The sequence below is a fragment of the Pseudomonas sp. IT-P258 genome (assembly GCF_949767825.1).
GTDB classification, from domain to species: domain Bacteria; phylum Pseudomonadota; class Gammaproteobacteria; order Pseudomonadales; family Pseudomonadaceae; genus Aquipseudomonas; species Aquipseudomonas monachiensis.
Genome location: NZ_CATKPU010000065.1, coordinates 230481 through 287621, shown reverse-complemented (window position 1 = coordinate 287621; position 57141 = coordinate 230481). Strand labels below are relative to the sequence as shown.

Below are 57141 nucleotides of genomic sequence, written 5' to 3'. Positions count from 1 at the left end.
GGGTCATCGAACAGCTCGGCGTGGTGCCGGAGCCCGTCTACGGCGGCCAGTTCCAGGACATGTCCGTCCCCGGCGTGGCCCCCGAAGGCAAAGTGCGGGTCGATTACACCGCCGTGCCGGTTCGCTTCAAGGACGGCACTGAAGTCGAGTTGCGCAAACCGAGCCTGAACATCACCCAACTGGGCTACGGCCCGATGCACCCCGACACCCGCTTCTCGGCCCGCGTGGCACCGCCGATGATTGGCCTGGGCCTGCTCGAAGCGATCCCCGACGAGGCAATCCTGGCCAACGCCGAGGCACAGGCCAAGGCGAACAAAGGCATCAGCGGACAACCGAACCGGGTCTGGGATGATGCCCAGCAGAAGACCGTCCTGGGGAGATTTGGCTGGAAAGCCGGACAACCGAACCTCAATCAGCAGAATGTCCACGCGTTTTCCGGTGATATGGGGCTCACGACCAGCCTCAGACCCATTGATGACTGCACGGACGCGCAAACAGCCTGCAAACAGGCCCCCAATGGCAACGGCCCCAATGGCGAGCCGGAAGTCAGCGACAACATCCTGCGCCTGGTGCTGTTCTACAGCCGAAACCTCGCCGTACCGGCGCGCCGCGACGTCAACGCGCCAGAAGTGCTGGCCGGCAAGACTTTGTTCTATCAGGCCGGTTGCCAGTCCTGTCACACACCGAAATACACCACCGCCGCCAACGCCGCCGAACCTGAACTGGCCAATCAAGTGATTCGCCCGTACAGCGATCTGCTGTTGCATGACTTGGGCGACGGCCTGGCCGACAACCGTACCGAGTTCCAGGCCAGCGGCCGCCAATGGCGTACCCCGCCGTTGTGGGGCATCGGCCTGACACAGACGGTCAGCGGCCACACCCAGTTCCTGCACGACGGCCGCGCCCGCAACCTGCTCGAAGCCGTGCTCTGGCATGGCGGCGAGGCAACAGCGGCGCAGCAACAGGTTTTGTCTTTCAATGCCGAGCAACGCGCTGCGTTGCTGGCATTCCTGAATTCCCTTTAACACGCATTCCACCCGCGGGAGCCCGACATGTTCCGTCCCAAACTGTTGTTCACCAGCCTTGCCGCCCTCGCCCTGGGCGCCTGCTCGCCACAAGACCCGCAAGCGGTCACGTCGGCGGCCATCGCCAAGTCGGTGATCCTGCCGACCTACACACGCTGGGTTGAAGCCGACCGTCAATTGGCGGTCAGCGCCCTCGCCTACTGCGAAGGCAAGGAAACCCTGGAAACCGCCCGTGCCGATTTCCTGCATGCGCAAAAAGCCTGGGCCGAGTTGCAACCGCTGCTGATCGGGCCATTGGCCGAAAGCAACCGTTCGTGGCAGGTGCAGTTCTGGCCAGACAAGAAAAACCTGGTCGGCCGTCAGGTCGAGCAACTGATCACCGCCCAGCCGCAAATCGATGCCGCCGCCCTGGCCAAGTCCAGCGTTGTGGTACAGGGGCTCTCGGCCTACGAATACATTCTGTTCGACAGCAAGCCTGACGTGGCCAACGCCGAGCAGAAGAGCAAATACTGCCCGCTGCTGATCGCCATCGGCGAACGCCAGAAGCAATTGGCCGAGGAGATTCTGCAATCCTGGAACAACACCGACGGCATGCTCGCGCAAATGAGCAAATTCCCGAACCAGCGTTACGCGGACTCCCACGAAGCGATCGCCGATCTGCTGCGCGTGCAAGTCACCGCCATCGACACCCTGAAGAAAAAGCTCGGCACGCCGATGGGCCGCCAGAGCAAGGGTGTGCCGCAACCGTTCCAGGCCGACGCATGGCGCAGCCAGGCATCCCTGACCAGTCTCGAAGCCAGCCTCGCGGCGGCCAAAACGGTCTGGGAGGGTGTGGACAACAAAGGCCTGCGCGGCCTGTTGCCGAGCGAGCAGAAACCGTTGGCCGACAAGATCGACGCAGCCTATGCCGCCTCGCTGAAACTGTTTGCCGGCAACCAGCGCTCGCTGACCGACATGCTCAATGACGAGGCCGGCCGCCAACAACTCAACGAGCTGTATGACAGCCTCAACGTCGTCCATCGCCTGCACGAGGCCGATCTGGCCAAGGCATTGGGCATCCAGCTGGGCTTCAACGCCAACGACGGTGACTGATGAGGGCCGGTTCCATGCTGCGACGCCAGGTTCTGACATTAGGTAGTTTGCTGCTCGGAGCAGTGACGCTGGGCGGCTGGAAGCTGTTCAAGCAAAAGGACAAGAGTCCGCTGTTGCTTTCGGCACGGGACGATACCGACGGCCAGCATTACGCCGTCGGTTATCGGCTCGATGGCACCCAGGTGTTTGCCACCCGGGTCGGCCAGCGTTGCCACGACATCATCAACCACCCGACATTGCCGATTGCACTGTTCGTCGCTCGCCGTCCAGGCACCGAGAGCTACCTGGTCGACCTGCGCGACGGCGCGCTCCTGCAAACCGTGGTGTCACAGCCGAACCGGCACTTCTACGGGCACGCGGTCATTCACCACAGCGGCGACTGGCTGTACGCCACCGAAAACGACACCACCGATCCGGGTCGCGGCCTGCTCGGCGTGTATAAGTTCGAAGGCGAGCGGCTGGTGCACAGCGGTGAGATTTCCACCCACGGCCTCGGTCCGCACCAGGTGTCGTGGATGCCCGATGGCGAAACCCTGGTGGTGGCCAACGGCGGGATTCGCACCGAGGCCGAAAGCCGGGTGGAGATGAACCTCAACGCCATGGAACCGAGCCTGGTCCTGATGCACCGCGACGGCGCCCTGCTGAGCAAGGAAACCCTCGCCCAGCAGATGAACAGCGTGCGCCATCTGGCCGTCGCCAGCGACGGCACCATCGTCGCCAGCCAGCAGTTCATGGGCGCGGCCCACGAGTCGTCGGAATTGCTGGCGATCAAGCGTCCCGGCCAGCCTTTCATCGCGTTCCCGGTGCCCGAGCACCAGTTGCAGGCCATGGGGCACTACACCGCCAGCGTCGCGGTACACAGCGACTTGCGCCTGGTGGCGTTGACCGCCCCGCGGGGCAACCGCTTTTTCATCTGGGACCTGGACAGTGCTGAAGTACGCCTGGACGCGCCACTGCCCGATTGCGCCGGGGTCGGCGCCGTGGCCGATGGTTTTGTCGTGACCTCGGGCCAGGGGCGCTGCCGCTACTACGACTGCCGCCAGACAAACCTCGTCGCAAAACCACTGGAGCTGCCCACAGGGCTCTGGGACAACCATCTGCACCTGATGGCCTGAATCATTGAAAAAATCGCCGCCTTGGGCCGCGCCTGTATCGGGATGACGTTCACCCCGCAGGCGCGACCCGAGGCGACGAATCTTTTCAGGCTTTCACCCCTCTAATACCTCGCAACCTGTAAAAACGGCAGTTGGATTACCCTCTACACTCCCGGTAATGTGCCCCACTGTCTCGCCTGATTTTCTCCAAGGAACTGGAATATGCTGCGTCGCCGCATGCTGATCATGTTGGGTGTTGTTCTACTGATTGTGCTGGTCCTGGCTGCGTACAAAGCCTTCTCGATCTACACGATGGTTCAAGGCTTCTCTGCACCCAGACCGGCTATCAGCGTTGCCGTGGCCACCGCCGCCGAGCGCCCATGGCAAGCCCGACTGCCTACCGTCGGCACGCTCAAGGCATTGCAGGGCGTGGACCTGAGCCTGGAGACCGATGGCACCGTTATCGATGTCCAGTTCGAGTCAGGGCAGAAGGTCAAGGCCGGTCAACCCATCGTCCGGCTCGACAGCGCCGTGGAAAGCGCCCTGCTCGAAACCGCCTTGGCCGACCTCGGGCTGGCCCAGCTGGACTACAACCGTGGCAGCCAGCTGGTGGGCAGCCAGGCGATTTCCAAAGGCGAGTTCGACCGACTCTCGGCGGTCCTGAAAAAGAGCAGGGCCACGGTTAATCAGCTCAAGGCGGCGCTCGAGAAAAAACGCATCATCGCGCCGTTCAGCGGCACCATCGGCATTCGTCAGGTGGACGTCGGCGACTATGTGGCCAGCGGCACCATGATCGCCACCCTGCAAGACCTCAGTAGCCTGTATGTCGACTTTTTCGTGCCCGAGCAGTCGGTGCCGAAGATTGCGCTCGGCCAGCCGGTGCAGGTCATTGTCGCGGCGTATCCGACCCTGGAGTACCCCGGCACCATCAGTGCAATCAACCCTAAAGTCGAGAACAGCACCCGTAACGTGCAGGTCCGCGCCACTCTGGCCAACCCTGACGGCAAGTTGATGCCAGGCATGTTCGCCAACCTCCAGGTACTCCTGCCCGACCCGCAGCCGCGCATCGTGGTGCCAGAAAGCGCAATTACTTACACGCTCTACGGCAACTCCGTGTATGTGGCCGTGCCCAAGAAGGCAGAGGATGGCAGCCTGGTTAAGGACGACAAGGGCCAACCGGTGCTGATCGCCGAACGGCGTTTTGTCGAGACCGGCGAACGCCGTGATGGGCAAGTGATGATCACCAAAGGCGTGCAGAGCGGCGAGAAAGTAGTGACCGCCGGCCAGCTCAAGCTGGATAACGGCTCACGCGTTGCCATCAGCGACGACAAGACCCTCACCGGGCAGAACAGCCCGCGACGCGCGGACTGATCAAGGAATTCCCATGGCTTTTACCGACCCGTTCATCCGCCGTCCGGTACTCGCTACCGTGGTCAGCCTGTTGATCGTGCTGCTGGGCTTCCAGGCCTGGAGCAAGCTGCCGCTACGCCAATACCCGCAGATGGAAAACGCCCTGATCACGGTGACCACCGCCTACCCCGGGGCCAACGCCGAGACCATCCAGGGCTACATCACCCAACCGATGCAGCAAAGCCTGGCCAGCGCCGAGGGCATCGACTACATGACCTCGGTCAGTCGCCAGAACTTCTCGGTGATCTCGATCTACGCGCGCGTCGGCGCCAACAGCGACCGTCTGTTTACCGAACTGCTGGCCAAGGCCAACGAGGTCAAGAACCAGCTGCCCCAGGACGCTGAAGACCCGGTACTGAGTAAAGAGTCTGCCGATGCGTCAGTGCTGATGTACATCAGCTACTTCAGCAAGGAGTTGAGCAACCCGCAGATTACCGATTACCTGTCACGGGTGATCCAGCCCAAGCTGGCGACCTTGCCCGGCATGGCCGAAGCCGAGATCCTCGGTAACCAGGTGTTTGCCATGCGCCTGTGGCTGGACCCGATGAAGCTGGCGGGTTTCGGCCTCAGTGCCAGCGATGTGACCAACGCGGTGCGCCAGTACAACTTCCTCTCGGCCGCCGGCGAGGTGAAGGGCGAATACGTGGTCACCAGCATCAATGCCAATACCGAACTCAAGTCCGCCGAAGCCTTCGGGACGATTCCACTCAAGGTCGATGGCGACAGCCGTGTGCTGCTGCGGGATGTGGCGCGCGTGGAAATGGGTGCGGAAAACTACGACTCCATCAGCTCGTTCGGTGGCACCCCTTCGGTGTACATCGGCATCAAGGCGACGCCCGGCGCCAACCCTCTGGAAGTGATCAAGGAAGTGCGCAAGATCATGCCGGACCTGGAGGCCCAGCTACCGCCGAACCTGAAAGGTGAAATCGCCTACGACGCCACCCTGTTCATCCAGGCCTCGATCGACGAAGTGGTGAAGACCCTGTTCGAAGCGGTACTGATCGTGATCGTGGTGGTGTTCCTGTTCCTTGGCGCCCTGCGCTCGGTGGTGATCCCGGTGGTGACCATCCCGCTGTCGATGATCGGCGTGATGTTCTTCATGCAGATGATGGGGTACTCGATCAACCTGCTCACCCTGCTGGCGATGGTATTGGCCATCGGTTTGGTGGTGGATGACGCCATCGTGGTGGTGGAAAACATTCACCGTCACATCGAGGAAGGCAAGACACCGCTCGAGGCTGCCGTTGAAGGCGCCCGGGAGATCGCCATGCCGGTGGTATCGATGACCATCACCCTGGCGGCGGTGTATGCACCGATCGGTTTCCTGACCGGCCTGACCGGGGCGCTGTTCAAGGAGTTCGCCCTGACCCTGGCCGGCGCGGTGGTGATTTCCGGTATCGTCGCCCTGACCCTGTCGCCGATGATGTGTGCGTTTCTGCTGCGTCACGACGAGAACCCCAGCGGCCTGGCCCATCGCCTGGACATGATTTTCGAAAGCCTCAAGCGCCGCTACCAGAGCCTGCTTCACGGCACCCTCAACACCCGGCCTGTGGTGCTGGTGTTTGCCGTAATCGTGTTGTGCCTGATTCCGGTCCTTCTCAAATTCACCAAATCGGAACTGGCACCGGATGAGGACCAGGGCATCATTTTCATGATTGCCAACGCCCCGCAGCCGACCAACCTCGACTACCTGAACACCTACACCGACGAGTTCGTCTCGATCTTCAAGGCGTTTCCCGAGTACTACTCGTCGTTCCAGATCAACGGTTTCAGCGGCGTGCAATCGGGCATCGGCGGTTTCCTGCTCAAGCCATGGGACGATCGCAGTCGCACGCAAATGGCGATCCTGCCCGAGGTGCAGGCCAAACTGGAAAAGATCCCGGGGCTGCAGATTTTCGGCTTCAACCTGCCGTCACTGCCGGGCACCGGCGAAGGCTTGCCGTTCCAGTTCGTCATCAACTCCTCCAACGATTACGAATTGCTGCTGCAAGTGGTCGACCGGGTAAAAAAACGCGCGAAGGAGTCCGGCAAGTTTGCGTTTGTCCACGTTGACCTGGCCTTCGACAAACCGGAAGTGGTGGTGGATATCGACCGCGCCAAGGCTGCGCAGATGGGGGTTTCCATGCAGGATCTGGGGGGAACCCTGGCGACCCTGCTCGGCGAAGGCGAGATCAACCGATTCACCATTGAGGGTCGCAGCTACAAGGTCATTGCCCAGGTCGAGCGGCCGTTCCGTGACAATCCGGACTGGCTGAACAATTACTACGTGAAGAACACCAAGGGTGAACTGTTGGCGTTGTCGACCCTGATCACCGTCAGCGACCGCGCTCGACCGAGACAGCTGAACCAGTTCCAGCAACTCAACTCGGCCATCCTGTCCGGCGTACCACTGGTGAGCATGGGGGAAGCCATCGACCTGGTGCGCCAGATCGCCCGGGAAGAGGCACCCGCCGGTTTTGCCTTCGACTACGCTGGCGCATCGAGGCAGTACGTACAGGAGGGCAGCGCCCTGTGGGTTACCTTTGCCCTGGCACTGGCGATCATTTTCCTGGTGCTGGCGGCCCAGTTCGAAAGTTTCCGCGACCCGCTGGTGATCCTGGTCACCGTGCCACTGTCTATCTGCGGCGCATTGATTCCGCTGTTCCTGGGTTGGTCGAGCATGAATATCTATACCCAGGTAGGGCTGGTGACCTTGATCGGGCTGATCAGCAAGCACGGCATCCTGATCGTCGAGTTCGCCAACCAGCTACGCAAGGACAAGGGCCTGACAGCGCGCGAAGCGGTAGAGGAAGCGGCAGCCATCCGGTTGCGTCCGGTCCTGATGACCACCGCGGCGATGGTGTTCGGCATGGTGCCATTGATCATCGCGAGCGGTGCTGGCGCGGTCAGCCGGTTCGACATCGGCACGGTCATCGCGACGGGCATGTCGATCGGCACGTTGTTCACACTGTTTGTGTTGCCCTGCGTCTACACCTTGGTGGCCAAACCCGATAAGCGCTGAAACAGATGTATCTGCAGGCTCGCTCCCACATTGATTCCTGTTGTATTGAAAATCAGGGCAATAAAAAAAAGGCCTCGCATCAGCGAGGCCTTTCATTTTGGCTTCAATCGGTTCAACTCTGCGGCCTCAATCCCTGAGAGAGTCCGAACATGAACAGCAACAAGTCATGATCGGGTCGAGTGGCCACGGATGCCTTGGCAACCCGTGGCAACGGACAATGTTCTTCTGCGCTTATCGAGCTGAGAACCTGGGGGCGTGGTTGCTCCCAGGTTGCCATCGCGATCGATGCAACTGCCAAGGCTCCTACCAGAAACAAACCTCGTGCAATTTCGAGTTTCATCGCTATAAACCCTTGATAGCGCTGCCAAACGCCGTCTCATAAAAGTAGATGAGCTTTTTCCAGTCTGCGTCGCTGAACGACGAATGGCGACGCAATTGCTTGATGTCATGGACTGCTGCGCGATAGGCCGTTAAACGCTTGCGGCACTTCTCCAGATCGATCAGGGCAACTTCGACCCTGGCCATCTCGTCCTCACCGGTCACACGAACGAATACGTGCTTGTCGTAAAGGCAACCATGCTGCCAGCGGCCCTTGTGCATGCGGGCCAGGTTTTCAGCCAGGTCCTTGAGCACTCGTTCGTTTATAACTTCACCATGACGCTCGCGACCGCCACCGGCGTACCAGCGATCAATTTCCACGAAGCCGTCCAGCGACTTGGTGACCAGCAAGGCACGCCATTTGTGTACGGGATCGCGCTGCGCGCCACAGAAAACGATTTCCGGAACCCGTACGCCAAGCTCGGTCACACCGATGAGCGCAGCATGCTCGCGCAGTACCGTAGGCCGCCCGAAAGGGTGCTGCAAGCTACGATGGATATGCCCGGTCTGGCGCTTGACGTAGAGCAGTTGACCATCACTGCCCATCAGGCGTTGAACACCGCTTTCCCCGCCGCGACGGACATTGGGTTCTTCTACCCATTCACCGCGCTGATTCCAGAAATGATCGAAGCGGTCCTGGGGAACGACTTCCGTTTCTGCTGCACACTGCACTGCCATCCTGTTACCTCTTGCGTAATACGTAAACTCGCCACATGGCATAGAGCGGCAAAAAGTCCAGTTGTTCCTGGATCCGGAAACCCGCCTGCTCAAATTCCTTCTCTACGGTAGCGGCCGGTAACACAAACCGGTTTTGGTAACCTTCCTGCCCACGGGTTTTCTCCGAACGCTTGCGTTTCCAGGCCTTGAAGTTGCCATCGACCCACAGCGAAAGGATCACGCTGTCACGGGAAACCCGCTCGAATTCACGCAAAATAGCCATGCGATGCCCGGCTTCACCGATGTGGTGGAGCAAGCGCATGCAAAAGATGCTGTCGACGGCGTTGTCCGGCAAGGCGATGTCGAATGCGGATGTGTGCAAGGGTTGTACCCGTTTCACCACATCGGCAGGTTGCGCCTGGGTTGCGATCTTGAGCATGGACTGCGAGTTATCGGCGCCGATGATCACACGGTTGGATTTTTCCGCCAACAAGGGCCAGAACCGCCCTGCACCACAAGGCAAATCGAGGACCAGACCAGGCTCGCCAACCAGGGCCAGCGCCTTGCGCGCCAGTTGTTCGTCACGCCAGTGGGACAATCGACGGCCGAGACCTTCCTGGTGTTTGCGCAAATAGCGTTGCGCGTGTTGATCGTCGTACTTTTCCGAGAAATCGAGCTTGATCGGGCCGTCCATCATCAGGTCTCCTGAACTTCTGATAGCAGCTACCTTAGATTTTGTAGTGTCAGTGACTGGTCATCCATTTGTGAAAATATCGTTATGGGAAACCCTGAAGTATTACAGGGTTTTACGGAAATGACAGGGTTTGCTGGACGTCTGACTTAACAGATCAAGTTCGGGACAAATCCACCTGAAAACGGCAGCCACTGGGCTCCATGGTTGTCAGGCTGACGTTCCAACCCTGGTTTTCACAGATCCGCTGCACCAGTGAAAGCCCCAGGCCCAAGCCTTCCCCGCGTTTTTCAGTGCCCCGAACGAAGGGTTCGAACATCGCCTCGCGTTTTTCCTCGGGAATGCCCACACCGCTGTCTTCGACCAGAAATCCGGTGCCCGTCAGGCTCAGGCGAATGAAGCCCCGCTCGGTATAGTGCAAGGCGTTGCGCAGCAAGTTACCCATCACCGCGTGCAGGAGCGTCGCATTGTAGCCATTGGCCTCGGGGTTGCCCGGTTCGAAGATCAGCTTCAACCCTTTGCTTTCAATGGGCTCGCGCCACAGACCGACCAGGCCCTCGGCTACCTGGCCCAGGGACTGCTGCGGCGACATGCTGGCGTCTTCGCGCTGGGCACGGGCGAGCATCAGGAAGGTTTGCACCAGCTCACGCATTTCTTCACAGGCCCGGGCAATGCGCTCGACCTGGGCGCGACCGCGCTGATCGAGCCCCGGGTTTTCCAGCAACAACTCGCAGGAACTGGCCAGGATCATCAGGGGCGTACGCAATTCGTGGCTGACGTCGCTGGTGAACAGCCGCTCGCGGGTCAGGGCCTGACGCAAGCGCCCGAGGGTGGCATCGAACGCCACGGCCAGTTCGCCCACTTCGTCGGCGGCATAGTCCGGAGCCAAGGGAGGAGCCAAACCCAGCAGTTGATCGCGATGGCGTACCTGGCGGGCCAGCCGCACCACCGGCGCCATGACCTTGCGCGCCAGCACCCAGCCAAGAAACACCGCCAGTGCCAGGCTTAGCACGAATCCCACCAGTACCACGGCAAACAGCACCCGTTCACGCTCTTCGAAGTCGCTCTGGTCCTGCAACAGCACGTAACGTCGGCCGTCGACGATTTCGACCATGGCGTGGTACGACAGGTTTTCACGGAACACTTCGTGGAAACCCGGCTCCAGGTGCCGCAAATCCTTGGGCAACCTGAAATCGCCTGGCCCGTTGCTGAAGTAGAACAATTGGTCCGGTTCGGGACGATGACTCCAGTCCGTGACATTGTCCATCAGCAGCAGGCGCTGTAAATCGCCACCCAGACCGGCCGAAATCAGTTTTTCTTCCACCAGGTGTACGGTCGCCACGATGCCCATGGCAAAGGCGCCCGCCACCAGTGCGCTCATCAGCGCAAAGGCAATGATGATGCGTTGGGCAAGGCTCTGCTTAAACTCCATCACGGCCCTCGGCCAGGCGATACCCCACACCGTGCACGGTTTGCAGCAATGGCTTGGCGAACGGCTTGTCGATCACCTGGCGCAGTTGGTGGACATGACTGCGCAGGCTGTCGCTGTCCGGGCAGTCGTCGCCCCAGAGCGCTTCTTCAAGAATTTCACGACGCAACACATGAGGGCTTTTCTGCATCAACACGGCCAGCAACTTCAGCCCGACCGGGTTGAGTTTCAGCAACCGGCCTTCGCGAGTGACTTCCAGGGTGTCGAGGTCGTAGCTCAGGTCGCCGACCTGCAAGGTCCGCCGCCCGCCGCCCTGGGTTCGGCGCATGACCGCCTCGATACGCGCTGCCAGTTCCGACAGGGCGAACGGTTTGATCAGGTAGTCATCGGCACCCGACTTGAAGCCTTGCAGACGGTCATCCAGCTGATCGCGGGCAGTGAGCATGATCACCGGTGTTTCGCGGCGGGCATCCTCGCGCAGGCGCTTGCACAGGGTGTAGCCATCGATGCCGGGCAGCATGATATCGAGTACGATCAAATCGTAGTGCTCGGTGGCCGCCAGATGCAGGCCCGACAGACCATCCTGAGCGCAATCCACGGTATAGCCTTTGAGCCCCAGGTAATCGGCCAGGTTGGCCAGGATATCGCGGTTGTCTTCAACCAATAGAATTCGCATGGGTATCTCTCCGTCCACAGTAACGGCCGTCGTGGCCCGCGCAGCTTAAGGCGAAGTTCAGCTCACGGCTAGGACTGAGTGAAGCGCAAAAGCGTGGAAATTGACCGACTACAGCCTTAACAAGTTTTTCACCCGCGATTCACACACTGGCGACAGAATCGGGTTCAAACTCCGCGCGGCTGCGCATTTGAGAACATTTCACTGATCAAGGAACTAGCATGGTTTCGACCCTTGCCCGCCCTACCCCTCGTCCGCTCAATTTCCGGGTGTGCCTTGGAGTCCCCGCCGTAGCAGCGATCATTCTGGTATTGCTCGAATTGACCAGTCTGGACATGGACCTGGCCAAACTGTTTTACGACCCGGTAGCCGGGCAATTCATTGGCCGCCACAGTTACTTTCTCGAGGACATCCTCCACGATCGCGCCAAGCAACTGGTCATCGCCTTCTCGGTGTTTGCCATCTTCGGCTACATCGCGTCGTTCTTCATGGCCAGGCTCAAACCGTTCAAGCGGGAACTGGGTTGCCTGGTGCTGTCCTTGGGCCTGGCGACTTCGTTTGTCACGCCCATGAAAGCGGTGACCGCGGTGCAATGCCCATGGAGCCTCGAGCAATTCGGCGGTCACGAGACCTACAGCGAACTGTTGAGCCCTCGCCCGCACACCGAAAAACCGGGGCGTTGCTGGCCCGGCGGCCATGCGGCCACCGGCTTCACCCTGTTTGCCCTGTTTTTCGTACTGCGTGACCGTCGCCCGCGCATGGCTCGCGCAGCGTTTGTCTTCGCCTTCGCCCTCGGCTCGGTGTTCTCCATCGGGCGAATGATGCAGGGCGCACACTTCTTCTCGCACAACGTGTGGACGGCGGTGTTCTGCTGGCTGATCTGTTTGGGGTCGTATTACTACGTTCTGTACCGACCGGCGTTGAAGGCTGAACGCGGGACCACCGCAGAACCTGTCGGCGCCTGATCTGACGTCATCGCGGGCAAGCCACGCTCCCACAGGATTTATGCAGTTCCTTGTGGGATCGATGTGAACATTGAAATCCGGGCAATAAAAAACCCCGCCGGCTTTCGCAGGCGGGGTTTTTTCGTACAGGGGTAAGGCTGGCTTACATCATGCCGCCCATGCCGCCCATACCACCCATGTCTGGCATACCGCCACCAGCACCGCCGTCTTTCTTCGGTGCATCAGCAACAGCAGCTTCGGTGGTCAGGATCAGACCGCCGATCGACGATGCAGCTTGCAGAGCCGAACGGGTAACCTTGGTTGGGTCCAGGATGCCCATTTCGATCATGTCGCCGTATTCGCCAGTCGCAGCGTTGTAACCGAAGTTACCTTTGCCGTTCTTGACTTCGTTGACCACAACGCTTGGCTCGTCACCGCTGTTGGCAGCGATCTGACGCAGCGGTGCTTCAACGGCACGGCGCAGAACAGCGATACCTACGTCCTGATCAGCGTTGTCGCCTTTCAGATCGTTCAGGGTTTGCAGAGCGCGGATCAGCGCAACGCCACCGCCAGGTACCACGCCTTCTTCAACGGCTGCACGGGTAGCGTGCAGGGCGTCTTCAACGCGGGCTTTCTTCTCTTTCATTTCGACTTCGGAACCAGCGCCAACCTTGATCACTGCAACGCCGCCGGACAGCTTGGCCAGACGCTCTTGCAGTTTTTCACGGTCGTAGTCCGAGGAGGTTTCGGCAACCTGGGCACGGATCTGAGCAATGCGGGACTCGATGTCGCCCGCTACACCAGCACCGTCAACGATGATGGTGTTTTCCTTGGAGATGGTCACGCGCTTGGCGCTGCCCAGGTTTTCCAGGGTGGCTGCTTCCAGGCTCAGGCCGATCTCTTCGGAGATAACGGTACCGCCGGTCAGAACGGCGATGTCCTGCAGCATGGCCTTGCGGCGGTCGCCGAAGCCTGGAGCCTTGACGGCTGCGACTTTAACGATGCCACGCATGTTGTTCACGACCAGAGTCGCCAGGGCTTCGCCTTCAACGTCTTCGGAAACGATCAGCAGTGGACGACCGGCTTTGGCAACGGCTTCCAGCACTGGCAGCATTTCGCGGATGTTCGAGATTTTTTTGTCGACCAGCAGAACCAGCGGGTTGTCCAGCTCGGCAACCATGGTTTCCGGCTTGTTGACGAAGTACGGGGACAGGTAGCCACGGTCGAACTGCATGCCTTCTACAACCGACAGTTCGTTTTCCAGGCCAGTGCCTTCTTCAACGGTGATCACGCCTTCTTTACCGACTTTTTCCATGGCTTCGGCAATGATGTCGCCGATGGAGTTGTCGGAGTTGGCCGAGATGGTGCCAACCTGAGCGATTGCCTTGGTGTCAGCGCATGGCTTGGACAGGTTTTTCAGCTCTTTGACGATGGCGATGGTCGCCTTGTCGATGCCGCGCTTCAGATCCATCGGGTTCATGCCGGCAGCGACGGCTTTCAGGCCTTCGTTGACGATCGACTGAGCCAGAACGGTAGCGGTGGTAGTACCGTCACCAGCGTCATCGTTCGCACGGGAGGCAACGTCTTTGACCAGCTGCGCGCCCATGTTTTCGAAACGGTCTTCGAGTTCGATTTCTTTGGCGACGGAAACGCCGTCCTTGGTGATGGTCGGAGCGCCGAAGCTCTTCTCGATGATCACGTTACGGCCTTTCGGGCCCAGGGTCGCTTTTACCGCGTCAGCCAGGACGTTAACGCCTTTGAGCATTTTCTTGCGGGCGGAATCGCCAAACAGAACTTCTTTAGCAGCCATGATCGATATTCCTTAAATACTTTGAAGTAGCGGGAAAATGAGCGGGTAATCAGCCTTCGATAACAGCGAGGATTTCGTTCTCGCTCATTACCAGCAGGTCTTCGCCGTCGATTTTCACAGTGTTGCTGCCGGAGTAAGGACCGAACACAACCTTGTCGCCCACTTTCACGGACAGTGCACGCACTTCACCGCTTTCCAGTGCTTTGCCTGGGCCTACAGCGAGGATTTCGCCGCTGTTGGCTTTTTCAGCAGCCGAACCTGGCAGGACGATACCGCCAGCGGTTTTCTTTTCTTCTTCGCTGCGACGGATGACGACGCGGTCATGCAGAGGACGAAGCTTCATTGTCGATCTCTCCTAATTGTGGTTTTCATCGGCCGGTGTAGTCCCGGCGGGTTTAACAAAGTCCGGCGGCGCCGGGTGCGGTTCGTCAAGCGAACCGCGGAAGTCTGTCTGGCGTGATCGCCAGAAACCTTGCGGTGACCGTTACATAAGGGCGCATAAGCTTATTACAAGGGCGGAGTTCGAAAAATTTTCTGTTCGCTGCCCCGCAAACGGACACGGCACCCGCAGGTGCCGTGTCGATGTGCGTATTACTTGGTATCGCGGTGTTCGAACTCGCCTTCGATCACGTTGGGCTCACGGCCCAGCGGTTCGCGAGGCACCGGGCCGCCACGGGCCTGGAGATCGTCGGCGAACGCTCGCTGACGCAGCGCCTGCTCTTCGGCGCGCTGGCGCATTTTATTGGCCAGCAGGCGACGGCTGAACGGCAACAGCATGAACAGGCCGATCACATCGCTGATGAAACCCGGAAGAATCAGCAGGCCACCGGCCAATGCCAGCATCAGGCCTTCGAGCATGGTCTGGGCCGGCAGTTCGCCGCGGCTCAGGCTTTCACGGGCACGCAGTGCCGTGGCCAGGCCAGCTATACGCAGCACAAACACGCCGAACATCGAGCCGAGAATGATCAGCAGCAGGGCCGGGAAAAACCCGATGGACCCTGCCACCTTGACGAATACGAACAGCTCCAACACCGGGAACAGCAGAAAGAGCAACAAAAAAGGGCGCATCAAATGGTTCCTCAACGCAAGAATGCCTTGCCAGTTCACCTTAGATGACGTCGCCGTTTCGTGAATTCAAGCGTCGGCCACTTCATTTTTCGGCCAATGATCGGCGTGGGCCAGAGAAACCAAGGCTTCGCGAACTTGTGTCGGGGTATTACAAGGCGATTGAAACGGCAACCAGTACAGACTTTGACCGATACGCAGGTGCATGCCTTCGGTATCGATACCGACCATTTGCGCCGGCACGTTCTTCGGCAGCCCGGCCAGATCGACGTAATGGGCGATGGCCTTGGCGTGATCGGCGTTCATGTGCTCGACCATGCTCATTTCGGCCTTGCCGGCGAACGGGTTGGCCAGGGTCAGCTCGTTGACCCAATGAATCGCGCCAAAACCGCCGATGTATCGGTGGCGTACAGGCTCGAGCACCCAGAAATCGAAATCGTGGGCCTTGTGATAACCCTGCGACTCCGGGAAGTAGCGGTAGTAACGCTCGGAAGCGGCCTCGATGGCGGCTTCGTCTTCGAGCTGATGCGCCTCGGCCAGGTAAGTCAGTCGACCAACGGCCTGGACATCTTCGGCGCCACGCTCGCCGACAAAGAGCGAGCATTTCCGATCTTTTTGCAGGTTATGCGTGTGCTGGGCGATACGGCTGATCAGGATCAGCGGCCGGCCCTGCTCGTCCAGGCAGTACGGAACCACGGAGCCAAACGGAAAACCGGGCATCGATTTGGAGTGCGTCGAGAGCACCCCACGGTATTCCTTGAGGAGCAATTCTCGTGCATGCTTAGCCGCTTCAACGCTCAATTTATGACTCCTTAAATAGAATCCGTCAGAAAAACGGACGAGCTGCTGGTGAAAGTCCCAGCACGCCATCGGGGCAGTTCTCATGTGCAGCCGGGCCACGTCAGGCGCAGATCGAGAGGCTCTCTACAAGGAAAACACTCAGACCTGCTACCGGGGCATGCGAATGCAACTCACTGACAAAGTAATCATTATCACTGGCGGTTGCCAGGGTTTAGGCCGCTCCATGGCCGAGTATTTCGCAGGCCAGGGCGCGAAACTCGCGCTGGTGGACCTGAACCAGGAAAAACTCGACGACGCGGTCGCGGCCTGCAAGGCCCAGGGTGTCGAGGCCCGCGCCTACCTGTGCAACGTGGCCAACGAAGAGCAAGTGACCCACATGGTTGCCCGGGTCGCTGAAGACTTTGGCGCGATCCATGGCTTGATCAACAACGCCGGGATCCTGCGCGACGGCCTGTTGCTCAAGGTCAAGGATGGCGAAATGACCAAGATGAGCCTGGCCCAGTGGCAGGCCGTCATCGACGTCAACCTGACCGGCGTGTTTCTGTGCACCCGTGAAGTCGCGGCGAAAATGGTCGAGCTGAACAACAGCGGCGCGATCATCAATATCTCGTCGATTTCCCGCGCCGGCAACGTCGGTCAGACCAACTACTCCGCCGCCAAGGCCGGTGTCGCTGCGGCAACCGTGACCTGGTCCAAGGAACTGGCACGCTACGGAATTCGCGTCGCCGGCATTGCACCGGGCTTCATCGAAACCGAAATGACCCTGGGCATGAAGCCTGAAGCGCTGGAGAAGATGACTGCCGGGATCCCGCTCAAACGCATGGGCAAGCCTGAAGAAATCGCCCATTCGGCGGCCTACATCTTCGAGAACGACTATTACACCGGTCGGATCCTGGAGATGGATGGCGGGTTGCGGATCTAAAGCAAGATCAAAAGATCGCAGCCTGCGGCAGCTCCTACATGGGATTGATGTTCACCCTGTAGGAGCTGCCGCAGGCTGCGATCTTTCAACAGGCGACCGGAATCAATCGTCGCTGATGCTGATATTCGGCATCGCCGGCGTCAAAGCCTCCTGCAACACGATCCGCGCCCCCACATGGCGGGCCAGTTCCTGGTAAACCATCGCAATCTGGCTGTCAGGCTCGGCGATCACCGTTGGCTTGCCGCTATCGGCCTGCTCGCGGATGACCATCGACAGCGGCAGCGAAGCCAGCAACTCGACGCCATATTGGTTGGCCAGTTTCACACCTCCGCCCTCACCGAACAGATGCTCGGCATGTCCGCAGTTGGAGCAGATGTGCACGGCCATGTTCTCCACCACGCCCAGCACCGGAATGTTGACCTTGCGGAACATTTCCACACCCTTGCGCGCGTCCAGCAATGCCAGGTCCTGCGGGGTGGTCACGATGACCGCGCCGGCCACCGGCACTTTCTGCGCCAGGGTCAGCTGGATGTCACCGGTGCCAGGCGGCATGTCGATGACCAGGTAATCCAGGTCCCCCCACGCGGTCTGGGTCACCAGTTGCAGCAAGGCGCCGGAGACCATCGGCCCGCGCCAGACCATCGGCGTGTTGTCATCGGTGAGGAAGGCCATGGACATCACTTCGACGCCATGGGACTTGAGCGGCACGAACCACTTCTGGTCCTTCACTTCAGGGCGGGTGCGCTCGGGGATGCCGAACATGATGCCCTGGCTCGGGCCGTAGATGTCTGCATCGAGAATCCCGACCTTGGCGCCTTCGCGGGCCAGGGCCAGGGCCAGGTTGGCCGCCGTGGTGGATTTACCCACGCCGCCCTTGCCGGACGCCACGGCCACCACGTTTTTTACGTTCGCCAGGCCCGGAATCTGCGCCTGAGCCTTGTGCGCAGCGATCACACTGGTGATTTCAACCTTGGCACTGGCCACGCCATCCAGACCCTGAATGGCCATTTCCAGCATCTGCGCCCAGCCACTCTTGAACAGCCCGGCGGCATAACCCAGTTCAAGCTGAACGCTGACGCGCTCGCCCTGGATCTCGATGTTGCGCACGCACCCGGCGCTGACCGGGTCCTGGTTCAGGTAAGGGTCGGTGTATTGGCGAAGGACGGCTTCCACCGCTGCGCGATTGACGGCGCTCATGGGCAACTCCGAAAACAGGACTGGAAAGATGATGGGTATCGTACCTGTTCTAAGCGTTCGGCGGGATGTTGAACCTTCACCTGTTACTCATCCAATGAAACAGGCTCACAGGGTGAAAAATATGCGCCGGCGCTTTATAGTGGCCGACCTCCGTTTCATCAAGTAGCCGAGCCCCATGTCCGAGCCACGCAAGATCCTCGTCACCAGCGCCCTGCCCTATGCCAATGGTTCGATCCACCTTGGCCATATGCTGGAATACATCCAGACCGATATGTGGGTGCGCTTCCAGAAGCACCGCGGCAATCAATGCATTTATGTCTGTGCTGACGACGCCCACGGATCGGCGATCATGCTGCGCGCGGAAAAGGAAGGCATCACCCCGGAACAGCTGATCGCCAACGTCCAGGCTGAACACAGCGCCGACTTTGCCGATTTCCTGGTGGACTTCGACAACTTCCACTCCACTCACGCCGAAGAAAACCGCGAGCTGTCGAGCCAGATCTACCTGAAGCTGCGTGACGCCGGGCATATCGCCACGCGTTCGATCACACAGTACTTCGACCCGGAAAAGAAAATGTTCCTGGCCGACCGCTTCATCAAGGGCACCTGCCCGAAATGCGGCACCGAAGACCAGTACGGCGACAACTGCGAAAAATGCGGCGCGACCTACGCACCCACCGACCTGAAGGATCCGAAGTCGGCGATCTCCGGCGCCACCCCGGTGCTCAAGGATTCCCAGCACTTCTTCTTCAAGCTGCCAGACTTCCAGCAAATGCTGCAAACCTGGACCCGCAGCGGCACCCTGCAGGATGCCGTGGCCAACAAGATCGCCGAATGGCTGGATGCCGGCCTGCAACAGTGGGACATCTCCCGCGATGCGCCGTACTTCGGTTTTGAAATCCCCGACGAGCCGGGCAAATACTTCTACGTGTGGCTGGATGCGCCGATCGGTTACATGGCCAGCTTCAAGAACCTGTGCAACCGCACGCCAGAGCTGGACTTCGACGCGTTCTGGGGCAAGGACTCCACCGCCGAGCTGTACCACTTCATCGGCAAGGACATCGTCAACTTCCACGCCCTGTTCTGGCCAGCCATGCTCGAAGGCGCGGGCTACCGCAAGCCAACCGGGATCAACGTGCACGGCTACCTGACCGTCAACGGCCAGAAGATGTCCAAGTCCCGCGGCACTTTCATCAAGGCCCGGACCTACCTGGACCACCTGTCGCCGGAATATCTGCGTTATTACTATGCGGCCAAGCTGGGCCGTGGCGTCGACGACCTGGACCTGAACCTCGAAGACTTCGTGCAGAAGGTCAACTCCGACCTCGTGGGCAAGGTCGTCAACATCGCCAGCCGTTGTGCCGGCTTCATCAACAAGGGCAATGCCGGCGTGATGGTCGACACCAACGCCGCGCCCGATCTGACCGAAGCCTTCCTGGCCGCCGCGCCAGGCATCGCCGACGCCTATGAAGCCCGCGACTTCGCCCGCGCCATGCGCGAGATCATGGGCCTGGCCGACCGCGCCAACGCCTGGATCGCCGACAAGGCGCCGTGGTCGCTGAACAAACAGGAAGGCAAACAGGATGAAGTCCAGGCCATCTGCGCCACCGGCGTCAACCTGTTCCGTCAACTGGTGATCTTCCTCAAGCCAGTGCTGCCGCTGCTGGCCGCTGATGCCGAGGCGTTCCTCAACGTCGCGCCGCTGACCTGGAACGACCACGCGACCTTGCTCGGCAATCACCAGCTGAACGAGTTCAAGCCGTTGATGACCCGTATCGACCCGGTCAAGGTGCAAGCCATGACCGACGCCTCGAAAGAAGACCTGACTGCCAGCCAGACCGACACCGGCGAAGCCGCGCCTGCCGGCAACGGCGAGTTGGCCAAGGATCCGCTGTCGCCGGAAATCGAATTCGACACCTTTGCCGCCGTCGACCTGCGTGTCGCCCTGATCGTCAAGGCCGAACACGTGGAAGGCGCCGACAAGCTGCTGCGCCTGACCCTGGACATCGGTGACGAGCAACGCAACGTGTTCTCCGGGATCAAGAGTGCTTATCCGGACCCGTCCAAGCTCGATGGTCGACTGACCATGATGATTGCCAACCTCAAGCCACGGAAAATGAAGTTCGGTATCTCCGAAGGCATGGTGATGGCGGCCGGCCCTGGCGGTGAAGAGATCTACCTGCTCAGCCCTGACAGCGGCGCCAAGCCGGGCCAGCGCATCAAGTAAGGTCTGCGGCAAATCGATCCCACAGTCGTGCCTGGCGCGGCTGTGGGATTTTCATGTCTGGCCCATACTGTCTCTCAGGTCTGGCTTCATTTTGTAGGAGCTGCCGCAGGCTGCGATCTTGGCTTCTTTAAGAGCAAAGTCAAAAGATCGCAGCCTGCGGCAGCTCCTACAGAGTTATCCAGCATCGGATATGGACGATCATGACCGAAACACTGCTTACGCTTATCAGCGCCGCCCTGATCAACAACATCGTGTTGCACTGGCCGTTGGCCGTCGATCCGCTGCTGGCCGGCCAGCGCCGTCAGGTCCATGCCTTGGGCATTGCGACGACCTGCCTGATGCTGGTCGTGGGCATGCTCGGCTATGCGTTCTTTCAATGGCTGCTGGTGCCACTGCAATTGACGTCGCTGCGTCTGTTTGTGTTTCTGCCATTGAGCGTGCTGCTGATCAGCCCGTTGCTGAAGTTGTTGGCCCGGGTGTTTTCGACATTGCCGTTCGAAGGCCTCTGGCCGTTACTGCTGGGCAATGCCGGCGTGCTCGGCGTGGCCTTGCTCAACGCTCAGCAAGACAAGGGTTTCTTTCACGCCACAGCCTTGAGCCTCGGTGCAGGGCTGGGCTTCTGGCTGGTGTTAAGCCTGTTCACTGATTTGCGTGAACGCACGGCCGACAACGATGTTCCCCTGCCCTTTCGCGGCTTGCCGATCGACCTGATCGGTGCCGGCCTGATCGCAGTGGCTTTTCTCGGATTCAGTGGACTGATCAAAACATGAGTCTGATTCAAATCATCGACGCTCTCTTGCCGCAAACCCAGTGCGGCAAGTGCGGCCACCCCGGGTGCAAACCGTACGCCGAAGGCATCGCCAATGGCGAGCCGATCAACAAGTGTCCGCCAGGCGGCAACGAAACCATCGCGGCCCTGGCCGATTTGCTGAAGGTGCCGGTGCTGGAACTGGATGTCAGCCGTGGCTCGGCCCCGGCGCAGATCGCCTATATCCGCGAGGCCGAGTGCATTGGTTGCACCAAGTGCATTCAAGCCTGCCCGGTCGATGCCATCGTCGGCGCGGCCAAACTGATGCACACGGTGATCATCGATGAGTGCACCGGTTGTGACCTCTGCGTGGCACCGTGCCCGGTGGACTGCATCGAAATGCGCCCGTTGCTGCCGAACACGGTACTGCCCGTTGTCGGGGGCCTGGCCCTCACACCACAAGCGCGGCAGGCCCGCACTATCAAGCGCGACCACGCACGGCGCCGCTTCGAACAACGCAATGCTCGCCTGCTGCGTGAGGAACAACAGAAAGTCGCCGAGCGCCAGGCAAGGCAGCGAGCCGTGCAACCTGCCGAGACGAAAGCCGACCCGGTGCAGGCGGCCCTCGAGCGCGTCCGCGCACAGAAAACCGCCAATGCCGATGGCGAACTGAAAAAGGCCAGGATCGATGTTGCGATGAGTCGGGCGCAGTTGCACAAATCGCTGAAGGCCTTTGGGCACCCGCCAACCTTCGAACAGCAATCACAGTTGATTGCCCTGCAACAGCAGTTCGAAGCCGCCGAGAAAAACCTCGCGCACCTGGAAAGTGTCGCCCCATTGGCCCCTGCACCGACGGTCGCAGCTGTGTCGTCAAGTGATGCCGATCTGAAACGGGCCAAGATCCAGTTGGCCATGCGCCGCGCCGAACTCAAGAAGGCTCAGGCCAACGAGGCACCGGCGGAGCAAATCGAAGCCCTGGAGTGCGCACTCGGTGAAGCCGAACGCCTGGTGGACGCCCATGCCAGCCCTTGACGTGGTGGATGATCGCCTGCAACAGGCGATGAAACTGGTGCTGTTGGCCACGCTGCCGGGAATGCTGGCGGCGTTCTGGCTGTATGGCTGGGGCGTGTTGATCAATCTGGTTCTGGCGGCCGCTGCCGCGTTGGCCGTCGAGGCCGCTGTCATGCATTTGCGCCAGCGACCGCCGGGGCCAACCTTGAGTGACTGTAGCGCGCTGGTCAGTGCCGCACTGTTGGCTCTGGCGCTGCCACCTTACTGCCCATGGTGGCTGACCCTCAGTGCCGCCGCTTTTGCGATGGTATTCGGCAAGCACTTGTATGGCGGCGTCGGTTCGAATCCCTTCAACCCGGCGATGCTCGGTTTGGCTCTGGTTCTGGTGACCTTTCCCTACCCAATGACCCTTTGGCCATCGCCCCATGGCATGGATCTACCAAGCGGCTTGCAGCACGTGTTCGGCATCGGCCAAATGCCGGATGCGTGGGTGCAGGCCACCGCACTGGACAGTCTGCGGATCAACAAAAGCCTGACCATTGATGAACTGTTTGCCGGCAACCCGGCATTCGGCCACTTTGGCGGCCGGGGGGTGGAATGGGTGAACCTGGCCTTTGTGGCGGGTGGAATGTTTCTCCTGCAACGAAAGGTGATCAGTTGGCATGCACCGGTTGGCATGCTGGCCAGCCTGTTCATCATCAGCCTGCTGTGCTGGAACGGTTCGGGCTCCGACTCCCATGGCTCGCCATTGTTTCACCTGCTGAGTGGCGCGACCATGCTGGGGGCGTTCTTTATCATCACCGAACCGGTGTCCGGCCCCAGAAGCCCTGGCGCGAAATTGCTGTTCGGCGTCGGCGTCGGGCTCCTGACTTATCTGATTCGTACCTGGGGTGGTTATCCGGACGGCATCGCCTTCGCGGTGCTGTTGATGAACCTGTGCGTGCCGGCGCTGGAGCGGTTCGTAGCAGCCAGGCAACAGCCGGAGGCGCCATGAACCGAACATCAAGCATCGCACTTGTGGTGCTTTTGGCCGCATTGGGCCTCGGCATGACCTACTTCGTGCAACTCGGCAGCGCGCAGCGCATTAAAGCCGAACAGCGCCTGATCGACAGCGGTCATCTGCTGGACCTGATCGCGCCGGACAGCTACGACAATCAACCACTCGAACACCCCATAACGATTGAAGCAACCCCACTGACCAACAGCACCTTGCTCGGTGGTTATCTGGCAACCCGGGGCGATCAACCCGTCGCGGTGTTGCTGCGCAGTCAAACCCCTGGCTACGCCGGTGCCATCGACCTGTTGATCGCTGTCGACGCCAACGGCAGGTTGCTGGGTGTCAAAACCCTCAAACAGTTGGAAACACCAGGGCTGGGGGCAAAGATCGCCGACTGGCCCAATGCCTGGCTCCGGGTTTTTTCCGGCAAGTCTCGAACAGAACCCGGTGACAGCGGCTGGGCGCTGAAAAAGGATCAAGGGCAGTTCGATCAGATCGCAGGCGCGACCATCACCTCAAGAGCGGTGATCAATGCTATCCACGATGCCTTGCGCTACTTCGATGAACACCGGCAACAACTACTCGGAATCCCTGCCCATGGATAGCTCCTCGACTCTGCGTAACGCCTTGATGCTGACACTGCTGATCGGCGCCACCCACTCGCTGATGGCCGCACTTGGCCTATGCCTGATGTTCATGGTGGTGACCGAGTTGTTCAGCCTGGCCATGGGCGTCCTGCGATCCCGACTGGTCCCGGCGACCTGCTTGCTGGCCAGCATCCTGTTGGCGGCCACGCTCACCAGTTGCGCGGAACTCATGGCACAAGTCTGGTCGCTGCAATGGCAGCAGCATCTGGGGTTTTATGGCGCCCTGATCGCCTTGCAATGCGTCGTACTGGAACACACCGGGTTCTTTCAGAACGGTTGGCGCCAACGCCTGCGACTCAATGGCCTGTTTGCCACGTTGATGATCGCGTTGGGCCTGCTGCGCGAACTCATCGGCAACGGAGCACTTGGAAACCCTCTATCGTGGCTGTCCGGCGCAACACAAACTGACTGGCAAGGCTGGGTACTGATGGCTGACGGTGGCCTGCGCCTGGCCACCCTGGTCCCTGGCGGGTTCATCCTGCTCGGGCTGCTGATCGCCGCCTGGCAGGCCTGGCGCCCCACGCCCACACACTGATTGCCTTCGAGGAAACGTACTACCCATGAATGCCGCAAAACGTCTGGAAATCTTCCGCAGACTGCACGAGGACAACCCGGAACCAAAGACCGAGCTGGCCTATTCCTCACCCTTCGAATTGCTGATCGCCGTGATTCTCTCGGCGCAGTCGACCGATGTGGGCGTCAACAAGGCCACGGCCAGGCTGTTCCCGGTCGCCAATACCCCGGCAGCGATCCATGCCCTGGGTGTCGAAGGGCTCTCGGAGTACATCAAGACCATCGGGCTGTACAACAGCAAAGCGAAAAACGTGATCGAAACCTGCCGCTTGCTGGTCGAGCGTCACGCCGGTGAAGTGCCACAAACCCGCGAAGAGCTGGAGGCACTGCCCGGCGTCGGCCGCAAGACCGCCAATGTGGTACTCAATACGGCATTCCGTCAGCTGACCATGGCCGTCGACACGCATATTTTCAGGGTCAGCAACCGGACGGGTATTGCTCCCGGCAAGAATGTGGTGGAAGTCGAGAAAAAACTGATGAAATTCGTGCCCAGGGAGTACCTGCTCGACTCCCATCACTGGCTGATTCTTCACGGCCGCTATGTCTGCCTGGCCCGCAAGCCCCGATGCGGAAGCTGCCGGATCGAGGACTTGTGCGAATACAAGCACAAAACCTCCGACGATTGAGGCGCTATTAGGTTTATTGAATTGTCGATTGAAAAAATCTTTTTTACCCGCAGGGAGATTGTCGATATAAGGAGCGCCAAAGGCCTTCTTAGCCTGGAGCAACTAAATGAGTACTGGCAAAGAGCAATTGGACGTAGAAGACGATTTCACCACCGCCGAAACCGATGACGCCGAGCCGGTGGTTGAAGTGGCGAAAACTAATCTGAGTAAACGCCGCACCATCGACAACCTGCTGGAGGAGCGCCGACTGCAAAAGCAATTGGCCGATTACGATTTTGATTTATGACACCTGAAAGCCTCCCGAAACGGAGGCTTTTTTTCTAAGTGCCATACCCCGGTAGGCGCCCCTTGTCGCGCAATTATGTCATCACACCAGACCATTGCGTTGTGCCAGCTCGATCAGATCGACCAGAGACCGCGCATTGAGCTTGAGCAACAGGCGGGTCTTGTAAGTACTGACTGTTTTATTGCTGAGAAACATTCCATCGGCAATCTCTTTATTGGTCTTTCCTCGGGCCAACTGTTGCAGGACCATCATTTCCCGCCCCGACAACCGATCAACCATATCGGCCTCACTGGCATTCCCCAAACTGCAACGCACGGTATGCAAGGCTTGATTAGGAAAGTAACTGTAACCTGACAACACGGCCTTTATTGCACTGAGCAACTCCGTGAGGTCTTGTTGCTTGCAGACGTAACCGGCTGCACCGGACTGCATGCAACGCATCGAAAAATGTCCCGGTGCCTGGGAAGTCAAGATCAGCACTTTCATCGGCATTGAGGCCGAAGACAAACGCGCGATGACTTCCAATCCGTCCAGCTTCGGAATCCCGATATCCAGAATGACAATGTCCGGCATAAGTTCACGGGCTAGTTGCAGTGCGTCCACACCATTATCGGTTTCTGCAATAACTTCGTAGCCATGACGCTCCATTAGCATACGTACCGCAAGACGAATGACGGGGTGATCATCCACGATCAGCACTTTATTCATGGGCAAGTCCAATTTTCGCTGTTCGAATTTTTAGAGCCCGCACAATAGCCTAGTCGTTTCACCCATGGCATGTCGCCCCTCCCGGCCACCCACACCAAGAGACATACCCTACAAACAACACGGATTTCTCCTACAAAAATCCCTCGAACGGAATGAATTGAAAACTGTATCAGCGTCAGTGTGTCGCACTTTCCAGCAGCCACCCCTGTCGATTTACGACCAAAATTTTCCGAGTACCAGCTTGATCGGCCGCGCCCTGAAAAACACTAGCCTCTACCTCTCCGTCAAAACGTAACTGATATTTACGTATTCAACACTCACACCGGAAATATCACACACCCAGCATCCATTTACTCTTACAGCAAATAATATTTTTTGAGCAATCATTAAAACATGCCAAAGACTCAAGAACCCTAAGAGCAATACAGCAAACAAATAATAACCCACCAAAAAACAGCAGACACTAAAAAACATTACAATAACCACTACATCAAACCAACCTCATAAACCACTCGAGAACAGACAATCCGACATGAGTACAAAACATGATAAACAAACGAGTCACCAACCCAATGACAATTATCGCGATATTCGCAGCGCTATCTGAAACTTCGGCAGCCGTCTCTCTACCCTTCCTTGATCAGGAGGAAAGAGAACTCTACGTCTGGTTCCTGATCAGCTTTCCGTTCTATTTAATTTTACTTTTTTTCGCGACACTCAACTTCAACTATAAATCACTTTATGCGCCTTCCGATTTTGAAAAGGGCAAGCACTTCATGAAGGTCATGGATGATGTTGGGCGTTCGGAAAAGAAAGCCTCCGCAAAGCCATCTGAAAACCCCGCACTGGAGACGTCAACAAATGACTGCCAGTCAACCCGAACGCCCTGTGGCGCACAGGACCCGCCAACCGGGATCGGTCTGCAAACCACCGTATCCGTCCAGCATCACCTTCAGCTGCCGGAACAGGTAAAAGACCTGTACATCGTCGATGTACGCTGGATGAACAGAGAGGTCGAGTTTGGAGCGCTGCTGGAAAAAATCCAGAGGCCACGGGAAAAGGCGGCGTATGTGATTGTGTTTGTCACTTGTGCCGTTTCGGAGAAATTACTGAAAGCCGGTGCGCATGAACATTCAAGGCAGGCCAGCAAGCGCAGTGACGCCTTTTATGTGGCCTACAATCCAGACTCGCACAGGCTGTCGGTCATTGATCAGGCCGAGCAACCGGCGAACAACAACGTTTAGTACAGGTCAGGCCATTGAGCAGGAGAAAAACAGGAAATCATCATCGGATACGAAAACACCCGACAACGCAGTAACTGGCGTCACACCCCGTTTTCAGGTACCTGACCTCGTCGAGGACGAGGCCAGGTAACCATCACGATTTCAAAGGTCTCAGAACAGCTTCCGGCCTTTGTTCGCCGCAATGCGCATGCGCAGGGCGTTGAGCTTGATGAAGCCCGCTGCATCCGCCTGGTTGTACGCGCCGCCATCTTCTTCGAAGGTCGCGATATTAGCGTCGAACAGCGAGTCGTCGGACTTGCGGCCAGTGACGATCACATTACCCTTGTACAGCTTCAGGCGCACAACGCCGTTCACGTTGACCTGGGACGCATCGATCATCTGTTGCAGCATCAGACGCTCAGGGCTCCACCAGTAGCCGGTGTAGATCAGGCTGGCGTACTTGGGCATCAGCTCGTCTTTGAGGTGAGCCACTTCGCGGTCCAGGGTGATCGATTCGATCGCACGGTGGGCACGCAGCATGATGGTACCGCCAGGGGTTTCGTAGCAACCACGGGACTTCATGCCCACGTAGCGGTTCTCGACGATGTCGAGACGGCCGATACCGTGCTCACCACCGATACGGTTCAGGGTCGCCAGCACGGTGGCCGGAGTCATTTCGACGCCGTCCAGCGCGACGATGTCGCCGTTGCGGTAGGTCAGTTCCAGGTACTGCGGCTTGTCTGGAGCGTTTTCCGGAGAAACGGTCCAACGCCACATGTCTTCTTCGTGCTCGGTCCAGGTGTCTTCCAGCACGCCGCCCTCATAGGAGATGTGCAGCAGGTTGGCATCCATGGAGTAAGGGGACTTCTTCTTGCCGTGGCGCTCGATCGGGATCGCGTGCTTATCGGCATAGTCCATCAGCTTTTCACGGGACAGCAGGTCCCATTCGCGCCACGGAGCGATCACTTTCACACCTGGCTTCAAGGCGTACGCACCGAGTTCGAAACGAACCTGGTCGTTACCCTTGCCGGTGGCGCCATGGGAAATGGCGTCTGCACCGGTTTCGTTGGCGATTTCGATCAGGCGCTTGGCGATCAGCGGACGAGCGATGGAAGTACCCAGCAGGTACTCGCCTTCGTAAACGGTGTTGGCGCGGAACATCGGGAAAACGAAATCGCGCACGAACTCTTCGCGCAAGTCGTCGATGTAGATCTCTTTGACGCCCATGGCCTGAGCCTTGGCGCGTGCAGGTTCGACCTCTTCGCCCTGCCCCAGGTCAGCGGTGAAGGTCACCACTTCACAGTTATAAGTATCCTGCAGCCACTTGAGGATCACCGAAGTGTCCAGGCCGCCGGAATACGCCAGAACGACCTTGTTTACGTCCGCCATGCCATCACTCCACGGGGTTCTACGGAAAGCCGGGAAGTCTACCGCTCATGCAGAATAATTTACAGTGGCGCGACAGCTTATGACGACGAAGCGACAGATTATGTCGAGAGGGCGACGATGACCAAAGAGTCAGGAAGTTGCCGATGTGGCCGCTTTCGTCGCTTGCGGGGCGACTTGTTCCACGGGTGCTCCGCGCTCCAGGCGTACCGCTACTCGACGGTTCTTCGCACGGTTGATGTTGTTGGTGTTAGGCGCCACCGGATAACGCTCGCCATGGAAACGCAGGGTGATTTGCGACTCCTGGATGCCGTTGGCCTTGAAGAACTCCATCACTGCCAGGGCTCGGCGCCGCGACAGGTCGCGGTTGGTCAGGCGGTTGCCGCTGTTGTCGGAGTGCCCGTCGAGTTCAATGTGATTGACCGTCGGATCGGCCTTCATGTACTCCAGCATCACCTGCAGTTTGGCTTTTGCGGTGCTGTCGAGTTCGATTCCGCCGCCGGGGAAGCCGATTTCGGATTGCTTCACCTGTTCGAAATTCTGTGGCAACAGTTTCGCCACACAACCCTGGTAGTCGGCAAACGCTTGGGTGAACCTGACCGGTAACAAGCGTACTTCCGACACCCGCCCATCCCCCGAAGAATGTCGAACCACCGGGCTGCGACCGTCCATCAGGCCACTGATCAGACGCCCGGCCTGAACCTGTGAGCTGTTGAACAATACGTTGCCACTGCCGATTCTCACCGTGCCCAGGTTGATATCGTCACGACCCGGCTGCCACGGCGCGGCAGCGGCCAGCAAGGTCGCCGAACCACCGCCGATCATCGGGTTGTAGGCTTTCAGACGAAACGTCGCCTGCTCGCCGGCACGACGCACGAACTCGCCAGAGCCGAAGTCGGTAACCGGCTGAGTCAGGCGGCATTCGAACTTGTCGCCTTCGACCGTCCACTCAATGTTCTCCAGACGTGTCTGGAAAGTGAGCGCCATCGCCGGAAGGCTGGCAAACACACTGAGCAAGGCTAAATAACGCTGGCGCACGGGAGGCTCCACTGGTTTCTACAACAAAAAGACCGACACACACATGTTTACGGCATACCTGTTGGATATCGGAAGCTTCCTGCAAAACTTGATAGCGAGTGCCTGCAAGAGTCTTTTCCGGTAGCATTCCCTTGAGTTTGACCCGCCTGGAATCCCCTCATGTCCGACCGCCTGACCCTGCTGCGTCCCGACGACTGGCATATTCATCTTCGCGATGGTGCCGTGTTGACCAATACCGTCGCGGATGTCGCGCGCACCTTTGGCCGCGCCATCATCATGCCCAACCTGGTTCCACCGGTGCGCAATGCGGCCGAAGCCGACGGCTATCGCCAGCGGATTCTCGCTGCCCGCCCGGCCGGCAGCCTGTTCGAGCCACTGATGGTCCTGTACCTGACCGACCGCACCCAGCCCGAAGAAATTCGCGAGGCCAAGGCCAGCGGATTCATTCACGCCGCCAAGTTGTACCCGGCCGGCGCGACCACCAACTCGGATTCTGGCGTCACCAGCATCGACAAGATCTTCCCTGCACTCGAGGCCATGGCCGAAGTCGGGATGCCGCTGTTGATCCACGGTGAGGTCACCCGGGGCGATGTCGACGTGTTCGACCGCGAAAAAATCTTCATCGACGAGCACATGCGTCGCGTGGTCGAGCGTTTCCCGGCCCTCAAAGTGGTCTTCGAACACATCACCACCGCCGATGCCGTGCAGTTCGTCAACTCGGCTTCGGCCAACGTGGGCGCGACCATTACCGCGCATCACCTGTTGTACAACCGCAACCACATGCTGGTGGGTGGGATCCGGCCGCACTTCTATTGCCTGCCGATCCTCAAGCGCAATACCCACCAGGAAGCCCTGCTCGACGCGGCCACCAGCGGCAGCGAGAAGTTCTTCCTCGGCACCGACTCGGCCCCCCACGCCCAGCACGCCAAGGAAGCGGCCTGCGGTTGCGCCGGTTGCTACACCGCCTATGCGGCCATCGAGATGTATGCCGAAGCCTTCGAACAGCGCAATGCGCTGGACAAGCTCGAGGCCTTTGCCAGCCTCAATGGCCCTCGGTTCTATGGCCTGCCGGCCAACACCGATCGCATCACCCTGGTCCGCGAAGAGTGGACCGCCCCGACCAGCCTGCCATTTGGCGAGCTGACCGTTATCCCGCTGCGCGCCGGTGAAAAACTGCGCTGGCGCCTGCTGGAGGAACACGCGTGAGTGAAGACCATTTCGACGACGAACTGGAAGGCAATGGCGGCGGAGGCGGCCCGCGTCATCCAATGGCGGCCAGGTTCCGTGGTTACCTGCCGGTAGTCGTCGACGTAGAAACCGGTGGCTTCAATTCGGCCACCGACGCCCTGCTGGAGATCGCCGCGACCACCATCGCCATGGATGAAAAGGGTTTTGTTTACCCCGATCACACCTACTTCTTCCGTGTCGAGCCGTTCGAAGGCGCGAACATCGAAGCGGCGGCCCTGGAGTTCACCGGGATCAAGCTTGATCACCCGCTGCGCATGGCCGTGAGTGAAGAGTCTGCCCTGAACGATATCTTCCGCGGCGTGCGCAAGGCCCTCAAGGCCAATGGCTGCAAACGGGCGATCCTGGTCGGGCATAACAGCAGCTTCGACCTGGGCTTCCTCAATGCGGCGGTTGCGCGGCTGGACATGAAGCGCAATCCATTCCATCCGTTCTCCAGTTTCGATACCGCAACGCTCGCCGGCCTCGCTTACGGCCAGACCGTGCTGGCCAAGGCTTGCCAGGCAGCAGACATCGACTTCGACGGTCGCGAGGCTCACTCGGCTCGCTATGACACCGAGAAGACGGCAGAGCTGTTCTGCGGCATCGTCAATCGCTGGAAACAGATGGGTGGCTGGGAAGATTTCGACGACTGAGTCGGTCCCGGTGTTATCCCGCCCATAAAAAAACCGGCCTCGATGGCCGGTTTTTTTGTACCTGCTTTTTATAGCTGGAGCGTGCGCCTTACAGAGCGGCAGCGTGCTCGGTCAGGTAAGCGGCAACGCCTTCTGGCGAAGCGTTCATGCCTTTGTCGCCTTTTTTCCAGTTGGCAGGGCAGACTTCGCCGTTCGCTTCGTGGAATTGCAGAGCGTCGACCAGACGGATCAGCTCTTCCATGTTACGGCCCAGCGGCAGGTCGTTGATGATCTGCGAACGGACAACACCCTTGTCGTCGATCAGGAACGCGCCACGGAAAGCCACGCCGTCAGCGGACTGAACGTCGTAGGCCTTCATGATGTCCTGCTTGATGTCGGCAGCCATGGTGTAGCGAACCTGGCCGATACCGCCATTGTTCACTGGAGTGTTGCGCCATGCGTTGTGGGTGAAGTGCGAGTCGATCGAAACAGCGATCACTTCAACGTTGCGGGCCTTGAAGTCAGACATGCGGTTGTCCAGAGCGATCAGCTCGGACGGGCAAACGAAGGTGAAGTCCAGTGGGTAGAAGAACACCAGGCCGTATTTGCCTTTGATCGCCGAGGACAGGGTGAAGCTGTCAACGATCTCGCCATTGCCGAGTACGGCCGGTACGGTGAAGTCAGGGGCTTGTTTGCCTACGAGTACGCTCATTGGATATCTCCTGGTGTAATAACGTGAGAAACAGGTTTCGCATCAGCCTGCCACCCTGAGGCGACAGCCCTGTGACACGATCCCCGGTCGCAAAAGACCGGCCATCATACACCGCGTGTTTGAGCTGGCTTAGCTGTTTTTCCCCGTACGATGAAATCGCCGACGGTTTTGTTTCACCGATTTGCCAGGTAGACCGTTCGTCAGCCATACCCTTTTATGACGAAAAGTGCCCTGAAACCACTTTGACAATCATTCTCGTTAACATTAAGATCCATCGCAATTGAGTCACAATCAGCGACGGTCCTTCCCTATGTATGTTTGCCTCTGCACTGGTGTCACCGACGGTCAAATCCGCGATGCGATCTATGAAGGATGCTGCAGCTACAAGGAAGTCCGTGTGGCCACCGGCGTTGCCAGCCAGTGCGGCAAATGTGCCTGCCTCGCCAAGGAAGTGGTCCGCGAGACCCTGACCAAGCTGCAAACGGCCCAGGCTGCGATTCCTTTTCCAGCAGAATTTACAGCCGCTTGAATATCGAATTTCAAAGAACCGGACATATGTCCGGTTTTTTTATGCCTCAAAATCAACTAGTTATGCCCTAGACGCGGAACACAAACATTCTTATTCCGATTAATTTTCATTTAAGTTTCAATAACTTAGGTTTGACACTATTAAATACCCGGCTCAAACTCAGCTCTATTGACAGCTAATACAGGGCAGGACCCCATCATGAAAGGCGACGTTACAGTCATCCAGCATCTCAACAAGATCCTTGCCAATGAGCTGGTCGCGATCAATCAATACTTCCTGCATGCGCGCATGTATGAAGATTGGGGCCTGAACAAGCTCGGCAAGCACGAGTACCACGAATCCATCGACGAGATGAAGCACGCGGACAAGCTGATCAAGCGCATCCTGTTCCTTGAAGGCCTGCCGAACGTCCAGGACCTGGGCAAGCTGCACATCGGCGAGCACACCAAGGAAATGCTGGAGTGCGACCTGCGTATCGAGAAAACCGGCCATGCCGATCTCAAAGCGGCTATCGCTCATTGCGAAAAAGTTGGCGACTTTGGTAGCCGTGAGCTGCTTGAAGATATCCTCGAGTCCGAAGAAGAACATATCGACTGGCTGGAAACCCAATTGGGCCTGATCGATAAAGTGGGTCTTGAGAACTACCTGCAATCGCAGATGGGCGAAGAGTAGGAGTTGCCGCAGGCTGCGATCCTGGCGATTACAGCGGCAACTATGCAGTAACTTTTCGAACTTGATAAAAAGCCCCGCACTCTTTCGAGTAGCGGGGCTTTTTATTGCTGGAGATCAAAAGATCGCAGCCTGCGGCAGCTCCTACAGGGGAGCCAAGGGAATCAGGCTTCGGTCTTTGGAGCAGCAGCCTTGGCGGCGGCGTCCTTGATCAGGCTCTGCAGCGAACCATCAGCAGCCATTTCAGTCATGATGTCGCTGCCGCCGACCAGCTCACCGCCGACCCACAGTTGCGGGAAGGTTGGCCAGTTGGCGTATTTAGGCAGGTTGGCGCGGATTTCCGGGTTCTGCAGGATGTCCACGTACGCAAACTTTTCGCCACATGCCATCACGGCCTGCGCGGCTTTCGCGGAGAAGCCGCACTGCGGGGCATTCGGCGAGCCTTTCATGTAAAGCAGAATGGTGTTGTTGGCAATCTGCTCTTTAATCGTTTCGATGATATCCATGGAGCACCTCGACTGAACTTTCCGACTCATGGGTCGGCACGGTGGCGCATTGTAACGGAAAGCCGAGCGCCCTGCTCGGTCTCTCCGTCTGACTGATTCAAGCCGCCGCCACGGTCACCGGCACACCATTGAGTGCAGCATTTCCCGACAACTCGTCAAGCTGGCAGTCGTCGGTCAGATCGTTGGCGCTCGATCCCGGCTGGCTGCTGGCAATCGTCATTTGCACGCCCGGCCGCGCGTGTCCCCAGCCGTGAGGCAGGCTGACCACACCTTTCATCATGTCCAGACTGCCAAGCACTTCGACTTCGATCACGCCCACCCGCGAGCTGACCCGAACACGCTGTCCGTCGCTGAGCCCGCGACTGGCCAGGTCGTCCGGATGCATCAGCAACTGGTGACGTGGCTTGCCTTTCACCAACCGATGATAGTTATGCATCCATGAGTTGTTGCTGCGTACATGCCGGCGGCCAATCATCAACAACTCGTCGGCAGCCGGCGCCTGTAAGGCCGCGAAGCGCGCAAGGTCAGCGAGAATCGCGGCCGGTGCGGCCTGGATGCGTTGATTGGAAGTCTTCAGGCGGGGCGTCAGGTTAGGCTTGAGCGCGCCCAGATCGACGCCATGGGGATGATCGAACAAGGTCGCCAGAGACAGCTTGTGCTCTGAGTTGTCACCGTACATTCCCATGCGCAGGCCACGATCGATCATTTGCGCCGGGGCAATGGTGGGCTTCAATTCTTTGCCGGTCCTGGCGGCAAATGCCTTGGCCAGGCCGACGAAAATCTCCCAGTCGTGCAAGGCACCTTCGGGCTTGGCGAGGATGGCGCGGTTGAAACGGCTGACGTTGCGCACCGCGAACAGGTTGAACGTGGTGTCGTAATGATCGTTTTCCAGCGCCGATGTGGACGGCAGGATCAGGTCGGCGTAACGCGTGGTTTCATTGATGTACAGGTCGATACTGACCATGAACTCCAGCCCGTCCAGCGCCTGCTCAAGCTTTCGGCCATTGGGTGTGGACAGTACCGGATTGCCTGCCACGGTGATCAACGCGCGGACTTGCCCTTCCCCTTCGGTGAGCATCTCCTCGGCCAGCGCCGAGACAGGTAGTTCTCCGGCGTACTCCGGACGCCCGGAGACCCGGCTCTGCCACAGATTGAAATGCCCGCCCGAAGTCGTCGCCACCAGGTCCACTGCTGGCTCCGTACACAGGGCACCACCCACGCGGTCGAGATTGCCGGTGACCAGGTTGATCAACTGCACCACCCAGTGACACAGCGTACCGAAGGCTTGGGTCGAAACGCCCATGCGGCCATAGCAGACAGCACTGGGCGCCGCGGCAAAGTCCCGCGCCAACTGGCGGATCTGTTCGGCCGGCACGGCGCACAACGGGCTCATGGCCTCGGCGGTGAACGGCGCGACGGCCTCCCGCACGTCCTCAAGGCCGTCCACCGGCAGATGGCTGTCGCGGGTCAGACCTTCAGCGAACAAGGTATTGAGCAGGCCGAACAACAGCGCGGCATCCCCCCCCGGGCGCACGAACAAGTGCTGGTCGGCAATCGCCGCCGTCTCACTACGACGCGGATCGACTACCACCACTTTGCCGCCACGGGCCTGTATCGCCTTCAAGCGTTTTTCCACATCCGGCACGGTCATGATGCTGCCATTCGAAGCCAGCGGGTTGCCGCCCAGTATCAGCATGAAATCGGTGTGATCGATGTCCGGGATCGGCAACAGCAAACCGTGGCCGTACATCAAATGACTGGTCAGGTGATGGGGCAATTGATCGACCGAGGTGGCGGAAAACCGGTTGCGGGTTTTCAGCGGGCCAAGGAAGTAATTGCTGTGGGTCATCAGCCCGTAATTGTGCACGCTCGGGTTGCCCTGATAGACCGCCACGGCGTTTTGCCCGTGATGCTCCTGAATGGCGGCGAGACGATCGGCGACCAGATTGAATGCCGTTTCCCACTCGATGGGCTGCCATTCATTACCCACTCGCCGCATCGGTTGACGCAGGCGATCCGGATCGCTCTGTATGTCTTGCAACGCCACGGCCTTGGGGCAGATGTGCCCACGGCTGAACGTATCCTGGGGGTCGCCCTTGATCGAAGTGATCTGGACGTTACCGCCTTCGACCTCGGTGGTTTCGATGGTCAGGCCACAGATGGCTTCGCACAAATGGCAAGCACGGTGATGGAGAGTCTTGGTCATGGCCAGTCTCTGTCTTGTTTTGGGCGGGCAACGTTGGCCGCGGAAACAAAACTATGGCGCCAGAGCCGCCGCCACGCCAGCGACGTTCATCTTGTGAATCGAGGGTTATCAGGCCAGCCGATGGCCGTCCGGGTTCAGTTCGAAGGCAGCCTGGGCGGCGCTTGCAACTGGATTTCCTGAAGGGTTTGAATCGGCCCGTGAGGGCCATGCACTCCGGTCAGCTCGCCGATCAGGCGCCAGTGCTCGTCGAGCCCGGCGCTGATGAATGATAGGTCAGAAACCGACTGTCAGCGCACCATTGCCGCCCAGCCTGATTGCCAAGCCCCGAGGGGCCGGTGTACAAATGAACCGCTGCTATCAGGAAACAGGCTTCAAAAGCGCTACCTCGGTAAACCCGTAGCACCTCTGAAACTCCCTAAAAACTGTAGCCCTATTGGTAAGACGCGACATTTAATTATAAGATCGCGCCTTCCCCTATTTCGTCGCCCCGTGCGGCTTACGCCGCAGGTCTCGCCCGTTGTTCCGTTAAACAAGGCTTTGAGCATCTGCGGTTTGTAGCAAAAGGTAGTCAATGATGAGCGCAAGGCACTTTCTCTCCCTGATGGATTGCACGCCCGAAGAGCTGGTCAGCGTGATCCGTCGAGGCGTTGAGCTCAAGGACCTGCGTAACCGCGGCGTACTGTTCGAGCCTCTGAAAAACCGCGTGCTCGGGATGATTTTCGAGAAATCCTCGACCCGTACCCGGATCTCCTTCGAAGCCGGCATGATCCAGCTCGGTGGCCAGGCGATCTTTCTGTCGCCCCGTGACACCCAACTGGGCCGTGGCGAGCCGATCGGCGACGCCGCCATTGTCATGTCGAGCATGCTTGATGCGGTGATGATCCGTACGTTTTCCCACAGCACCCTGACCGAATTCGCCGCCAATTCGCGCGTCCCGCTGATCAATGGCCTGTCCGATGACCTGCACCCGTGCCAGTTGCTGGCAGACATGCAGACCTTCCTCGAACACCGCGGCTCCATCCAGGGCAAGACCGTGGCCTGGATCGGCGACGGCAACAACATGTGCAACAGCTATATAGAAGCGGCGATCCAGTTCGACTTCCAGTTGCGCGTTGCCTGTCCGGAAGGCTACGAGCCCAACCCGGTGTTCCTGGCCAAGGCCGGCGATCGGGTCACCATCGTTCGCGATCCGAAGGAAGCCGTGCGTGGTGCGCATCTTGTGAGCACCGACGTCTGGACCTCCATGGGCCAGGAAGAGGAAACCGCCAAGCGCCTGCAACTGTTCGCACCGTATCAGGTCAACCGCGCCCTGCTCGATCTGGCCGCTGAGGACGTGCTGTTCATGCACTGCCTGCCGGCGCACCGTGGCGAGGAAATCAGTGTCGACCTGCTCGACGACCCGCGCTCCGTGGCCTGGGATCAAGCCGAAAACCGTCTACATGCGCAAAAGGCCTTGCTCGAATTCCTCGTTCCGCCTTCGTACCATCACGCATGAGCCAGCCATTACTGCTTAACCTGCGCAACCTCGCCTGCGGCTATCAAGACCAGCGCGTGGTGCAGAACCTCAACCTGCACCTGAACGCAGGCGACATCGGTTGCCTGCTGGGCTCTTCGGGCTGCGGCAAGACCACCACCCTGCGGGCGATTGCCGGTTTCGAACCCGTTCACGAAGGCGAAATCCAGTTGGCTGGCGAGACCATCTCCAGCGCCGGTTTCACCCTCGCGCCGGAGAAACGTCGTATCGGCATGGTGTTCCAGGACTACGCGCTGTTTCCGCATTTGAGCGTGGCCGACAACATCGCCTTCGGCATTCGCAAGCATCCGCAAAAGGATCGCGTGACCGAAGAACTGCTGGAACTGGTCAACCTGAAGAACCTCGGCAAGCGTTTCCCCCACGAGCTTTCCGGTGGTCAGCAGCAACGTGTCGCCCTGGCCCGCGCCCTGGCGCCAGAACCGCAACTGCTGCTGCTCGACGAACCGTTCTCCAACCTTGATGGCGAATTGCGCCGCAAGCTCAGCCATGAAGTACGCGACATCCTCAAGGCCCGTGGCACCAGCGCGATTCTGGTGACTCACGACCAGGAAGAAGCCTTCGCGGTCAGCGACCACGTTGGCGTGTTCAAGGAAGGTCGCCTGGAACAGTGGGATACGCCCTACAACCTGTATCACGAACCCCTGACACCCTTTGTCGCGAGTTTCATCGGCCAGGGCTATTTCATTCGCGGTCAGTTGAGCAGCCCCGAGTCGGTGCAAACCGAGCTGGGTGAGTTGCGCGGCAATCGGGCCTACACCTGGCCGGTAGGCGGCGCCGTGGACGTGCTGCTGCGCCCGGACGATATCGTCTATGCGCCGGACAGCGCACTGAAGGCGCGAATTTCCGGCAAGACGTTCCTGGGTGCATCGACCCTGTATCGATTGCAACTGCCGACTGGCGCACAGCTGGAATCGATCTTCCCGAGCCATGTCGATCGTCAGGTTGGAGCGCAAGTGGGTATTCGTGTCGCGGCTGAACACCTGGTGCTGTTCCAGGCTTCCGGCAGCACGGCGGCGCAGATTCCGGTGGCTGAATCCGGTGTCCGCCGCTACAGCACCGCCAACTGATACACACGAAACAATTGTGGGAGCGGGCTTGCTCGCGAAGGCGGTGTGTCAGCCAATGATGATGTTGACTGACAGTCCGCATTCGCGAGCAAGCCCGCTCCCACACTGGATTTGCGTTAACCCAGCATCAGCGTTCCGCTTGCTACGAGCGTCGCATGCCCGCCGATCTTCACCCGATCGCCTTCCAGTTGGCAGAACAACGCCCCACCCCGCGCCGAACGCTGAAAAGCCGTCAGGCTCGATTTACCCAAACGCTTTGACCAGTACGGAATCAGAAGGCAATGGGTCGATCCGGTGACCGGATCTTCGTTGATGCCGATTGCCGGCGCGAAATAACGGGACACGAAATCGTGCTGCTCGCCCCGCGCCGTCACGATGGCGCCCAGCCATGGCAGTTTCGCCAGGGCCACCATGTCCGGCTTGCAGTCGAGCACGGCTTGCTCGGACTCCAGCACCACGAATAGCTCATTCGAAGCCAGCACCTCGACAGCTTTCACGCCCAGTGCACGCTCGATGTCCGGGATTACGTTCACCGGCGACGCAGTGATCGCCGGGAAATCCAGCCACAGGCGCCCACCTTCACGGGTCACGCTCAACGGGCCGGACTTGCAGGTGAAGTCCAGTCGCTCGACGGGCTCTTTATAGATCTCGAACAGCACATGGGCGCTAGCCAGCGTCGCGTGACCGCACAATGGCACCTCGGTGGTCGGCGTAAACCAACGGATGTGCCAGCCCTGCCCTTCACGCACGACAAACGCCGTCTCGGCGAGGTTGTGCTCAGCGGCAATCTTTTGCATCAGCTCATCGGCGAGCCAGGTATCGAGCCGATAGACCATTGCCGGATTGCCGCTGAATGACTGATTGCTGAACGCGTCGACCTGATGAAACTCAAGCTGCATAACCTTCTCCCTTTGTCAGACCGTCGAGCATGCCGCGCTGGCCCAACTGGCACCAGTGACAGAGCAGGCTGATTTTCACCATACAGAGCTGCACCCGCTTAGAGGCTCACGCACGGCCGATATCGGCAAACTTCGCCTGGGTGTGTTCGGCCAGCACTGCTGGTGCCAGCTCGACTTCCAGCCCACGTCGACCCGCACTGACAAAAATGCTGGCGAAGGGCTGGGCCGAATTATCAATGAAGGTACGCAAACGCTTTTTCTGCCCCAGCGGACTGATCCCGCCCAACAGATATCCAGTGGAGCGCTGCGCCGCTGCAGGGTCGGCCATTTCGACCTTTTTCACGCCCGCGGCGTGGGCCAGTCCTTTCAAGTCCAGGCTGCCGACAACCGGCACCACGGCCACCAGCAACTCGCCCTTTTCACTGGCCGCCAGCAAGGTCTTGAACACCTGAGCCGGATCGAGCCCGAGTTTTTCCGCCGCTTCCAATCCGTAGGAGGCGGCCTTCGGGTCATGTTCGTAACTGTGTACGCGATGTTCGGCCCGAACCTTTTTCAACAAATCCAATGCGGGGGTCATGACAGCTCCAGACTGGGCGACAGTAGAAAAATACTGCGCCCGATTCTAGGACATTGATCATTAAAAGGCTCTACGGCGGCGTATCCATAACGCCATTGCCTGGCCATCCCATTCCTCAACAACCCGTTCATTCATACAGCGAATAGTTTTTTTGTGACCGACGGTTCACTTTCGACCTTTGACAGCAGCGTTTCTTGTCTATATTTTTTCGTTTATGAAACTGCACGAAACGTCCTACCGCTGCACCCAGCAGTAAACCGCGACCAGGATGGGGATCCTGCCTCGGCGAAAAACGCGCTCCGACCATGATGGAAAAAAGCGCCAGACAACAAAAAAAAAAGAGGTTTCAATGACAATTGCTTTACAACAACCGTCGCTCTCGAGCCAATGCATGGCCGAGTTCCTGGGTACGGCGCTGCTGATTTTTTTTGGTACAGGTTGTGTTGCCGCGCTCAAGGTCGCGGGTGCCAGTTTTGGCTTGTGGGAAATCAGCATTATCTGGGGCGTCGGCGTCAGCATGGCGATCTACCTTACCGCCGGAGTTTCCGGTGCTCATCTGAACCCCGCCGTCAGCATTGCCCTGAGCATTTTCGCGGACTTCGAAAAACGTAAATTGCCTTTCTACGTACTCGCCCAGGTGGCGGGCGCCTTCTGTGGAGCGTTGTTGGTCTACACCCTCTACAGCAATCTATTTTTCGAATTCGAACAAACACACCATATGGTACGCGGCACTCAAGCCAGCCTTGAGTTGGCCTCCGTGTTCTCCACCTTTCCGAATCCTGTGCTGACCACCGCCCAGGCATTTCTGGTCGAGGTGATCATCACGGCCATCCTGATGGGCGTGATCATGTCCCTGACCGATGACAATAATGGCCTGCCCAAAGGCCCGTTGGCACCGCTGCTGATCGGCCTGCTGATTGCAGTGATCGGCAGTTCGATGGGACCGCTGACCGGTTTTGCCATGAACCCTGCGCGGGACTTCGGTCCGAAACTGATGACTTTCTTCGCTGGCTGGGGTGAAATTTCCTTCACCGGCGGACGCGATATCCCGTATTTCCTGATTCCTGTTTTTGCACCGATTGTCGGTGCCTGCCTCGGTGCCGCCGCCTATCGCGGGTTGATTGCCCGCCATCTGCCCAGCGCCGTACCTGCTACAAAGGATGCAACAGCTGCCATTGACGGCAAACCCAGAACTTCTTGATACCGTTGGCGCGTGCCACTGCCCTTTGATCGCGCGCCAGACCTCACTCCCTTATTTCGTCCAAGGCAATCGACATGACCGACACACAGAATAAGAACTACATCATTGCCCTCGATCAGGGTACGACCAGCTCCCGCGCAATCATTTTCGATCGCGACGCGAACGTGGTCTGCACCGCCCAACGGGAGTTCGCGCAGCATTACCCGCAAGCCGGTTGGGTCGAACACGATCCGATGGAAATCTTCGCCACCCAAAGCGCCGTGATGGTCGAGGCCCTGGCGCAAGCCGGCCTGCACCACGACCAGGTGGCAGCCATCGGCATCACCAACCAGCGCGAAACCACCGTGGTCTGGGACAAGAACACCGGCCGCCCGATCTACAACGCGATCGTCTGGCAGTGCCGCCGCAGCACCGAGATCTGCCAGCAACTCAAGCGCGATGGCCACGAGCAATACATCAGCGACACCACCGGCCTGGTCACCGACCCATATTTCTCCGGCACCAAGCTCAAGTGGATCCTCGACAACGTCGAAGGCAGCCGCGAACGCGCGCGCAACGGTGAGCTGCTGTTCGGCACGGTCGACAGCTGGCTGATCTGGAAATTTACCGGCGGCAAGGTGCATGTCACCGACTACACCAACGCTTCGCGCACCATGCTCTTCAACATCCACACCCTGGAGTGGGACGCGAAGATGCTGGAAGTGCTGGATATTCCGCGCGAAATGCTTCCGGAAGTTAAATCGTCCTCGGAAATTTATGGCCGCACCAAAAGCGGAATCGCCATCGGCGGCATCGCTGGCGACCAGCAAGCCGCCCTGTTCGGCCAGATGTGCGTCGAGCCAGGCCAGGCGAAAAACACCTACGGCACTGGCTGCTTCCTGTTGATGAACACCGGCGACAAAGCGGTGAAATCCCGACACGGCATGCTCACCACCATCGCTTGCGGCCCACGTGGCGAAGTCGCTTACGCGCTGGAAGGCGCAGTGTTCAACGGCGGGTCTACCGTGCAGTGGCTGCGTGACGAACTGAAAATCATCAACGACGCCCACGACACCGAATACTTCGCCAACAAGGTCAAGGACAGCAACGGCGTGTACCTGGTGCCGGCCTTTACCGGTCTTGGCGCTCCCTATTGGGACCCGTACGCCCGTGGCGCACTGTTCGGCCTGACCCGCGGCGTACGCGTGGATCACATCATTCGTGCCGCGCTGGAGTCGATTGCCTACCAGACCCGCGACGTGCTCGACGCCATGCAGCAGGACTCCGGCGAACGCCTCAAGGCCCTGCGCGTGGATGGCGGCGCTGTGGCCAACAACTTCCTCATGCAGTTCCAGGCCGACATCCTCGGCACGCAGGTCGAGCGTCCGCAAATGCGCGAAACCACGGCACTGGGCGCGGCTTACCTGGCAGGCCTGGCCTGTGGCTTCTGGGGCAGCCTGGAAGAGTTGCGCGGCAAGGCCGTGATCGAGCGCCAGTTCGAGCCGACGCTGGATGAAGCGGCGAAGGAAAAACTCTACGCTGGGTGGAAAAAAGCGGTCAGCCGTACTCGCAATTGGGCGGCTGAAGACGAGGCTGAATAAGCTAACTCCAGCCCCCGTATCTGTATGTAACTGGTAGGGAGGGGATTCCTGCGGCATCATGGGCAAATTTTGCACGGCAGCCCAAAGGACGCCCCATGAATCTGCCTCCCCGTCAGCAGCAAATCCTCGAACTGGTCCGCGAACGCGGCTATGTCAGCATCGAGGAAATGGCCACCCTGTTCGTAGTAACCCCGCAGACCATTCGCCGCGACATCAATCAGCTCGCGGAAGCCAATTTGTTGCGTCGCTACCACGGCGGCGCGGCTTACGACTCCAGCGTTGAAAACACCGCCTACGCCATGCGCGCCGATCAGATGCGCGATGAAAAACAGCGTATCGGCGAAGCCATTGCCGCGCAGATTCCCGACCATGCCTCGTTGTTCATCAATATCGGCACGACCACCGAATCCATTGCCCGGGCACTGCTCAACCACAGCCACCTGAAGATCATCACCAACAACCTGCACGTCGCCTCCATGCTCAGCGCCAAGGACGATTTCGATGTCCTGCTGACCGGCGGCAACGTGCGGCGCGATGGTGGCGTGGTGGGTCAGGCCAGTGTCGACTTCATCAATCAGTTCAAGGTCGACTTCGCCCTGGTCGGCATCAGCGGCATCGATGAAGACGGCAGCCTGCTGGACTTCGACTATCAGGAAGTGCGGGTATCCCAGGCGATCATCGCCAATGCCCGGCAAGTGATCCTCGCGGCCGACTCCAGCAAGTTCGGGCGCAACGCCATGATTCGCTTGGGGCCGATCAGCCTGGTCGATTGCCTGGTCACCGATCAGCAGCCTTCCCCGGCGCTGGCGCAGTTGTTGAACCAGCACAAGGTTCGGCTGGAAGTCGTTTAACCCCTTCCCAGTCTTAAAAGATCGCCCCGCGCTCGGGCGATCTTTTGCTTTTATGTTCGTAAATTTTCCTTTAACCGCCCTTCGATGAGTATTTTCAATCGAAGCTGACTGGCTGTGCGCGTCTTTATGGGCTAGTATTTTCGAAAATGAACATTAATGTTCGAATTCAAATACAGAACATCAAAGAATTCCGAGGCCGTGCCGATGCCCACTTCCACCTTGCCTACGCCCCCTCTCGCCGAGGTCTACGATATCGCCGTCATCGGTGGCGGGATCAATGGCGTGGGGATCGCAGCGGATGCCGCCGGTCGCGGTCTTTCGGTGTTCCTTTGTGAAAAGGATGACCTGGCCAGCCATACCTCGTCGGCCAGCAGCAAGCTGATCCACGGCGGCCTGCGCTACCTCGAACATTACGAATTCCGCCTGGTGCGCGAAGCCCTGGCCGAACGTGAAGTGCTGTTGGCGAAGGCTCCGCACATCGTCAAGCAAATGCGTTTCGTGTTGCCGCACCGCCCGCACCTGCGCCCTGCCTGGATGATTCGTGCCGGTCTGTTCCTCTATGACAACCTGGGCAAGCGCGAGCAACTGCAAGGTTCGAAAAGCCTGAAGTTCGGCCCCGACAGCGCGCTCAAAAGCGAGATCACCAAGGGCTTCGAATACTCAGATTGCTGGGTCGATGACGCGCGCCTGGTGGTGTTGAACGCCATGGCCGCCAGGGAAAAAGGCGCCCACGTTCATACCCAGACCCGCTGCGTCAGCGCACGCCGCACCAAGGGTCTGTGGCACCTGCACCTGGAACGCGCCGACGGCAGCCTGTTTTCGATCCGCGCCAAGGCACTGGTGAACGCGGCCGGGCCATGGGTCGCCAGGTTCATTCGTGATGACTTGAAGATGGAGTCGCCATACGGCATCCGCCTGATCCAGGGCAGCCACCTGATCGTGCCGAAACTGTACGAAGGCGAACACGCGCACATCCTGCAAAACGAAGATCAGCGCATCGTGTTCACCATTCCGTACCTGAATCACTTCACCCTGATCGGCACCACCGACCGCGAATACACCGGCGATCCGGCGAAAGTGGCAATTACCGACGGCGAAACCGATTACCTGTTGAACGTGGTCAACGCCCATTTCAAAAAGCAAATTAGCCGCGACGACATTCTGCACAGCTATTCAGGTGTGCGTCCGCTGTGCAACGACGAGTCCGACAACCCGTCGGCCGTGACCCGCGATTACACCCTGGCGCTGTCTGGCACTGGCGAAGAGGCTCCGTTGCTGTCGGTGTTCGGCGGCAAGCTCACCACCTATCGCAAACTGGCCGAGTCGGCACTGGCGCAACTGGCACCCTACTTCAAGCACATCAAGCCAAGCTGGACCGCCAGCGCCACGCTGCCGGGCGGTGAAGACATGACCACCCCGCAAGCCTTGAGCTCGCGTATCCGCGACAAATTCGACTGGGTACCGAGCGAGATCGCGCGCCGCTGGGCCACCACCTACGGCAGCCGTACCTGGCGCATGCTCGAAGGCGTACAGGACCTCGGCGATATGGGAGAGCACATCGGCGGCGGTCTCTACACCCGCGAAGTCGACTATCTGTGCAGCGAAGAATGGGCCACCAGCGCCCACGACATCCTCTGGCGTCGCAGCAAGCTCGGCTTGTTCACGACGACGGCCGAACAGGAAAAGCTCAAGGGCTACCTGAGCCAGGTCGAACAGAACCGCAGCAAGATCGAAGCGGCCTGATCGGTCACCGGCATAAACAAAAGCCCCTGAATCTCGCGACTCAGGGGCTTTTTCGTATCGATGGATTTCAGTCGCGCAAATCCGATTCATGAATCGGCTGCTCACGGTGAGTCGCCCGCTGATACTGCGCCGGCCATACAGCCTTGTGCCCGCCCAGATCGTCATCCGCGTGCAGCGCCCAGTACGGATCGCGCAACAACTCACGAGCGAGGAAGATGATGTCCGCCTGACAGGTGCGCAGGATGTGCTCGGCCTGGGCCGGCTCGGTGATCATGCCGACCGTACCGGTGGCCATGCCCGACTCCTTGCGCACCCGCTCGGCGAAGCGGGTCTGGTAACCCGGCCCTGTGGGAATCTCCGCATTCACCGCCGTCCCGCCCGACGAGACGTCGATCAGGTCGACCCCCAGGGCCTTGAGGCGTCGTGCCAGCCCCACGGTTTCATCGGGGTTCCAGCCGTCTTCCACCCAGTCGGTGGCCGATACCCGGACAAACACCGGCAACTCTTCAGGCCACACCGCACGCACCGCTTCGGTGACTTGCAGCACCAGCCGAATGCGATTTTCGAACGAACCGCCATATTGATCGCGACGCTGATTGCTCAACGGCGACAGGAACTGATGCAGCAGGTAGCCATGGGCCGCATGCACTTCGACCACCTTGAAACCGGCCGTCAGTGAGCGCTTTGCCGCATCGACAAAGGCCTGGATGACCTTGGCGATCTCGCCGTCATCGAGTTGCCTGGGTTGGGTGTGCTGTGGATCGAATGCAATCGGTGAAGGGCCGACCGGCACCCAGCCGCCTTCATCGGGCTTGACGCTGCCATGCTTGCCGAGCCACGGCCGGTAGGTGCTTGCCTTACGCCCGGCATGAGCCAGCTGAATGCCGGCAACGGCGCCCTGGGCGGTGATAAAGCGGGTGATACGTTGCAGGGGTTCGATCTGTTCGTCATTCCAAAGACCGAGGTCCTCGGCCGTGATACGCCCGTCGGCGGTGACCGCCGTGGCTTCGGTAAACACCAGCCCGGCCCCGCCGACAGCGCGGCTGCCGAGGTGGACAAGGTGCCAGTCATTGGCCAGGCCATCGGCACTGGAGTACTGGCACATCGGCGATACCGCGATGCGGTTGGGCAGGGTCAATTGGCGAAGGGTAAAGGGTTCAAGCAGCAGACTCATGGGGCACCTCTCGAATCAGTGGGCAGGCTCCAGGTTCTGTTTGAATAGTCGACGAGTGACAGGAAAAAGGTACAACACCCGCCCCCGCGGGCAAAAAATTCGACAAGACGTCACAAGGCCAAAATCAAGCAGTGCTTAGAGCCTAGTCGACATCGGAGATCAGTGGAGGGTTCAAGAAAAGATCGCAGCCTTCGGCAGCTCCTACAGGTGTACGTCATGCCTTTGTAGGAGCTGCCGAAGGCTGCGATCTTTTGATCTTTAACGCACTATCGCGGTTCGATGTGGGCAATCATCAATTGAACCGTCTCGTTGCCACGAAACTCGTTGAGGTCGAGCTTGTAGGCCAGTTCCACCCACTTGATGGTCGGATTCGGCCAGATGTCGCGGTCGATCCCGAAGGCAATGCCGTCGAGTTTCACCGAACCACACTCACTTTTGAGCACGACTTTAAGGTGCCGCTCGCCAACGACACGCTGCTCGACCAACTGGAATACCCCATGAAACAACGGCTCCGGGAAGTGCTGACCCCAAGGGCCGGCATGCCGCAGGGCACGTGCCAGTTCCAGGTGGAACTCTTCCACCGCCAGGGTGCCGTCCGACAACAGACGGCCCGTCAGGTCTTCTTCGCGCAGTTGCCGGCGCACTTCAGCGTCGAAGGCTTCGGCGAACAAGGGGAAATTCGCTTCCGGCAGCGTCAGGCCGGCCGCCATCGCGTGCCCACCGTATTTGGTGATCAGATTCGGATGCTGCGCCGCCACCACGCTCAAGGCGTCGCGGATGTGAAAGCCCTGGACCGAACGCCCCGAGCCCTTGAGCAAACCATCCCCGGCATCGGCAAAGGCGATGGTCGGGCGGAAATAGCGCTCTTTCATCCGTGACGCGAGGATACCGATGACCCCCTGGTGCCACTCGGGATCGAACAGGCACAAGCCGAACGGCATCGACTCCACCGGCAGATCCTTGAGCTGTGCCAGCGCTTCGCGCTGCATGCCTTGTTCGATGGATTTGCGATCCTGGTTCATGCCGTCCAGTTGCGCCGCCATCTCACGGGCCAGACCGGCGTCTTCGGTCAGCAGGCACTCGATGCCCAGGCTCATATCGTCAAGGCGCCCTGCAGCGTTCAGGCGTGGCCCGACAATGAAACCCAGGTCAGTGGAGGTGATGCGCGCATGATCGCGCTTGGCCACTTCCAGGATCGCCTTGATCCCCGGCCGGGCACGTCCGGCGCGAATCCGTTCCAGGCCCTGATGCACCAGAATCCGGTTGTTGGCATCCAGCGGCACCACATCGGCCACGCTGCCCAGAGCCACCAGGTCGAGCAGTTCGCCGATATTCGGCTGCGGCGTGCTTGTGTACCAGCCCAGCTCGCGCAGCCGCGCGCGCAGGGCCATCAGCACGTAGAAAATCACTCCGACGCCGGCCAGCGCCTTGCTCGGAAACTCGCAACCGGGCTGGTTCGGATTGACGATGGCATCGGCCAGCGGCAGTTCGTCACCGGGCAAGTGGTGATCGGTGACGAGCACCTTGAGCCCGGCCTTTTTCGCCGCTGCCACGCCTTCGACGCTGGAGATGCCGTTGTCGACGGTAATCAGTAAATGCGGCTGACGCTCGAGCGCCACCGCGACGATTTCCGGCGTCAGGCCGTAGCCGTAGTCGAATCGGTTGGGCACCAGGTAATCGACATGTGCCGCACCCAGCAAACGCAGGCCCAGCGTGCCCACGGTACTGGCCGTCGCGCCGTCGGCATCGAAGTCGCCGACGATCAGGATGCGCTGACGCTGCTCAAGTGCCGTGACCAGCAAATCCACCGCCGCATCGATGCCCTTGAGTTGCTGGAACGGAATCAACCGCGCCAGGCTCTTGTCCAGTTCCGCCTCGGACAGCACGCCCCGAGCCGCGTACAGGCGGGTCAACAGCGGCGGAATATCACCGAGGAATGGCAGGGTGTCGGGCAGCTGGCGAGGTTCGATGCGCATGGGGTGAAAGATGCTTCTCTTCAATACGTAGGATAAGACCGGGTGACGCGGTGCAGCAGCGAAAAATCAGCCGCGCTCACCGGCCAGCCACTGCAGCTGGACTTCGTGCTGACCACGGTCGTCGGTGACGAAAATCGTTCCTTCGCTGATCATCACGTCCCACTTGATGACGCGGGGCATGTCTTTGGCCAGGGTTTCCAGGACTTCCTGAGGCACGGCAGCGATGTTGACGTTCTTCAGGTTTTTCACCGCCGGCACCACTTTGCCCTCCCACACACGCAGGCTGCCATAGGCCAGCAGGCTGGTACGCTCAGTGCGGCGCGAGCACCAGGTCAGGCGCTCGGCATCCGGCTGGCCGACTTCGATCCAGTGCAGGACGCGGTCATCCAGGCTTTTTTCCCACAAGGCCGGTTCATCCACTTCTGACAGACCACGGCCAAAAGACAGCTGCTCGTTGTACCAGAGGGCGTAGGCCAGCAGGCGCACGGTCATGCGCTCTTCGGTTTCCGAAGGGTGACGGGCGATGGTCTGCTTCACGCTCTCATAGACGCTGCGGTCGAGGTCGGTGAGGTTCAGTTCAAACTTGTAGGTCGTGGACGGCTGGGCCATGAACGGGCTTCTTGATACGAGGAAAGGCGGCAAGTCTAACCGATGCAACGGGCAATCCACGAATTGAACACCATCAAGCTGGAGCGTCGGACAGTCGGCTATGCTAAAACGCTCTATTCGCCCAACCTTTGCCCCACAGGATCCAGCATGCCGTTCACCGCCAAACCGCTTTCCGGTCTGAAAGTCATCGAATTGGGCACATTGATTGCCGGCCCGTTTGCCTCGCGCATTTGCGCTGAATTCGGTGCCGACGTGATCAAGATCGAATCCCCGGACGGCGGTGATCCATTGCGCAAATGGCGCAAGTTGTATGAAGGTACTTCGTTGTGGTGGTTCGTCCAGGCTCGCAACAAAAAGTCCCTGACCCTCAATCTCAAGCATCCCGATGGTCAGGCGATCCTGAAACAGCTGCTGGGTGAGGCAGACATCCTGATCGAAAACTTTCGCCCCGGCGTCCTGGAAAAACTCGGCCTGGGCTGGGACGTCCTGCACGCCCTGAACCCGAAGCTGGTCATGGTGCGGCTGTCGGGTTTCGGCCAGACCGGCCCGATGAAGGATCAGCCCGGCTTTGGCGCTGTCGGTGAATCCATGGGGGGGCTGCGCTACATCACCGGCTTCGAAGACCGCCCACCGGTGCGCACCGGCATTTCCATCGGCGACTCGATTGCCGCGCTCTGGGGCGTGATCGGCGCGTTGATGGCCCTGCGTCATCGCGAAGTCAACGGCGGCCAGGGGCAAGTGGTGGACGTGGCGCTGTACGAAGCCATCTTCGCGATGATGGAAAGCATGGTCCCGGAGTTCGACGTGTTCGGCTTCATCCGCGAACGCACGGGCAATATCATGCCCGGCATCACTCCGTCCTCGATCCACACCAGTGCCGATGGCAAGCACGTGCAGATAGGCGCCAATGGCGACGCGATTTTCAAACGCTTCATGCTGATCATTGGCCGCGAAGACCTGGCCAACGACACCCAGCTTGCCAGCAACGATGGCCGCGATGCCCGACGCGACGAGATTTATGGCGTCATCGATCGCTGGGTCAATTCGCTGCCGCTCGACACGGTGCTGGCGCAGCTCAATCAGGCCGAAGTGCCGGCCAGCCGGATCTTCAGCGCCGAAGACATGTTCAATGACCCTCAGTACCTGGCACGGGAAATGTTCCTGCAAGCCAAGCTGCCGGACGGCAAAGACTTCAAGATGCCGGGCATTGTGCCGAAACTCTCAGAGACACCCGGGGAATGTGAATGGGTCGGGCCACAACTGGGTGAGCACAACGCACAGGTACTCCAGGAACTTGGCTATGACGCGACGCAGATCGCACAATTGCGCAAAGACGGAGCCATCTGAACTGAGGCGCCTGCCTGCATGGGACATTGGACCCTGCCCGTCACGCGGCGGGTGGCTGCTGTGCGTGCTGGCGATTTCGCTTCTGCTCCTTGAACCGGTCCCCTCAGCCCTGGCGCAAACCAGGGAAACCCTGATCTGGCTCAAGCGCGACCTGCCGCCACTGACGATCTTCGACGGGCCGAAAAAAGGCCAGGGCGTAATCGATCAACTGCTTCCACTGTTGATTGCCAGCATGCCGCAATACCAGCACAGCGTGATGAGGGTCAATCGCGCACGCGGATTGCAAATGCTCCACGAGCCGTCCCTCGTCTGCGATGCGGCGCTGAACTGGAGCAAGGAACGGGAACAGTGGATCGCCTTTTCCATCCCGGTCTTCCGTGCCATGAGTAATGGCCTGGCCGTGCGGCGCGTCGACCAGAAAGCGCTGGCCCCTTTTATCAAGGACGGCGAAGTGGACCTGGCAGCACTGCTCGCCAGCGGCAGCGAAAAACTGGGGATCATTGCCGAGCGCAATTACGGCGAATACCTCGACGCACTGCTCAAGCAAGCGCCGGCCGACGCGCTGACCGCTCATTACGGTAACGACGCCTTGGGCAGCCTGCTGCAAATGCAGCGCCTGGGACGCTTGCGCCTGCTGTTGGGTTATCGCCCGGAAATTCGCTACCAGGCCTCTCTGCAAGGCATTGCCGAGGATGAATTGCAGTTCTATCCGATCCGTGGCGCGGGCAAATACCTGTCCGGTTACATCGGTTGCACCGACACGCCAAAGGGCCGGCAGGCCATTGTCGAGATCAACCAGGTGCTGCGCGCCCTTCCCCGTGAACGCCTTGACGAGGCCTACGCCGCCTGGCTGGATCCGGAGAGTCGCAACGATTACCTGAAAGATACCAAGGCGTTTTTCGACGACCTGGCATCCCCCTGACAAATCCCGGGCAAAAGAAACCCCGAGAAGTGGGGAGACGACTCGGGGTTAAACGTGGTCTGTTTGGAGACCAGTAGCAGCAAGCTACAAGCACCGGAGCACAATGCTTGATCCTGCTGTTACAAAGTCTGACTGACCTGGGCGCGGGAAGGTTCCCGCAAATAACCTTTCAGTTGCGACTGGCCAGCAGCTTGTCCTGCGCCGCATTACGCAATGCCGCAATGACACAAGGCTCAAGACGTCCTTCAGCAATCAGCACGTCGCGATGCAAACCGTCGACCACATCCGTCAGCAAGCGTTTGTCATTCAACTGGGCCTGATTGAACTCGCGCTCGACAACGGTGGCGCCCATAGCATTCTTCAGGGTCACCCGGCATTCGCCACGAATGCCTGACGGGGTCAACGTAACCTGATACGGGCTCAGCGCCTCACCGAGCAACAGACTGATACTTTCCATCCCGATCACCACTCAATAGTCCGAAAACAACGTGCCTGGGGCATGCCTACAACAAATGACCGCTGGCCCGAGAAGAAAGTTCTGGATACTGACCGCAGGCGAACCTGCAACCCAGTCAAGTGAGCATGCACGGCGAACATGACAGAGAAAAAACGCCATCATCACGCCTGTCGGGTGCGCCGGGCGATGTCGGCCCATCCCCCCAGCAATCCCCGTAGCTGGCCATCGGCCGTGTAAAACGGCACCGTCCACTGGTAGATATCCCTGACTCCGTCCTTGAACATCAATTGACGCTCGAAAAAGCGCGTCCTGCGTGAACTCAATTGCGCCATGTACTCGGCATGCAGCAGTTCCGCGGTTTGCCTGGGCATGGCGTCGACCTCAATCAACTGCCGCCCCTGCATCCGGTCAAAACGCGTCGACAAGGCGTCCTCATAACTTTTGTTGCACATGATCAAGCACCCTTGCAGATCACGGACAAACATCGGGTCAGGCATGGCATCCATCAGGGCATGCTGGAAAGCGAGTTGATCGCGCAGATTGCTTTGGGCCTCGACCCGTTGCCTGACCACCACCGCCAACCGTCGGTTCCAGAGCAGGGACAACAGACCGAACAGGCCGACCACCAACACGCCCCAGCAAACCCACTGGTCAATCCGCTGCCAGAGGTCAGGCGCCTGTGGCACGGTAGCGCCGCCGAACCACTTCAGGCGAAGGCCGCGCAACTCCTGTTCAGAAAACGCCTCAAGCGCCTTATTGAGGATACTCAACAGCTGCGGCTGGCCTTTGCGCAACGTCAGATAATCCGCATCCCATTTACCCGGTACCACAGCCCCGACCTGCAACCGCCCCGACGGAAAAAGCCGGGCGCCGATTTCGTTTTCGATGGTGACGTAGGCTTCATCGCTTTCAACCCATGCACGGGCTTCGGCGTGGGTTTTAACCGAACGCAATTCGATGGCTGGATAATCGCGACGGATCACCGCTTCCAGTGCATGCCGGGTCGGCAGCACCAGTACCCGCTTCGCCATATCCTCCAGCGTTTGCACCGGCGGTGCCCCGGCCCGCCCGACAAAGACCCATCCTGCACCGCCGAATGCATGGCTGAAATCGAGAAACGCATTGCGTTCGTCATTCATCGCCAGCGTCGTACTCAAATCCGCAGCGCCGTTTTCCAGATGGGCCAGCATCTGGTCGGTGGAGAAAGACTCCTGGTAAACGAACTGCAACCCCGTCATCTCACTGATGCGCTTGAGCAGGTCACTGTTCAAGCCCGTCCATTGGCCTTGTTCATCCTTGAACAGGTACAACGGGTATTCCAGTGCCGTGACCACGACCCGTGGATGGCTGGCCATCCACTGCAACTCCTGGTCATCCAGCACGACCATTGAGCGTGCGACAGGCTTTCCACGCTCCTGAATCGACGCAGGGTTCGCCCCGCCCCATTCGGCGATTCCCAGCATGCCGAATAAAATCAGCCAGCGCGCGACTGGCTTGAACACACTTGTAAACAGCATTCCCACGTCCTTGGTGATCCATTCGCCTATCCCTTCGCGGCGATAACACGACAAGTGTGCATGCAGAAATGAAAAAGCCCGTCAGGAGACGGGCTTCAAAATGTAACAGCGCTGACCGGTTACAGGGGCTTGCCACGGTTGCCATGCTTGCTGACAAAGGCCTGCACGGCCTTCAGGTCATTTGGCAATACGGTGCAACGTTCGTCTCGCTCAAACAAATCAGAAAGATGTACTGGCAGTTCAAGAGCTTTTCCTACACCGGCTTTTTCCACCGCGTCCGGGAATTTGACCGGGTGGGCGGTGCCCAGGATCACCATTGGAATGTCCAGGCTGCGACGGCATTCCCGGGCAGCTTTCACGCCAATGGCAGTGTGCGGATCCAGCACTTCGCCAGTCTGCTCGTAGACTTCGGCGATGGTTTCGCAGGTTTGCGCGTCATCCACGGCCAGCGAGTCGAACAACTTGCGGGCTTCGGTCCAGCGCTCTTGCTCGACGCTGAAACCGCCGCCCTGCTTGAACGAATCCATCAGCCCGGCGATGGCCGCGCCGTTGCGACCGTGCAGGTCGAACAGCAGGCGTTCGAAGTTCGACGACACCATGATATCCATGGACGGCGACAGCGTGGCGTGCAGGGTTTCCTTGACGTACTGGTTGCCGCTCATGAAGCGGTGCAGGATGTCATTGCGGTTGGTGGCGACGATCAACTGGTTGATCGGCAGGCCCATGTTGCGCGCCAGGTAACCGGCGAAGATGTCGCCGAAGTTGCCGGTCGGCACCGAGAACGACACCGAACGCGCCGGGCCGCCCAGTTGCAGCGCTGCGTGGAAGTAGTAAACGATCTGGGCCATGATCCGCGCCCAGTTGATCGAGTTCACCGCGACCAGGCGAGTGCCCTTGAGGAAGCCCTGGTCGGCGAAGCTCGCCTTGACCATTTCCTGGCAATCATCGAAGTTACCTTCGATGGCGATGTTGTGGATGTTCTCACCGAAGATGGTGGTCATCTGCCGACGCTGCACTTCGGACACCCGGTTGTGCGGGTGCAGGATGAAGATGTCGACGTTTTCGCAGTGCTTGCAGCCTTCGATGGCGGCCGAACCGGTGTCACCGGAGGTTGCACCGACGATCACCACGCGCTCGCCGCGTTTTTCCAGCACGTAGTCGAGCAGGCGACCCAGCAGTTGCAGGGCGAAGTCCTTGAACGCCAGGGTCGGGCCGTGGAACAGCTCCAGCACCCATTCGTTGCCGTTCAGCTGACGCAGCGGCGCAACAGCGCTGTGGGCGAACACGCCGTAGGTTTCTTCAAGAATCTTTTTGAAATCGGCGTCCGGAATGCTGCCGGTGACGAACGGGCGCATGACGCGAAAAGCCAGCTCGTGATATGGCAGGCCGGCCCAGGAGGCGATTTCTTCCTGGGTGAAACGTGGCAGGTTTTCCGGGACGTACAGACCGCCGTCGGTGGCAAGGCCTGCCAGCAGGACGTCTTCGAAATTCAGGGCCGGTGCCTGGCCGCGGGTACTGATGTAACGCATGACTGACTCCAATGGACAGTGTTCGTAGTGCCGGGCCCGCAAGCGAGCCCGGTCAACGATATCGGCTTAGTTCAGGTGCTCGACACGGATCCGTACAACCGGACCGACCACACCCGCCAAGGCTTCCAAAGCAGCGATGGCATCGTTGATGTGCTGTTCCAGCACGCGGTGGGTCAGCAGGATCATCGGCACCAGGCCGTCGTGCTCCTCGGCTTCCTTCTGCATGATCGACTCGATGTTGATGCCGCGCTCCGAGAGGATGCTCGCGACCTGAGCCAATACGCCCGGATGGTCCTTGGCCTGGATACGCAGGTAGTAGGCGCTTTCGCAGGCTTCGATCGGCAGGATCGGGTGAGCCGACAGCGAGTCCGGCTGGAACGCCAGGTGCGGCACGCGGTTCTCCGGGTCGGAGGTCATGGCGCGGACCACGTCCACCAGGTCGGCGATCACCGACGAAGCAGTCGGCTCCATGCCGGCGCCAGCGCCGTAGAACAGGGTCGAACCGGCAGCATCGCCGTTGACCATCACCGCGTTCATCACGCCGTTGACGTTGGCGATCAGGCGATCGGCCGGGATCAGCGTCGGGTGCACGCGCAGTTCGATACCGGCCGCGGTGCTGCGCGCCACGCCCAGGTGCTTGATGCGGTAACCCAGCGCTTCGGCGTAGTTCACGTCGGCGGTGGTCAGCTTGGTGATGCCTTCGGTGTAGGCCTTGTCGAATTGCAGCGGAATACCGAACGCAATCGAAGCCAGGATCGTCAACTTGTGAGCCGCGTCGATACCCTCGACGTCGAAGGTCGGATCGGCTTCGGCGTAACCCAGGGCCTGGGCTTCGGCCAATACGTCTTCGAAGGTGCGACCCTTCTCGCGCATTTCCGTGAGGATGAAGTTGCCCGTGCCGTTGATGATGCCGGCCACCCAGTTGATGCGGTTGGCGGACAGGCCTTCGCGGATCGCCTTGATCACCGGGATGCCACCGGCCACCGCCGCTTCGAACGCAACGATCACACCCTTCTCGCGGGCCTTGGCGAAAATTTCATTACCGTGAACGGCGATAAGCGCCTTGTTCGCGGTGACCACATGCTTGCCATTCTCGATGGCCTTGAGTACCAGCTCGCGGGCAACGGTGTAGCCGCCCATCAGCTCTATAACGATGTCGATCTCAGGGTTCGTGGCCACTTCGAAGACATCGTTGGTAATCGCAATACCGGTCGTTTGGAACTGAGGCTTTGGCGTGCGCATGGCAATTTGTGCCACTTCGATCCCACGCCCGGCACGACGAGCAATTTCCTCGGCGTTGCGCTGAAGTACGTTGAAGGTACCGCCACCGACGGTTCCTAACCCACAGATGCCTACTTTGACCGGTTTCACTGTGAACTCCCCATAAAACGGCCGACTCGAGGCCGGCCGTGAAAACAACCGCATGCTCGCGGCTCTCTATTGATGGCCCGGCGAATGTCGCTGCCGGACCATGATCGTCAAGGCTCGCCGTGACGATGCGAATTTACTTCGCGCCCAGCGCCAGTTTGGCGACTTGTGGCGCAGGCTGGTAGCCCGGAATGACCTGACCGTCGGCCAAAACGATGGCCGGTGTGCCATTCACGCCGATCGACTGGCCGAGTGCGAACTGTTTGGAAACCGGGTTATCGCACTTGGCGGCCTTGATTTCCTTTCCGTCGACCATTTTGTCCATGGCCGCTTTCTTGTCTTTCGAGCACCACACCGCTTGCAGTTGCTCGTCACCCGGCGAGCCCAGGCCCTGGCGCGGGAACGCGACGTAACGCACTTCGATGCCGCGCTTGTTCAGCTCAGGCACTTCGGCGTGCAGCTTGTGGCAGTACGGGCAGGTAGTGTCGGTGAATACGGTGATGTGCGACTTGGTTTCGCCAATGGCCGGGTAGACAACGGTTTCGGCAACCGGAATGTTGTTGATCAGTTTGGAGATGCCCAGGCGCTCGGTCTTCTCGGTCAGGTTGACCGGCTTGCCGTCCTTGAGATCGAACAGGTAGCCCTGGACC

53 protein-coding genes and 1 pseudogene (2 of these 54 running past the window's edge) are annotated in these 57141 nt (G+C 59.4%); 28 read left to right on the top strand and 26 right to left on the bottom strand.

The genetic code is table 11. The features are described from left to right. The 5 genes from ACM6G4_RS22000 to ACM6G4_RS21980 all read left to right on the top strand — a co-directional run. Window positions 1–1025, top strand: the 3' portion of a protein-coding gene (locus tag ACM6G4_RS22000) for a di-heme oxidoredictase family protein (RefSeq protein WP_414914619.1). It extends 403 nt beyond the left edge of the window; the window shows 1025 of its 1428 coding nt (coding positions 404–1428); its start codon lies beyond the left edge, outside the window; its stop codon occupies window positions 1023–1025. Between the two features lie 27 nt (window positions 1026–1052). Then, window positions 1053–2117, top strand: coding sequence for an imelysin family protein (locus ACM6G4_RS21995; protein WP_414914618.1), 1065 nt, complete (start codon window positions 1053–1055; stop codon window positions 2115–2117). 14 nt (window positions 2118–2131) lie between these two features. Further along, the gene (locus ACM6G4_RS21990; RefSeq protein WP_414914617.1) at window positions 2132–3232 is read left to right on the top strand and encodes a DUF1513 domain-containing protein; all 1101 of its coding nucleotides are present in this window, start codon (window positions 2132–2134) and stop codon (window positions 3230–3232) included. A gap of 201 nt (window positions 3233–3433) precedes the next feature. Next, entirely contained in the window at window positions 3434–4582 is a 1149-nt protein-coding gene (locus ACM6G4_RS21985) for an efflux RND transporter periplasmic adaptor subunit (protein ID WP_223541152.1), read from the top strand. A gap of 13 nt (window positions 4583–4595) precedes the next feature. Continuing rightward, entirely contained in the window at window positions 4596–7622 is a 3027-nt protein-coding gene (locus tag ACM6G4_RS21980) for a multidrug efflux RND transporter permease subunit (protein WP_409078392.1), read from the top strand. Window positions 7623–7734: 112 nt separating this feature from the next. On the opposite strand, the gene ACM6G4_RS21975 is transcribed toward ACM6G4_RS21980, so the two are convergent. From ACM6G4_RS21975 to colR, 5 genes are all read right to left on the bottom strand, one after another. Further along, entirely contained in the window at window positions 7735–7962 is a 228-nt protein-coding gene (locus ACM6G4_RS21975) for a hypothetical protein (protein ID WP_015096670.1), read from the bottom strand. Between the two features lie 2 nt (window positions 7963–7964). Continuing rightward, a complete protein-coding gene (locus tag ACM6G4_RS21970; RefSeq protein ID WP_056726124.1) occupies window positions 7965–8678 on the bottom strand; it encodes a lipopolysaccharide kinase InaA family protein in 714 nt (237 codons plus the stop codon). A 4-nt stretch (window positions 8679–8682) separates the two neighbouring features. Beyond that, window positions 8683–9351 carry a class I SAM-dependent methyltransferase gene (locus ACM6G4_RS21965; protein WP_056726125.1) on the bottom strand — a complete coding sequence of 223 codons (669 nt, stop codon included), beginning with the start codon at window positions 9349–9351 and terminating at the stop codon, window positions 8683–8685. 154 nt (window positions 9352–9505) lie between these two features. Then, complete coding sequence (locus ACM6G4_RS21960) at window positions 9506–10780, bottom strand: sensor histidine kinase (RefSeq protein WP_414914616.1); 1275 nt, start codon at window positions 10778–10780, stop codon at window positions 9506–9508. Next, window positions 10770–11453: a two-component system response regulator ColR gene (gene colR, locus ACM6G4_RS21955; RefSeq protein ID WP_007985839.1), complete on the bottom strand. Its 684-nt coding sequence runs from the start codon at window positions 11451–11453 to the stop codon at window positions 10770–10772. Before colR ends, ACM6G4_RS21960 begins: the two co-directional genes overlap by 11 nt. A 218-nt stretch (window positions 11454–11671) precedes the next feature. On the opposite strand from colR, the gene ACM6G4_RS21950 reads away from it, so the two are divergent. Then, window positions 11672–12415 carry a phosphatase PAP2 family protein gene (locus tag ACM6G4_RS21950; RefSeq protein WP_056726127.1) on the top strand — a complete coding sequence of 248 codons (744 nt, stop codon included), beginning with the start codon at window positions 11672–11674 and terminating at the stop codon, window positions 12413–12415. A 142-nt stretch (window positions 12416–12557) separates the two neighbouring features. On the opposite strand, the gene groL is transcribed toward ACM6G4_RS21950, so the two are convergent. From groL to ACM6G4_RS21930, 4 genes are all read right to left on the bottom strand, one after another. After that, complete coding sequence (gene groL / locus ACM6G4_RS21945; protein ID WP_008053540.1) at window positions 12558–14204, bottom strand: chaperonin GroEL; 1647 nt, start codon at window positions 14202–14204, stop codon at window positions 12558–12560. 49 nt (window positions 14205–14253) lie between these two features. Then, the gene (locus ACM6G4_RS21940) at window positions 14254–14547 is read right to left on the bottom strand and encodes a co-chaperone GroES (RefSeq protein WP_056726128.1); all 294 of its coding nucleotides are present in this window, start codon (window positions 14545–14547) and stop codon (window positions 14254–14256) included. 248 nt (window positions 14548–14795) lie between these two features. After that, window positions 14796–15272 carry an FxsA family protein gene (locus tag ACM6G4_RS21935; protein ID WP_056726129.1) on the bottom strand — a complete coding sequence of 159 codons (477 nt, stop codon included), beginning with the start codon at window positions 15270–15272 and terminating at the stop codon, window positions 14796–14798. Window positions 15273–15338: 66 nt separating this feature from the next. After that, the gene (locus ACM6G4_RS21930; RefSeq protein WP_414914615.1) at window positions 15339–16070 is read right to left on the bottom strand and encodes a HugZ family protein; all 732 of its coding nucleotides are present in this window, start codon (window positions 16068–16070) and stop codon (window positions 15339–15341) included. A gap of 163 nt (window positions 16071–16233) precedes the next feature. Between ACM6G4_RS21930 and ACM6G4_RS21925 the strand changes: the two genes are divergently transcribed. Further along, a complete protein-coding gene (locus tag ACM6G4_RS21925) occupies window positions 16234–16992 on the top strand; it encodes an SDR family oxidoreductase (RefSeq protein ID WP_414914614.1) in 759 nt (252 codons plus the stop codon). Window positions 16993–17094: 102 nt separating this feature from the next. Here the strand turns inward: ACM6G4_RS21925 and apbC are convergent, their stop codons facing one another. Next, window positions 17095–18189 carry an iron-sulfur cluster carrier protein ApbC gene (apbC, locus tag ACM6G4_RS21920; RefSeq protein WP_414914613.1) on the bottom strand — a complete coding sequence of 365 codons (1095 nt, stop codon included), beginning with the start codon at window positions 18187–18189 and terminating at the stop codon, window positions 17095–17097. Window positions 18190–18364: 175 nt separating this feature from the next. Between apbC and metG the strand changes: the two genes are divergently transcribed. The 8 genes and pseudogenes from metG to ACM6G4_RS21880 all read left to right on the top strand — a co-directional run bounded on the left by metG (window position 18365) and on the right by ACM6G4_RS21880 (window position 25304). Continuing rightward, the gene (metG, locus tag ACM6G4_RS21915; RefSeq protein ID WP_414914612.1) at window positions 18365–20416 is read left to right on the top strand and encodes a methionine--tRNA ligase; all 2052 of its coding nucleotides are present in this window, start codon (window positions 18365–18367) and stop codon (window positions 20414–20416) included. A gap of 200 nt (window positions 20417–20616) precedes the next feature. Further along, the gene (locus ACM6G4_RS21910; RefSeq protein ID WP_414914611.1) at window positions 20617–21186 is read left to right on the top strand and encodes an electron transport complex protein RnfA; all 570 of its coding nucleotides are present in this window, start codon (window positions 20617–20619) and stop codon (window positions 21184–21186) included. A 17-nt stretch (window positions 21187–21203) separates the two neighbouring features. Next, window positions 21204–21575, top strand: a pseudogene (rsxB, locus tag ACM6G4_RS21905) (electron transport complex subunit RsxB); the annotation flags it as partial. Window positions 21576–22182: 607 nt separating this feature from the next. Beyond that, a complete protein-coding gene (locus ACM6G4_RS21900) occupies window positions 22183–23169 on the top strand; it encodes an RnfABCDGE type electron transport complex subunit D (RefSeq protein WP_414914610.1) in 987 nt (328 codons plus the stop codon). Continuing rightward, window positions 23166–23777, top strand: a complete 612-nt coding sequence (locus ACM6G4_RS21895; RefSeq protein WP_414914609.1) for an RnfABCDGE type electron transport complex subunit G — start codon at window positions 23166–23168, stop codon at window positions 23775–23777. The genes ACM6G4_RS21900 and ACM6G4_RS21895 overlap by 4 nt, the downstream gene beginning before the upstream one ends. Then, window positions 23770–24354 (top strand): Rnf-Nqr domain containing protein, encoded by a 585-nt coding sequence (locus ACM6G4_RS21890; RefSeq protein ID WP_414914608.1) that lies wholly within the window; start codon window positions 23770–23772, stop codon window positions 24352–24354. Before ACM6G4_RS21895 ends, ACM6G4_RS21890 begins: the two co-directional genes overlap by 8 nt. Before the next feature lie 25 nt (window positions 24355–24379). Next, window positions 24380–25018, top strand: a complete 639-nt coding sequence (gene nth / locus ACM6G4_RS21885; RefSeq protein ID WP_008053529.1) for an endonuclease III — start codon at window positions 24380–24382, stop codon at window positions 25016–25018. Between the two features lie 106 nt (window positions 25019–25124). Next, window positions 25125–25304 carry a PA3496 family putative envelope integrity protein gene (locus tag ACM6G4_RS21880; RefSeq protein WP_007972325.1) on the top strand — a complete coding sequence of 60 codons (180 nt, stop codon included), beginning with the start codon at window positions 25125–25127 and terminating at the stop codon, window positions 25302–25304. Between the two features lie 81 nt (window positions 25305–25385). Here ACM6G4_RS21880 and ACM6G4_RS21875 read toward each other — a convergent pair whose 3' ends face one another. After that, the gene (locus tag ACM6G4_RS21875) at window positions 25386–26012 is read right to left on the bottom strand and encodes a response regulator transcription factor (protein WP_056726139.1); all 627 of its coding nucleotides are present in this window, start codon (window positions 26010–26012) and stop codon (window positions 25386–25388) included. A 545-nt stretch (window positions 26013–26557) separates the two neighbouring features. Here ACM6G4_RS21875 and ACM6G4_RS21870 point away from each other — a divergent pair. Next, a complete protein-coding gene (locus ACM6G4_RS21870; protein ID WP_223541838.1) occupies window positions 26558–27256 on the top strand; it encodes a hypothetical protein in 699 nt (232 codons plus the stop codon). Window positions 27257–27406: 150 nt separating this feature from the next. On the opposite strand, the gene ACM6G4_RS21865 is transcribed toward ACM6G4_RS21870, so the two are convergent. Together ACM6G4_RS21865 and ACM6G4_RS21860 are read right to left on the bottom strand one after the other, a co-directional pair. Next, on the bottom strand, window positions 27407–28624 hold the full coding sequence (locus ACM6G4_RS21865; protein ID WP_007985864.1) for an argininosuccinate synthase: 1218 nt from the start codon (window positions 28622–28624) through the stop codon (window positions 27407–27409). Between the two features lie 129 nt (window positions 28625–28753). Next, window positions 28754–29659, bottom strand: a complete 906-nt coding sequence (locus ACM6G4_RS21860) for a flagellar protein MotY (protein ID WP_409078396.1) — start codon at window positions 29657–29659, stop codon at window positions 28754–28756. A gap of 159 nt (window positions 29660–29818) precedes the next feature. On the opposite strand from ACM6G4_RS21860, the gene pyrC reads away from it, so the two are divergent. Then, a complete protein-coding gene (gene pyrC, locus ACM6G4_RS21855) occupies window positions 29819–30865 on the top strand; it encodes a dihydroorotase (protein WP_056726142.1) in 1047 nt (348 codons plus the stop codon). Next, window positions 30862–31539: a ribonuclease T gene (gene rnt, locus ACM6G4_RS21850; RefSeq protein WP_046043606.1), complete on the top strand. Its 678-nt coding sequence runs from the start codon at window positions 30862–30864 to the stop codon at window positions 31537–31539. The genes pyrC and rnt overlap by 4 nt, the downstream gene beginning before the upstream one ends. Before the next feature lie 88 nt (window positions 31540–31627). On the opposite strand, the gene ACM6G4_RS21845 is transcribed toward rnt, so the two are convergent. After that, window positions 31628–32230: a peroxiredoxin gene (locus tag ACM6G4_RS21845; RefSeq protein WP_056726143.1), complete on the bottom strand. Its 603-nt coding sequence runs from the start codon at window positions 32228–32230 to the stop codon at window positions 31628–31630. Between the two features lie 310 nt (window positions 32231–32540). On the opposite strand from ACM6G4_RS21845, the gene ACM6G4_RS21840 reads away from it, so the two are divergent. Both ACM6G4_RS21840 and bfr read left to right on the top strand, forming a co-directional pair. Further along, entirely contained in the window at window positions 32541–32759 is a 219-nt protein-coding gene (locus tag ACM6G4_RS21840; protein ID WP_008053520.1) for a bacterioferritin-associated ferredoxin, read from the top strand. A gap of 198 nt (window positions 32760–32957) precedes the next feature. Further along, window positions 32958–33431 (top strand): bacterioferritin, encoded by a 474-nt coding sequence (bfr, locus tag ACM6G4_RS21835; RefSeq protein WP_056726144.1) that lies wholly within the window; start codon window positions 32958–32960, stop codon window positions 33429–33431. Window positions 33432–33592: 161 nt separating this feature from the next. On the opposite strand, the gene grxD is transcribed toward bfr, so the two are convergent. Together grxD and ACM6G4_RS21825 are read right to left on the bottom strand one after the other, a co-directional pair. Further along, complete coding sequence (grxD, locus tag ACM6G4_RS21830; protein ID WP_046042012.1) at window positions 33593–33934, bottom strand: Grx4 family monothiol glutaredoxin; 342 nt, start codon at window positions 33932–33934, stop codon at window positions 33593–33595. Window positions 33935–34031: 97 nt separating this feature from the next. After that, window positions 34032–36140 carry a molybdopterin oxidoreductase family protein gene (locus tag ACM6G4_RS21825; RefSeq protein ID WP_414914607.1) on the bottom strand — a complete coding sequence of 703 codons (2109 nt, stop codon included), beginning with the start codon at window positions 36138–36140 and terminating at the stop codon, window positions 34032–34034. Window positions 36141–36714: 574 nt separating this feature from the next. Here ACM6G4_RS21825 and argF point away from each other — a divergent pair. Together argF and ACM6G4_RS21815 are read left to right on the top strand one after the other, a co-directional pair. Beyond that, entirely contained in the window at window positions 36715–37635 is a 921-nt protein-coding gene (gene argF / locus ACM6G4_RS21820) for an ornithine carbamoyltransferase (protein WP_032829900.1), read from the top strand. After that, the gene (locus ACM6G4_RS21815) at window positions 37632–38741 is read left to right on the top strand and encodes an ABC transporter ATP-binding protein (RefSeq protein WP_056726146.1); all 1110 of its coding nucleotides are present in this window, start codon (window positions 37632–37634) and stop codon (window positions 38739–38741) included. The genes argF and ACM6G4_RS21815 overlap by 4 nt, the downstream gene beginning before the upstream one ends. Before the next feature lie 116 nt (window positions 38742–38857). Here the strand turns inward: ACM6G4_RS21815 and ACM6G4_RS21810 are convergent, their stop codons facing one another. Together ACM6G4_RS21810 and ybaK are read right to left on the bottom strand one after the other, a co-directional pair. Continuing rightward, window positions 38858–39640: a PhzF family phenazine biosynthesis protein gene (locus ACM6G4_RS21810; protein WP_414914606.1), complete on the bottom strand. Its 783-nt coding sequence runs from the start codon at window positions 39638–39640 to the stop codon at window positions 38858–38860. Window positions 39641–39746: 106 nt separating this feature from the next. After that, window positions 39747–40217, bottom strand: a complete 471-nt coding sequence (gene ybaK / locus ACM6G4_RS21805) for a Cys-tRNA(Pro) deacylase (RefSeq protein WP_007971306.1) — start codon at window positions 40215–40217, stop codon at window positions 39747–39749. Between the two features lie 349 nt (window positions 40218–40566). Between ybaK and ACM6G4_RS21800 the strand changes: the two genes are divergently transcribed. From ACM6G4_RS21800 to glpD, 4 genes are all read left to right on the top strand, one after another. Next, on the top strand, window positions 40567–41418 hold the full coding sequence (locus ACM6G4_RS21800) for an MIP/aquaporin family protein (RefSeq protein WP_056726148.1): 852 nt from the start codon (window positions 40567–40569) through the stop codon (window positions 41416–41418). 74 nt (window positions 41419–41492) lie between these two features. Beyond that, window positions 41493–42998 (top strand): glycerol kinase GlpK, encoded by a 1506-nt coding sequence (gene glpK / locus ACM6G4_RS21795; RefSeq protein WP_414914605.1) that lies wholly within the window; start codon window positions 41493–41495, stop codon window positions 42996–42998. Window positions 42999–43093: 95 nt separating this feature from the next. Continuing rightward, a complete protein-coding gene (locus ACM6G4_RS21790; protein WP_007971301.1) occupies window positions 43094–43849 on the top strand; it encodes a DeoR/GlpR family transcriptional regulator in 756 nt (251 codons plus the stop codon). A gap of 204 nt (window positions 43850–44053) precedes the next feature. After that, window positions 44054–45592: a glycerol-3-phosphate dehydrogenase gene (gene glpD, locus ACM6G4_RS21785; RefSeq protein ID WP_414914604.1), complete on the top strand. Its 1539-nt coding sequence runs from the start codon at window positions 44054–44056 to the stop codon at window positions 45590–45592. A 67-nt stretch (window positions 45593–45659) separates the two neighbouring features. On the opposite strand, the gene ACM6G4_RS21780 is transcribed toward glpD, so the two are convergent. The 3 genes from ACM6G4_RS21780 to ACM6G4_RS21770 all read right to left on the bottom strand — a co-directional run bounded on the left by ACM6G4_RS21780 (window position 45660) and on the right by ACM6G4_RS21770 (window position 49351). Then, on the bottom strand, window positions 45660–46766 hold the full coding sequence (locus ACM6G4_RS21780; protein WP_414914603.1) for an NADH:flavin oxidoreductase/NADH oxidase: 1107 nt from the start codon (window positions 46764–46766) through the stop codon (window positions 45660–45662). A gap of 266 nt (window positions 46767–47032) precedes the next feature. Beyond that, on the bottom strand, window positions 47033–48742 hold the full coding sequence (gene recJ, locus ACM6G4_RS21775; protein WP_409078398.1) for a single-stranded-DNA-specific exonuclease RecJ: 1710 nt from the start codon (window positions 48740–48742) through the stop codon (window positions 47033–47035). Window positions 48743–48808: 66 nt separating this feature from the next. Continuing rightward, window positions 48809–49351, bottom strand: coding sequence for a YaeQ family protein (locus tag ACM6G4_RS21770; protein ID WP_007971297.1), 543 nt, complete (start codon window positions 49349–49351; stop codon window positions 48809–48811). 147 nt (window positions 49352–49498) lie between these two features. Here ACM6G4_RS21770 and ACM6G4_RS21765 point away from each other — a divergent pair, with 147 nt between their 5' ends. Then, window positions 49499–50698 carry a CaiB/BaiF CoA transferase family protein gene (locus ACM6G4_RS21765; RefSeq protein WP_056726153.1) on the top strand — a complete coding sequence of 400 codons (1200 nt, stop codon included), beginning with the start codon at window positions 49499–49501 and terminating at the stop codon, window positions 50696–50698. Beyond that, window positions 50652–51620, top strand: a complete 969-nt coding sequence (locus ACM6G4_RS21760) for a TIGR02285 family protein (protein ID WP_414914602.1) — start codon at window positions 50652–50654, stop codon at window positions 51618–51620. Before ACM6G4_RS21765 ends, ACM6G4_RS21760 begins: the two co-directional genes overlap by 47 nt. Window positions 51621–51789: 169 nt before the next feature. Here the strand turns inward: ACM6G4_RS21760 and ACM6G4_RS21755 are convergent, their stop codons facing one another. The 5 genes from ACM6G4_RS21755 to dsbC all read right to left on the bottom strand — a co-directional run. Beyond that, on the bottom strand, window positions 51790–52077 hold the full coding sequence (locus tag ACM6G4_RS21755; protein ID WP_056726155.1) for a DUF3509 domain-containing protein: 288 nt from the start codon (window positions 52075–52077) through the stop codon (window positions 51790–51792). Window positions 52078–52238: 161 nt separating this feature from the next. Beyond that, window positions 52239–53594: a transporter substrate-binding domain-containing protein gene (locus ACM6G4_RS21750; RefSeq protein ID WP_056726156.1), complete on the bottom strand. Its 1356-nt coding sequence runs from the start codon at window positions 53592–53594 to the stop codon at window positions 52239–52241. A gap of 119 nt (window positions 53595–53713) precedes the next feature. Beyond that, window positions 53714–55123, bottom strand: coding sequence for a threonine synthase (gene thrC / locus ACM6G4_RS21745; RefSeq protein WP_056726157.1), 1410 nt, complete (start codon window positions 55121–55123; stop codon window positions 53714–53716). A 66-nt stretch (window positions 55124–55189) separates the two neighbouring features. Next, window positions 55190–56494, bottom strand: coding sequence for a homoserine dehydrogenase (locus ACM6G4_RS21740; protein ID WP_007998527.1), 1305 nt, complete (start codon window positions 56492–56494; stop codon window positions 55190–55192). 133 nt (window positions 56495–56627) lie between these two features. Next, window positions 56628–57141, bottom strand: partial view of a bifunctional protein-disulfide isomerase/oxidoreductase DsbC gene (dsbC, locus tag ACM6G4_RS21735; protein ID WP_056726158.1) — the 3' portion only. It continues 218 nt past the right edge of the window; only the last 514 of its 732 coding nucleotides appear in the window; the start codon falls outside the window, past its right edge — the gene reads right to left on this strand; its stop codon occupies window positions 56628–56630.

Bases quoted from the DNA above. Each gene is read 5' to 3' on its own strand.
- ACM6G4_RS21995 (WP_414914618.1), top strand. From the start codon at position 1,053: ATGTTCCGTCCCAAACTGTTGTTCACCAGCCTTGCCGCCCTCGCCCTG.
- ACM6G4_RS21990 (WP_414914617.1), top strand. From the start codon at position 2,132: ATGCTGCGACGCCAGGTTCTGACATTAGGTAGTTTGCTGCTCGGAGCA.
- ACM6G4_RS21985 (WP_223541152.1), top strand. From the start codon at position 3,434: ATGCTGCGTCGCCGCATGCTGATCATGTTGGGTGTTGTTCTACTGATT.
- ACM6G4_RS21980 (WP_409078392.1), top strand. From the start codon at position 4,596: ATGGCTTTTACCGACCCGTTCATCCGCCGTCCGGTACTCGCTACCGTG.
- ACM6G4_RS21975 (WP_015096670.1), bottom strand. From the start codon at position 7,962: ATGAAACTCGAAATTGCACGAGGTTTGTTTCTGGTAGGAGCCTTGGCA.
- ACM6G4_RS21970 (WP_056726124.1), bottom strand. From the start codon at position 8,678: ATGGCAGTGCAGTGTGCAGCAGAAACGGAAGTCGTTCCCCAGGACCGC.
- ACM6G4_RS21965 (WP_056726125.1), bottom strand. From the start codon at position 9,351: ATGGACGGCCCGATCAAGCTCGATTTCTCGGAAAAGTACGACGATCAA.
- ACM6G4_RS21960 (WP_414914616.1), bottom strand. From the start codon at position 10,780: ATGGAGTTTAAGCAGAGCCTTGCCCAACGCATCATCATTGCCTTTGCG.
- colR (WP_007985839.1), bottom strand. From the start codon at position 11,453: ATGCGAATTCTATTGGTTGAAGACAACCGCGATATCCTGGCCAACCTG.
- ACM6G4_RS21950 (WP_056726127.1), top strand. From the start codon at position 11,672: ATGGTTTCGACCCTTGCCCGCCCTACCCCTCGTCCGCTCAATTTCCGG.
- groL (WP_008053540.1), bottom strand. From the start codon at position 14,204: ATGGCTGCTAAAGAAGTTCTGTTTGGCGATTCCGCCCGCAAGAAAATG.
- ACM6G4_RS21940 (WP_056726128.1), bottom strand. From the start codon at position 14,547: ATGAAGCTTCGTCCTCTGCATGACCGCGTCGTCATCCGTCGCAGCGAA.
- ACM6G4_RS21935 (WP_056726129.1), bottom strand. From the start codon at position 15,272: ATGCGCCCTTTTTTGTTGCTCTTTCTGCTGTTCCCGGTGTTGGAGCTG.
- ACM6G4_RS21925 (WP_414914614.1), top strand. From the start codon at position 16,234: ATGCAACTCACTGACAAAGTAATCATTATCACTGGCGGTTGCCAGGGT.
- apbC (WP_414914613.1), bottom strand. From the start codon at position 18,189: ATGAGCGCCGTCAATCGCGCAGCGGTGGAAGCCGTCCTTCGCCAATAC.
- metG (WP_414914612.1), top strand. From the start codon at position 18,365: ATGTCCGAGCCACGCAAGATCCTCGTCACCAGCGCCCTGCCCTATGCC.
- ACM6G4_RS21910 (WP_414914611.1), top strand. From the start codon at position 20,617: ATGACCGAAACACTGCTTACGCTTATCAGCGCCGCCCTGATCAACAAC.
- ACM6G4_RS21900 (WP_414914610.1), top strand. From the start codon at position 22,183: ATGCCAGCCCTTGACGTGGTGGATGATCGCCTGCAACAGGCGATGAAA.
- ACM6G4_RS21895 (WP_414914609.1), top strand. From the start codon at position 23,166: ATGAACCGAACATCAAGCATCGCACTTGTGGTGCTTTTGGCCGCATTG.
- ACM6G4_RS21890 (WP_414914608.1), top strand. From the start codon at position 23,770: ATGGATAGCTCCTCGACTCTGCGTAACGCCTTGATGCTGACACTGCTG.
- nth (WP_008053529.1), top strand. From the start codon at position 24,380: ATGAATGCCGCAAAACGTCTGGAAATCTTCCGCAGACTGCACGAGGAC.
- ACM6G4_RS21880 (WP_007972325.1), top strand. From the start codon at position 25,125: ATGAGTACTGGCAAAGAGCAATTGGACGTAGAAGACGATTTCACCACC.
- ACM6G4_RS21875 (WP_056726139.1), bottom strand. From the start codon at position 26,012: ATGAATAAAGTGCTGATCGTGGATGATCACCCCGTCATTCGTCTTGCG.
- ACM6G4_RS21870 (WP_223541838.1), top strand. From the start codon at position 26,558: ATGATAAACAAACGAGTCACCAACCCAATGACAATTATCGCGATATTC.
- ACM6G4_RS21865 (WP_007985864.1), bottom strand. From the start codon at position 28,624: ATGGCGGACGTAAACAAGGTCGTTCTGGCGTATTCCGGCGGCCTGGAC.
- pyrC (WP_056726142.1), top strand. From the start codon at position 29,819: ATGTCCGACCGCCTGACCCTGCTGCGTCCCGACGACTGGCATATTCAT.
- ACM6G4_RS21845 (WP_056726143.1), bottom strand. From the start codon at position 32,230: ATGAGCGTACTCGTAGGCAAACAAGCCCCTGACTTCACCGTACCGGCC.
- ACM6G4_RS21840 (WP_008053520.1), top strand. From the start codon at position 32,541: ATGTATGTTTGCCTCTGCACTGGTGTCACCGACGGTCAAATCCGCGAT.
- bfr (WP_056726144.1), top strand. From the start codon at position 32,958: ATGAAAGGCGACGTTACAGTCATCCAGCATCTCAACAAGATCCTTGCC.
- grxD (WP_046042012.1), bottom strand. From the start codon at position 33,934: ATGGATATCATCGAAACGATTAAAGAGCAGATTGCCAACAACACCATT.
- ACM6G4_RS21825 (WP_414914607.1), bottom strand. From the start codon at position 36,140: ATGACCAAGACTCTCCATCACCGTGCTTGCCATTTGTGCGAAGCCATC.
- argF (WP_032829900.1), top strand. From the start codon at position 36,715: ATGAGCGCAAGGCACTTTCTCTCCCTGATGGATTGCACGCCCGAAGAG.
- ACM6G4_RS21815 (WP_056726146.1), top strand. From the start codon at position 37,632: ATGAGCCAGCCATTACTGCTTAACCTGCGCAACCTCGCCTGCGGCTAT.
- ACM6G4_RS21810 (WP_414914606.1), bottom strand. From the start codon at position 39,640: ATGCAGCTTGAGTTTCATCAGGTCGACGCGTTCAGCAATCAGTCATTC.
- ybaK (WP_007971306.1), bottom strand. From the start codon at position 40,217: ATGACCCCCGCATTGGATTTGTTGAAAAAGGTTCGGGCCGAACATCGC.
- ACM6G4_RS21800 (WP_056726148.1), top strand. From the start codon at position 40,567: ATGACAATTGCTTTACAACAACCGTCGCTCTCGAGCCAATGCATGGCC.
- glpK (WP_414914605.1), top strand. From the start codon at position 41,493: ATGACCGACACACAGAATAAGAACTACATCATTGCCCTCGATCAGGGT.
- ACM6G4_RS21790 (WP_007971301.1), top strand. From the start codon at position 43,094: ATGAATCTGCCTCCCCGTCAGCAGCAAATCCTCGAACTGGTCCGCGAA.
- glpD (WP_414914604.1), top strand. From the start codon at position 44,054: ATGCCCACTTCCACCTTGCCTACGCCCCCTCTCGCCGAGGTCTACGAT.
- ACM6G4_RS21780 (WP_414914603.1), bottom strand. From the start codon at position 46,766: ATGAGTCTGCTGCTTGAACCCTTTACCCTTCGCCAATTGACCCTGCCC.
- recJ (WP_409078398.1), bottom strand. From the start codon at position 48,742: ATGCGCATCGAACCTCGCCAGCTGCCCGACACCCTGCCATTCCTCGGT.
- ACM6G4_RS21770 (WP_007971297.1), bottom strand. From the start codon at position 49,351: ATGGCCCAGCCGTCCACGACCTACAAGTTTGAACTGAACCTCACCGAC.
- ACM6G4_RS21765 (WP_056726153.1), top strand. From the start codon at position 49,499: ATGCCGTTCACCGCCAAACCGCTTTCCGGTCTGAAAGTCATCGAATTG.
- ACM6G4_RS21760 (WP_414914602.1), top strand. From the start codon at position 50,652: ATGACGCGACGCAGATCGCACAATTGCGCAAAGACGGAGCCATCTGAA.
- ACM6G4_RS21755 (WP_056726155.1), bottom strand. From the start codon at position 52,077: ATGGAAAGTATCAGTCTGTTGCTCGGTGAGGCGCTGAGCCCGTATCAG.
- ACM6G4_RS21750 (WP_056726156.1), bottom strand. From the start codon at position 53,594: ATGCTGTTTACAAGTGTGTTCAAGCCAGTCGCGCGCTGGCTGATTTTA.
- thrC (WP_056726157.1), bottom strand. From the start codon at position 55,123: ATGCGTTACATCAGTACCCGCGGCCAGGCACCGGCCCTGAATTTCGAA.